The organism is Novosphingobium flavum (assembly GCF_014230315.1).
GTDB classification, from domain to species: domain Bacteria; phylum Pseudomonadota; class Alphaproteobacteria; order Sphingomonadales; family Sphingomonadaceae; genus Novosphingobium; species Novosphingobium flavum.
Genome location: NZ_JACLAW010000001.1, coordinates 342,907 through 400,577, shown reverse-complemented (window position 1 = coordinate 400,577; position 57,671 = coordinate 342,907). Strand labels below are relative to the sequence as shown.

39 protein-coding genes (1 of these 39 running past the window's edge) are annotated in these 57,671 nt (G+C 65.1%); 20 read left to right on the top strand and 19 right to left on the bottom strand.

The annotated features are described in order from the left end of the window. Window positions 1-74 precede the first annotated feature (74 nt). Window positions 75-1,649 carry a DUF5605 domain-containing protein gene (locus H7F51_RS01695; RefSeq protein WP_246447583.1) on the bottom strand — a complete coding sequence of 525 codons (1,575 nt, stop codon included), beginning with the start codon at window positions 1,647-1,649 and terminating at the stop codon, window positions 75-77. Between the two features lie 129 nt (window positions 1,650-1,778). On the opposite strand from H7F51_RS01695, the gene H7F51_RS01690 reads away from it, so the two are divergent. Beyond that, window positions 1,779-3,113 (top strand): MFS transporter, encoded by a 1,335-nt coding sequence (locus H7F51_RS01690; RefSeq protein ID WP_185662463.1) that lies wholly within the window; start codon window positions 1,779-1,781, stop codon window positions 3,111-3,113. Between the two features lie 14 nt (window positions 3,114-3,127). Here the strand turns inward: H7F51_RS01690 and H7F51_RS01685 are convergent, their stop codons facing one another. Further along, the gene (locus tag H7F51_RS01685; protein ID WP_185662462.1) at window positions 3,128-3,973 is read right to left on the bottom strand and encodes a ThuA domain-containing protein; all 846 of its coding nucleotides are present in this window, start codon (window positions 3,971-3,973) and stop codon (window positions 3,128-3,130) included. Between the two features lie 161 nt (window positions 3,974-4,134). On the opposite strand from H7F51_RS01685, the gene H7F51_RS01680 reads away from it, so the two are divergent. Both H7F51_RS01680 and H7F51_RS01675 read left to right on the top strand, forming a co-directional pair. After that, window positions 4,135-5,169: a glycoside hydrolase family protein gene (locus H7F51_RS01680; protein ID WP_246447581.1), complete on the top strand. Its 1,035-nt coding sequence runs from the start codon at window positions 4,135-4,137 to the stop codon at window positions 5,167-5,169. A gap of 90 nt (window positions 5,170-5,259) precedes the next feature. Next, window positions 5,260-5,988, top strand: a complete 729-nt coding sequence (locus tag H7F51_RS01675; protein WP_221773944.1) for a transcriptional regulator NanR — start codon at window positions 5,260-5,262, stop codon at window positions 5,986-5,988. Here H7F51_RS01675 and H7F51_RS01670 read toward each other — a convergent pair. Then, window positions 5,955-7,766 (bottom strand): D-apionate lactonase family protein, encoded by a 1,812-nt coding sequence (locus H7F51_RS01670; protein ID WP_185662459.1) that lies wholly within the window; start codon window positions 7,764-7,766, stop codon window positions 5,955-5,957. The two genes, H7F51_RS01675 and H7F51_RS01670, sit on opposite strands and share 34 nt — an antisense overlap. Window positions 7,767-7,886: 120 nt before the next feature. On the opposite strand from H7F51_RS01670, the gene H7F51_RS01665 reads away from it, so the two are divergent. From H7F51_RS01665 to H7F51_RS01655, 3 genes are read left to right on the top strand one after another with little or no spacing between them, the layout of a single operon-like run. Beyond that, window positions 7,887-8,714, top strand: a complete 828-nt coding sequence (locus H7F51_RS01665; RefSeq protein WP_185662458.1) for a phosphogluconate dehydrogenase C-terminal domain-containing protein — start codon at window positions 7,887-7,889, stop codon at window positions 8,712-8,714. 28 nt (window positions 8,715-8,742) lie between these two features. Further along, complete coding sequence (locus H7F51_RS01660; RefSeq protein WP_185662457.1) at window positions 8,743-10,362, top strand: alpha-L-fucosidase; 1,620 nt, start codon at window positions 8,743-8,745, stop codon at window positions 10,360-10,362. Window positions 10,363-10,387: 25 nt separating this feature from the next. Continuing rightward, entirely contained in the window at window positions 10,388-12,619 is a 2,232-nt protein-coding gene (locus H7F51_RS01655; RefSeq protein ID WP_185662456.1) for a hypothetical protein, read from the top strand. Window positions 12,620-12,628: 9 nt separating this feature from the next. Here H7F51_RS01655 and H7F51_RS01650 read toward each other — a convergent pair whose 3' ends face one another. After that, window positions 12,629-13,837, bottom strand: a complete 1,209-nt coding sequence (locus H7F51_RS01650; protein WP_185662455.1) for an SGNH/GDSL hydrolase family protein — start codon at window positions 13,835-13,837, stop codon at window positions 12,629-12,631. Then, on the bottom strand, window positions 13,834-15,945 hold the full coding sequence (locus tag H7F51_RS01645) for a beta-galactosidase (RefSeq protein ID WP_185662454.1): 2,112 nt from the start codon (window positions 15,943-15,945) through the stop codon (window positions 13,834-13,836). Before H7F51_RS01645 ends, H7F51_RS01650 begins: the two co-directional genes overlap by 4 nt. A 142-nt stretch (window positions 15,946-16,087) precedes the next feature. Between H7F51_RS01645 and H7F51_RS01640 the strand changes: the two genes are divergently transcribed. The 5 genes from H7F51_RS01640 (at window position 16,088) to H7F51_RS01620 (ending at window position 25,686) form a co-directional block, all read left to right on the top strand. After that, window positions 16,088-20,173: a glycosyl hydrolase gene (locus H7F51_RS01640; protein ID WP_185662453.1), complete on the top strand. Its 4,086-nt coding sequence runs from the start codon at window positions 16,088-16,090 to the stop codon at window positions 20,171-20,173. Then, a complete protein-coding gene (locus H7F51_RS01635; protein WP_185662452.1) occupies window positions 20,170-21,189 on the top strand; it encodes an aldo/keto reductase in 1,020 nt (339 codons plus the stop codon). The genes H7F51_RS01640 and H7F51_RS01635 overlap by 4 nt, the downstream gene beginning before the upstream one ends. A 134-nt stretch (window positions 21,190-21,323) precedes the next feature. Further along, the gene (locus H7F51_RS01630) at window positions 21,324-23,144 is read left to right on the top strand and encodes a beta-L-arabinofuranosidase domain-containing protein (RefSeq protein WP_185662451.1); all 1,821 of its coding nucleotides are present in this window, start codon (window positions 21,324-21,326) and stop codon (window positions 23,142-23,144) included. Beyond that, the gene (locus H7F51_RS01625; RefSeq protein WP_343061165.1) at window positions 23,141-24,412 is read left to right on the top strand and encodes a ribulose-bisphosphate carboxylase large subunit family protein; all 1,272 of its coding nucleotides are present in this window, start codon (window positions 23,141-23,143) and stop codon (window positions 24,410-24,412) included. The genes H7F51_RS01630 and H7F51_RS01625 overlap by 4 nt, the downstream gene beginning before the upstream one ends. Then, a complete protein-coding gene (locus H7F51_RS01620) occupies window positions 24,409-25,686 on the top strand; it encodes a four-carbon acid sugar kinase family protein (RefSeq protein WP_221773942.1) in 1,278 nt (425 codons plus the stop codon). The genes H7F51_RS01625 and H7F51_RS01620 overlap by 4 nt, the downstream gene beginning before the upstream one ends. Window positions 25,687-25,696: 10 nt before the next feature. Here the strand turns inward: H7F51_RS01620 and H7F51_RS01615 are convergent, their stop codons facing one another. From H7F51_RS01615 to H7F51_RS01565, 11 genes are all read right to left on the bottom strand, one after another. Beyond that, window positions 25,697-27,766 carry a beta-galactosidase gene (locus tag H7F51_RS01615; RefSeq protein WP_185662448.1) on the bottom strand — a complete coding sequence of 690 codons (2,070 nt, stop codon included), beginning with the start codon at window positions 27,764-27,766 and terminating at the stop codon, window positions 25,697-25,699. Then, on the bottom strand, window positions 27,763-29,178 hold the full coding sequence (locus H7F51_RS01610) for a glycoside hydrolase family 140 protein (protein ID WP_246447578.1): 1,416 nt from the start codon (window positions 29,176-29,178) through the stop codon (window positions 27,763-27,765). The genes H7F51_RS01615 and H7F51_RS01610 overlap by 4 nt, the downstream gene beginning before the upstream one ends. After that, window positions 29,178-30,431: an MFS transporter gene (locus H7F51_RS01605; RefSeq protein WP_185662447.1), complete on the bottom strand. Its 1,254-nt coding sequence runs from the start codon at window positions 30,429-30,431 to the stop codon at window positions 29,178-29,180. The genes H7F51_RS01610 and H7F51_RS01605 overlap by 1 nt, the downstream gene beginning before the upstream one ends. Further along, window positions 30,428-31,114, bottom strand: a complete 687-nt coding sequence (locus tag H7F51_RS01600) for an aspartate/glutamate racemase family protein (protein WP_185662446.1) — start codon at window positions 31,112-31,114, stop codon at window positions 30,428-30,430. The genes H7F51_RS01605 and H7F51_RS01600 overlap by 4 nt, the downstream gene beginning before the upstream one ends. Window positions 31,115-31,119: 5 nt before the next feature. Then, window positions 31,120-34,215 carry a family 78 glycoside hydrolase catalytic domain gene (locus H7F51_RS01595; RefSeq protein ID WP_185662445.1) on the bottom strand — a complete coding sequence of 1,032 codons (3,096 nt, stop codon included), beginning with the start codon at window positions 34,213-34,215 and terminating at the stop codon, window positions 31,120-31,122. Then, window positions 34,212-35,591 carry a glycoside hydrolase family 140 protein gene (locus H7F51_RS01590; RefSeq protein WP_185662444.1) on the bottom strand — a complete coding sequence of 460 codons (1,380 nt, stop codon included), beginning with the start codon at window positions 35,589-35,591 and terminating at the stop codon, window positions 34,212-34,214. Before H7F51_RS01590 ends, H7F51_RS01595 begins: the two co-directional genes overlap by 4 nt. Continuing rightward, a complete protein-coding gene (glcF, locus tag H7F51_RS01585) occupies window positions 35,591-36,916 on the bottom strand; it encodes a glycolate oxidase subunit GlcF (protein WP_185662443.1) in 1,326 nt (441 codons plus the stop codon). The genes H7F51_RS01590 and glcF overlap by 1 nt, the downstream gene beginning before the upstream one ends. After that, on the bottom strand, window positions 36,916-38,025 hold the full coding sequence (gene glcE / locus H7F51_RS01580) for a glycolate oxidase subunit GlcE (protein WP_185662442.1): 1,110 nt from the start codon (window positions 38,023-38,025) through the stop codon (window positions 36,916-36,918). Before glcE ends, glcF begins: the two co-directional genes overlap by 1 nt. Continuing rightward, window positions 38,025-39,503, bottom strand: a complete 1,479-nt coding sequence (locus tag H7F51_RS01575; RefSeq protein WP_246447577.1) for an FAD-linked oxidase C-terminal domain-containing protein — start codon at window positions 39,501-39,503, stop codon at window positions 38,025-38,027. Before H7F51_RS01575 ends, glcE begins: the two co-directional genes overlap by 1 nt. Window positions 39,504-39,578: 75 nt before the next feature. Continuing rightward, entirely contained in the window at window positions 39,579-40,559 is a 981-nt protein-coding gene (locus H7F51_RS01570) for a TIM barrel protein (RefSeq protein ID WP_185662440.1), read from the bottom strand. A gap of 58 nt (window positions 40,560-40,617) precedes the next feature. Continuing rightward, the gene (locus tag H7F51_RS01565) at window positions 40,618-41,403 is read right to left on the bottom strand and encodes a DeoR/GlpR family DNA-binding transcription regulator (RefSeq protein WP_185662439.1); all 786 of its coding nucleotides are present in this window, start codon (window positions 41,401-41,403) and stop codon (window positions 40,618-40,620) included. 271 nt (window positions 41,404-41,674) lie between these two features. Between H7F51_RS01565 and H7F51_RS01560 the strand changes: the two genes are divergently transcribed. The 6 genes from H7F51_RS01560 to ribH all read left to right on the top strand — a co-directional run bounded on the left by H7F51_RS01560 (window position 41,675) and on the right by ribH (window position 50,299). Further along, window positions 41,675-42,562, top strand: coding sequence for a transketolase (locus H7F51_RS01560; protein ID WP_221773941.1), 888 nt, complete (start codon window positions 41,675-41,677; stop codon window positions 42,560-42,562). Further along, window positions 42,559-43,509: a transketolase family protein gene (locus H7F51_RS01555; RefSeq protein WP_185662438.1), complete on the top strand. Its 951-nt coding sequence runs from the start codon at window positions 42,559-42,561 to the stop codon at window positions 43,507-43,509. Before H7F51_RS01560 ends, H7F51_RS01555 begins: the two co-directional genes overlap by 4 nt. Before the next feature lie 2 nt (window positions 43,510-43,511). Continuing rightward, window positions 43,512-44,996: an FGGY family carbohydrate kinase gene (locus H7F51_RS01550; protein ID WP_185662437.1), complete on the top strand. Its 1,485-nt coding sequence runs from the start codon at window positions 43,512-43,514 to the stop codon at window positions 44,994-44,996. A 69-nt stretch (window positions 44,997-45,065) separates the two neighbouring features. Continuing rightward, window positions 45,066-48,173 carry a TonB-dependent receptor plug domain-containing protein gene (locus tag H7F51_RS01545; RefSeq protein WP_185662436.1) on the top strand — a complete coding sequence of 1,036 codons (3,108 nt, stop codon included), beginning with the start codon at window positions 45,066-45,068 and terminating at the stop codon, window positions 48,171-48,173. Between the two features lie 392 nt (window positions 48,174-48,565). Then, on the top strand, window positions 48,566-49,852 hold the full coding sequence (gene ribB / locus H7F51_RS01540) for a 3,4-dihydroxy-2-butanone-4-phosphate synthase (RefSeq protein ID WP_185662542.1): 1,287 nt from the start codon (window positions 48,566-48,568) through the stop codon (window positions 49,850-49,852). A gap of 24 nt (window positions 49,853-49,876) precedes the next feature. Then, complete coding sequence (gene ribH / locus H7F51_RS01535) at window positions 49,877-50,299, top strand: 6,7-dimethyl-8-ribityllumazine synthase (protein ID WP_185662435.1); 423 nt, start codon at window positions 49,877-49,879, stop codon at window positions 50,297-50,299. A gap of 216 nt (window positions 50,300-50,515) precedes the next feature. Here ribH and H7F51_RS01530 read toward each other — a convergent pair whose 3' ends face one another. Continuing rightward, complete coding sequence (locus tag H7F51_RS01530; protein ID WP_185662434.1) at window positions 50,516-50,761, bottom strand: hypothetical protein; 246 nt, start codon at window positions 50,759-50,761, stop codon at window positions 50,516-50,518. A 49-nt stretch (window positions 50,762-50,810) separates the two neighbouring features. Between H7F51_RS01530 and H7F51_RS01525 the strand changes: the two genes are divergently transcribed. Together H7F51_RS01525 and H7F51_RS01520 are read left to right on the top strand one after the other, a co-directional pair. After that, window positions 50,811-52,346 (top strand): flavin monoamine oxidase family protein, encoded by a 1,536-nt coding sequence (locus H7F51_RS01525; protein ID WP_185662433.1) that lies wholly within the window; start codon window positions 50,811-50,813, stop codon window positions 52,344-52,346. Between the two features lie 142 nt (window positions 52,347-52,488). Continuing rightward, on the top strand, window positions 52,489-53,016 hold the full coding sequence (locus H7F51_RS01520; RefSeq protein ID WP_185662432.1) for a GAF domain-containing protein: 528 nt from the start codon (window positions 52,489-52,491) through the stop codon (window positions 53,014-53,016). A 156-nt stretch (window positions 53,017-53,172) separates the two neighbouring features. On the opposite strand, the gene H7F51_RS01515 is transcribed toward H7F51_RS01520, so the two are convergent. Further along, on the bottom strand, window positions 53,173-53,829 hold the full coding sequence (locus tag H7F51_RS01515) for a TetR/AcrR family transcriptional regulator (RefSeq protein WP_185662431.1): 657 nt from the start codon (window positions 53,827-53,829) through the stop codon (window positions 53,173-53,175). Between the two features lie 120 nt (window positions 53,830-53,949). Here H7F51_RS01515 and H7F51_RS01510 point away from each other — a divergent pair, with 120 nt between their 5' ends. Then, complete coding sequence (locus tag H7F51_RS01510; protein WP_185662430.1) at window positions 53,950-57,003, top strand: glycoside hydrolase family 9 protein; 3,054 nt, start codon at window positions 53,950-53,952, stop codon at window positions 57,001-57,003. 182 nt (window positions 57,004-57,185) lie between these two features. Here H7F51_RS01510 and H7F51_RS01505 read toward each other — a convergent pair whose 3' ends face one another. Beyond that, window positions 57,186-57,671, bottom strand: partial view of an FAD/NAD(P)-binding protein gene (locus H7F51_RS01505; RefSeq protein WP_185662429.1) — the 3' portion only. 870 nt of this gene lie beyond the right edge of the window; only the last 486 of its 1,356 coding nucleotides appear in the window; its start codon lies off the right edge, out of view — the gene reads right to left on this strand; the stop codon is at window positions 57,186-57,188.

The following is a 57,671-nucleotide window of genomic DNA, read 5'->3' as shown; positions in this document are numbered from 1 at the left end:
TTCTGGCCCTCAAGAACAAGGGCACCTTTGAACCGATCTGAGGCCCTACCCTACCCAACTTGACGGCATCATCTCTATCGAAATGGCTTTCCCATCTTTTCGATGCGGACGGCCATGTAAGGCTTGCCCGGCAGCGAAATGGTCGGCCGGGCCGGGTCGTGCGAATCGTAAGTGTTCAGCTGGCTCATCTGGAACACACCGGGAAGGCGCTCGATCGTCATGTTCCAGGTGTCGATCACATCGACGCAGTAGGCATCGTGGGGGTCTGTTGCCCGGATCGGCAGGACGACCGGCCATTCGATGGGGCGTTGACGGCCGAAATACCGGAGATACCAGGTGAATTCTCGGCCACCCAGGTGATAGTCCCAGAACTGCTGGATCGGGTCGATCCCCGGGCCGGGGACACTTTCCAGCAACTGGCGCAAGAAGGCCAGGCGGGGTGGGCTGGTGCCACGAAGTCGCCCGCCTTGGCCCAGCCAGGACTCGTCCGCATTGTCGTCGTTGGTGATGACCTCGCCGTGACCGACGTAGCACCCGCCCAGGGCTCCCCACCAGTGGCGCTCGACCAGTTCCTCGCCGCTCAGGTTGGCCCAGCGCTTGGACGAGTTTCCTTCGTAGATTACCTCGTCGAAGATTACCGCCTTCTGCGCGAAATTGCGGTGAGGGTGTACGCGCCCGTCGTCGAGCGCGACGGCACCGTGCTGGATGCTCGCATGGGTGATCCACGGCTTCCGGTGATCGTAATAGGTGTCGATCTGGTGGATCGAACGCAGGCGGCGGTGCGGATCGGCGGCAACTAGAACGCCGAACAGGTGATCCCAATCGGCAACCGACTTGCTCTCTACGTTGTCGTATTCGTTGGCCATGGCCCACCACACGTTGCGAAACGCGCCGAACCGGGCTGCTACGTAGCGCAGGTAGCGTTCATCGTCGGGCCGGGCCATGTCGGAATAGCCGCGGGCCTTGTCATAGGGGTGGAACAGGATGACATCGGCCTGGATGCCCAGTTCGCACAGCTTTCTGATCCGGTCTTCGAAGCGGCGGAAATAGGCGGGATCGAAACGGCCCGGATCCCAATCCTTCGGCCCGGACCCGGTGCGCGCGAACGGGTGGGTGGCCACTGACGCGACATTGGGAAACACGCACATGCGAATCTTGTTGAACGGGCTGGCGGCCAGGGTCTTCAGCGTTTCCGCGCAGCGCTGATCGGATTGAAGCGCCCACGAATAGGCGGTGGTGCCCACTGGCTTGAACGGCGTGCCGTCGGCGTGTCGAAAGTGGTACCCGTCCGGGGTGATTTCCACGGGCCCACGGTTGCCTGCCCTCGGCGCCACGCAGTCGAAAGCGCCGGTGCGCCCATCGAGCGCCTTGGCATTGCTGGTGGTCGTCCATGTCCAGCGGCCCGTCTGCGGCGGACTGAAACGAATGCGATAGGTGCCCTCGCCGTCATGGAACCCGGGTATCGCCACGGAAATGCGGCCATTGCTGAACATTGCGGCAAGGTCCACATCGATGAAGGGATTGCCGTTCGCGGGTCCAGTCAGGGTCACTTCGTGAAGCCCCCACCTCTCCACCGGGGCCGGAACCCCCGCCGCCGCGCCGCGAGGCGCCGCGATCACCGCGCCTGTTGCGAGTGTGCCCTTGATCATACCCCGCCGCGAGAACACCATATCCATTTTCTCCCACCCAACCGCTGCGGCACCACTAGCGCGCTACGCCATAGTAGCATATGGCATACTCATCATATAAGTTAGAGCAATAAGCGTGGAGAGCGACACATGCAGGAAGCAGCCCCCGCTCCGGGTGGGGTAGAGCCGCAGGGCGACGACTGGAAGGCGACCATCCTTGCCGGCCTGGCCAACTACATCGACGCCGGCTCCATCGTGGCCGGGTCAGCCGCGCTGGCCTTGTGGATGGAGGCGTACAAGCTCAGCAACGAGTTCGTCGGGCTGATCGGCGCGCTCGGGCCGAACGCCATTTCCGCGGGACTCGGCGCCTTCATCGGCGGGCGGCTGTGCGACCTGTTCGGACGCAAGCGGATCTACCAGTACGACATGCTGTTCTACGCGTTCGGCATGCTCTGGCTGATCTTTGCGATGAACGCGTGGATGATCCTGATCGGCTTCTTCCTGGTCGGCCTTGCGGTCGGGGCAGACATTCCGGCCTCATGGTCGCTGATTGCCGAAACGGCCCCCAAGGGTTCGCGCGGCAAGCACAGCGGGGTGGCGCAGGTGCTCTGGTACCTTGGCCCGGTCGTCGTCCTGCTGATGTTCCTGGTGCTTGAACCGCTTGGCCTGCTTGGCGCCCGCATCGTCTTTGCCCACCTTGCCATACTTGCGGTTGCCCTGACTTTCCTGCGTTCACGCATGAAGGAATCGCGCCGCTGGCTCGATGCGCAGGCCGAGGCAGAAGCGGCCGGGGCCGGCGCCAAGCCGGCCCGCGTGCGGGACCTGATGAAGCTGAAATGGCTCGGCCCGATGGCCTTCCTCGCCGGCATGTACGGGATGTGGAACCTGTGGGCGGGGACCAACGGCTTCTTCTTCCCCTATATCCTGCGCACCGTCGGCAACCAGAGCCAGGGTACGGCCGTGGGGGTCCAGTCGCTCAGCTTCCTGATCGGCATGGCATCGATCTGGCTGGTCTTCATGCAACTGTCCGACAGGGTGAACCAGCGGCTGCTCTTCCTCGCGTCGGCTGTCATTCAGGTCGTGGGCATGTCGCTTCTGGCGCTGTTCCCGCTGACCCTGCCCATGGCCTTGCTTCACGTATTCCTGATGAGCTTCGGGCAGGGTTTCGGCGCGCAGTCGTTCTTCCAGCTGTGGAGCGCGGAGATGTTCCCCACCCTGCTGCGCAGTACCGCGCAGGGGCTGATGTTCGGCATCGTGCGGATTACGCTGGGTGTGTTCAGCTTCTTCGTGCCGCTGCTCACCGCCACCGGCTTCCAGACGCTGGCCTGGATCCTCACCGGGTTCCTGTTCGTCAGCGGCGTGATCGGCTTCATCGGCGCCCCGCGCAATGAAGGCAAGTCGCTGGACGAACTCGAAGCCGACATGGAAGACGGCATCTCAGCAGGAGTTGAAAGCGGACAGCCTGGACAACCCGCTACCGCCTGAGCCCGGATTGCGGCTCAGCAACCTGAACCCTGGCGGCGCGAGGCCCACCGGATCGCGCCGCCAATCAGCTTGCGATGCAATGCCTCGGCATAGGTTTCGGCCTTGTGACCCAAGGCCGAAAAGAAGACCCGGCCCTTATCAACGCAGCGCGTCCAGATCAGCGGGTGAACGGCGCCCATCCGGGTCCGCTCCGGAAACGGCTGGTACGTGCTCTCGTCAAGGGTGGCCAATATGCGGGTGCCCTGCCCCGCCGGAACCCGGTCGAAGGAATACCACTCCTCGGTTCGGGTCCACCGCTCGGGCAGGTCGCGGGTGGCCGGGTTGGTCCTGTCCTTCACGTCGATCGTGGCCTGCTGGAACTGCATCGGCCGGCCGGTATGCCCGATGAACTGCGCGCCGATCAGCGTCTGCGCATACCACGCCCAGTCATAGGCAGGATCTCCGCCCGCCCCGTGCAGCAGGACCACGCCGCCGCCCCTTTCCACCCACCTGCGAAAGGCGGCACGCTGGGCATCGTCGAAGATGTTGCCCGACGTGCTGTTAAGCACCACGGTCGAAAACCGGCGCAAGTCGCGTGGGTTCATCACCGCCGCGTTCTCGGTGGCGAAGGCGTCACGGCCGCTCTCGCGGACGATCTCGGTAATGGCGGAAGTGGCAGCGGCAATCTGCTCCGGATCGCGAAAGCCGTTGGTCTTGGACAGGATCAGCACCGCGCCGTGGCGCAACGGCGGCAACCGCGGCGCAACCCGGTCCATCACCGGAGTTGGCCAGTTGCGGGGATCACGCGGCGGCAGTGCCGCGCTGACGGCCGCCGGGGCGGCCTGAAGGGTGAGAAGCGCGGCTGTCAGGCTGGCAATCATCGTCCATGCTCTCCCCTGCCCCCTCGCCAATGCGCAGGTGGGCTTTTCAACAACTCATCATATCAGTACACCTCTTGGTCCCGGACGCAATATGCACCGCAGAACACGCACGCGGGATGGAGAAAGGGCAGCTTGCCATGCGAATGAACCGCCGAACCGCAATGGCAGCCTCTGCAGGCGCGATCGGCATCTCGCTATGGCCGGACATGGCCTGGGCGCGGCAACCGGCAAACCCCGCAGCGCCGTTTCGCACGCCATGGAAATACCCCAAGCTGATACTGGGCGGCTCGGGCATACCCGGCAGCTTTGACGAAAAGGCCGTTGATTGCCCCTTCGTGTTCTCGGTCGGCGACACCTTTTACCTCACTTACGTCGGTTTCGACGGGACCGGCTACCAGACCGGCATCTGCAGTTCGCCCGACCTTATCAACTGGACGCGGCTGGGCGTGATCATGGCCCGTGATCCGGCTGACCCGGTGACCCGGTTCAACATCGCCTGTGCCTCGATCCTGCGCGAGAACGAGCTGCAATCGCCCGCGCGGCTGCTGAAAGTGCATGGCCGCCACCTGGCGGCATGGCACGCCTACCCAAATGCCGGGTACGAGGAAGGCGCTGCCGTGATCGGCCTCGCGTGGAGCGACGACCTCTTCCGCTGGAAGCGCGGCCCGGTGATCCTCCGCCCCGAAGATGGCGCGGAATGGGAACGGGGCGGCCTCTACAAGCCCTACCTGATCAAGGTGGGCGACACCTTCCATCTCTACTACAACGCCAAGACGACTGGCCGGCCATGGAAGGAGCAGACCGGGCTTGCCACCTCGCGCGACCTTGTCACCTGGACCCGCCACCCGGCAAATCCGCTGATCGGCAACGGCGATGGAACAGCGCCCGATTTCCGTTTTGCCAGCGACCCGGTCGTCGTTTCACACCGCGGGCTCTGGGGCATGTACTACTTCGGCCTGGCAGGTGACGGCTTCGCCCGCGAACTGCTGGCGCTCGGCAGCAGCCCGACCCGCTTCCACAAAGCGCCCGAAGTGCTGGTGGATGTCGGCCCTCCGGGCACGATCGACGAGAAGTACGCGCACAAGCCTTCCGTCATCCACCACGATGGAACGCTCTACCATTTCTACTGTGCGGTGAGCGGGAAATGGCCAAACGAGACGCGCGGCATTGCCGTTGCCCGGTCCCGGCCATGGTAACGCCATGCCGGACTCTGTCATGCTGATGCTTTCGTCATGCGGGCGAGGCCGCTATCACCTTGGCCACAGCACAGCGAGGCAGTTCCCAGAGTGACCACAGAGCAGCACCAGCCGATCGTTCGGCGCAAGCTTTCCGATGAGGTGTTCGATCGCCTCAGGGCGTCAATCGCCAGCGGCGAATTTGCGCCGGGGGATGCCTTGCCTTCCGAGCGCGAACTGATGACCCGCTTCGCCGTGGGCCGCCCCGCCATCCGCGAGGCGATGCAGGCGCTGGAAAACCTCGGGCTGGTCACAATCAGCCACGGCGAACGCGCAAGGATTCGCCACCTGACAGCCGCTTCGGCAATGCGCCAGCTTGATCCGGTGGCGCAGCTACTCCTGTCCACCTCGCCGGAATCGCTGGAACACCTCAAGGAGGCCCGCAGCTTCTTCGAACGCGGAATGGTGCGGCGCGCGGCCGAACTGGCGACGGACGAAGATGTGGCCGATCTGCGCGCCATCCATGCGCGGCAAACCGAGCTGGCCGGCGATGCGACCGCCTTCATCCATGCCGACATGCAGTTTCACATCCGCATCGCACAGATCACCGGCAACCCGATCTACGTCGCGGTCAGCGAAATGATGCTGGGCTGGCTACAGGAGTATCATTCGCACCTGCTGATCTGGCAGGGCCACGGTGATCGGACGCTGGCCGAGCATTCCCTGCTGATCGAGCGGATAGCCGCTCACGATCCGGATGGAGCGGAACAGGCGTTAACCGGCCACCTTGCCCGCTCAAGCCACCTCTACGCGCATCCGGAAAGCGCGGAAAAGTCCTGAACCTCGGCAAAGGCAAAGGGTTCAAGCGTCAACAGCCCGGATCCGGCCCTGACCGTCTGCACGGCGGCGGTCAGGTTGACTGCGATCACGCGCCCGCCTGCAGCCAGCCCCACCACTCGCTGCGGGGCCGAAGAACCGCATGCGTGCCGCGCCGCCCCCGCCAACGCCGCAAGCGCCTTCACCGCCTCGAACACAGGCCGCCGGCCGCCCTCGCCGATCACCCCGCGCGGGCCGGTCAGCGCACCGAATGTCAGGGTGTCGAGCCGTGCCGCGCCGGTCATGGCCGCATAACCGATAGTCCACGCGGCTGCGAAGGCGCCGTCCTGACGGGGGTCTTCGTCAGCCATGGGTATTCGTGCCCCTTCGGGATTTGCCTTGGCCGCCGCCCCGTAAGGATTGTGCCGCATGGCAATGGTCACGGGCCCCAGCCGGTAGGGCTTGTCGCCGATGATCGCCCGGCCGGATCGCAGGATGGCCGGGATCGCCTCGAGAGACTGCATCACGGAAAGATCATCGGCGGCGTGGACGATCGGGCACGTCGCGTGGCTCACGAAATCGACTGACCCGAGCGGCGGGTGCTTGCGGTTCAGTTCGGTGAAATAGGCAAAGGTTCCGCCGCCCACGGGCAAACCGGGAAAGGCCGCCCGCGCAGCGGCATAGACGTCGGCAAGAGCTGGGCACGGGGGCCAGGCGCTGCCGGGCGGCGTCGACATCAGATCGGGCGCGGGATAGACGGCAATGGCGTCCAGCTTCAGCCCTGCGTCAGCCACCTGGGCTGCAACGTCTCTCAGTTCGGCATGGGGGTCCTCCCCGCCCGGGATCACACATTCCAGGGTGCGCCGCTGCGGCAGGTCATTCACCCCATGAGCGAACGCGGCGAGTTCGGCCAGCCCCTCCCCCCGGTGAGCGGCAAGGCTCAGCAGCAGGTCCTGCACCCCCAGATCGGAGAATGCGGCCCGGTGGATGGCCATTGCCCTTGCATCCTCAGGCGTCAACACCAGCCCGATGCGCGGCATGACGCCGATGGAAGCACCCATCGTCAGTTCGACCGGCTCGCCACCGCCGCCCGCCGGGCAATCCGCTTGGCCAGCCACCGCTATGCTGACGCTTTGCCGATCGACAGAACCGGCCGGAACGACATAGGGCCACGGCTTCGCAAGCGGCCGAACATAGGTCTTGTACGATGCGTCCGACCAGTTGCGCTGGTCTTCCATCTCGAAGCTGTCGCCCGAAAGGCGGCAGATCACGGTGATCCCGTCCTGCTCGTGGATCATCTCCGCAATGTCCGTGAACGGTTGCGACGGCTCGATCAGGTCCGGAAAGCACGCGCGTTCCACCCGGCCATCCCCATGTTCCACCGTCAGCCCTGCTCCGGCGAGAGCAGCGGGGTGAAGCACACAGAAGCCGAGGCGATTGGTCTTCAGGTCGTCAAGGGCGCAGGCCGTGACGGAAAAATCCAGCGAGTTGCCGGTCGCAACGATACTGGCCTCGTAGTCCAGCCTTGCCCCGTCCGGGCTGCTGCACCGCGCCTTGTAGCGCACTTCGGCCACGCTCGCGTTCTCGCTGACCGAAAGATCGACGATCTGGGGAATCATGGTCCCCCAGCCGCTGTCGCGTACAAGGTACTGGACCGCGCGGATGACCTCCACTCCGCCCACGCGCAGGCCCCGCAGGTTGCCTTCGACCAGCTCGAACGAAAGCTTCCCCACGGCAATGCGCCTCGCCGGCGCGGGCGGGCACGCCGTTCCGTACAGGCTGCACAACAGATCCTCGTCCATCCTCCGGCCTCTAGCGTGCCCAACTTCCCAGCGGTGCCGCAATCGAGCGAGGTTGGCAAACACTTGCGCAACTCATCATACCATTATACCATGTGACATCCAGTGGAGGAGAGAACTGTCATGGTGGCAATCGCGCTGTTCGGCGCTGGCGGGAAAATGGGCCTGCGGCTTTCCCGCAACCTTCAGGGGAGCGCCTACGACGTTCGCCATGTCGAGCCGAGCGAGGCTGGCCGGGTTCGGCTCAGCGAGGAACTGGGCGTTACCTGTACTGAGCAGGCCGCCGCGCTGGACGGGGTTGACGTCGTTGTCCTTGCGGTGCCCGACATCCACGTCGGGGCCGTAGCACACGAGATTTCTCCCGCCCTGCCGGCCGGGACCATGGTCATGGCGCTCGATGCCGCCGCCCCCTTTGCCGGGCACCTGCCCGCGCGCGACGATCTCACCTATTTCGTCACCCATCCCTGCCATCCCCCCATCTTCAGCGACGAGACAGACCCCGCGGCTCGCGCAGACCGCTTCGGCGGGCTTCACGCCCGGCAAAGCATCGTGAACGCCTTGATGCAGGGTCCCGAAGACCATTTTGCCCTTGGTGAGGCCATCGCCCGGACGATCTGGGCGCCGATCCTGCGCTCACACCGGGTAAACGTGGAGCAGATGGCCCTGCTTGAGCCGGGCCTGTCGGAAACAGTCTGCGCCACGCTGCTCGACACCATGCGCGAGGCGATGGACGAAGTCGTGGCGCGCGGCGTTCCGGCAGAGGCCGCGCGGGATTTCCTGCTTGGCCACATGAACATTCTGGCGGCGGTGATCTTCAAGCAGGTGCCGGGCCAGTTTTCCGATGCCTGCAACAAGGCGATACAGTTCGGGAAACCGGCCCTGCTGCGCGATGACTGGAAGAAGGTGTTCGAACCGGCCGAACTGGCCATGAGCATCGCCCGGATCACCTGACGCACCCCGAGAAAAGCGGGAGAGAAAAATGAAAAGATCTGCGCGCCGACACAGCCGGCTGCTGCATGCCTGTGCCGCGCTGGGGGCGGTCCTTGCTGCCGGTAACGCCAGCCATGCGATCGCGGCCGAGCCGGCCAACTATTCCGCCGCCGTTGCAGACCGGTTGCAGACCGTTCGCAAGGGCATTGCACACGGCCCGTTCAGGCCCGACTGGGACAACCTGCGCCGAGGTTACCGCACGCCGGACTGGTTCCGCGACGCCAAGTTCGGGATCTTCATCCACTGGGGCGTCTACTCGGTCCCGGCCTTCGCGAACGAGTGGTATTCCCGCAATATGTACGTTCCGGGCAACCCGGCGTACCAGCACCATCTCGCCATCTACGGCCCTCAGGCGCAGTTCGGCTACAAGGACTTCATCCCGCGCTTTACCGCGGCAAAGTTCGACCCGGCCGCCTGGATCCGCCTCTTCCAGGAAGCAGGCGCGCGGTACGTCGTCCCTGTGGCGGAGCATTGCGATGGCTTCGCCATGTACTCTTCGGACCTCACCGGGTGGGACGCGGCGGACATGGGTCCACGACGCGACACGACGGGCGAGATCGCCCGGGCGGCACGGGCCGCCGGCATGCACTTCGGCCTGTCCTCTCACCGGGCGGAGCATTGGTGGTGGTACTACATGGGCCGCACCTTCGATTCCGACGTGAAGGACCCGCGCTTCGCCGGGATCTATGGTCCGGCCGCGCCCATGGGCCTCCCCGCCGATCGTCCGGAGAGCTGGCCGGACGGTGAGCAACTGCAAGGCTGGCTGCCGCCGGACCGTGCCTTCCTTGACGACTGGATGGCCCGCACAGCCGAGTTGGTGGACAAGTATCGGCCCGAGTTGATCTATTTCGACTGGTGGACGGCAGCGCCTTCGTTCGAGCCGCTGATGCGCGAGACGGCAGCCTTTTATTACAACCGCTCGGCCGGGTGGGGCCGCCCCGGCATCATTGCCTACAAGGGCTCTCAATTCGCCGAAGGCAGCGCGCTGTTCGACATGGAGCGCGGCAAGACCGACGCCCTGAAGCTGACCCCGTGGCAGTCCGACACCTCGATTAGCGTGAAAAGCTGGGGCTATGCCGCAAACGACAGCTACCGCACCCCCCAGTCACTGGTGGCTGACCTCATCGACATCGTCAGCAAGAACGGAAACCTGCTGCTCAACGTCGGACCGAAAGCGGACGGCACCATTCCCTCGGAGATCGAAGCTGTCCTGCACGGAATGGGGGGCTGGCTGAAGGTGAATGGCGAGGCGATCTATAGCACTCGCCCCTTCCACTTCTTCGGCGAAGGACCGACCCGTTCGGGCCAGGTACGCGTGGGCGGGCAGGTCGAGGAGTCCGCCGTAAAGGGCTATACCCCGGCCGACATCCGCTTCACCACGAAAGGCGATTCCCTCTATGCGCTGGGCCTGTCGCGCCCTCGGGACGGGGTCGTGCTGATCAAGACACTCTATGCCGGCACGCCATATCTGTCGGCACCGATCCGGCAGGTCGACCTGCTTGGCGGCGGACAGATCAGCTGGGAACAAACCGCAACGGGCCTGCGGGTCACCCTGCCCCCGGCGGGGGACGGAGCCTATCCCTATGCGCTGAAGATCAGACTGCGCTGACAGCGCGGCAATTCGGGAGGTACGGATGTCGAGGATCAACAAGCCCGGCGCACTTGCGGTGGCAATGGCGCTGGCGAGTACGGCCGTGGCCGGCGTGGCGGCAGCGCAGGACATTGCGATGCAGCCCTTCACCGTCGATCACGAAGCACGCCGGGATTCCGGGGCAGACGCGCGTTTCCTGCTGGATGGGCCGGCCGGCAGCCATGGCTTCATCGAGGTGCGGGGTGGCCACCTCTATCGCGCCGATGGACAACGGTTCCGCTGCTGGGGCGTCAACCTTACAGGATGGACCATCGGCGGCGAGGAGATCCCTTCGCACAAGGACGCGGAAACCTATGCCGGCGCGCTCGCCAGGCTGGGGGTCAACTGCGTGCGGATGCACTTCCTTGACCGGCCGGACTCCGTTTCCCCCATGCGTGACGGTGGATCCGGCCTCGGCCCGAAGGCAGGGCCTTTCACCCATGCGCCTCGCGGTTTGATACGCGATGGAAACACCAGCCGCGAACTGAACCCGCAGCAGTTGGAACGGCTCGACTACTGGTTCGCCCAGCTCAAGAAGAATGGCATTTACGTCAATTTCAACCTGAACGTCGGCCGGGTCTTTCGCCCCGGTGACGGGGTGCCCGATGTCGATCTGATCGGCAACGCGAAGGCATATACCTATTTCGGCCCGGAACTCGTGGCCCTGCAAAAGGAGTATGCCCGGCAATTACTGGGGCACCAGAATCCTTACACCGGCCTTCGCTATGCCGACGATCCCGCCGTGATGACGGTGGAGGTGGTGAACGAAAATTCGCTCCTTGAGTTCTGGATGCGCAACTGGCTGCGCGGTGAACGCCAGCAGGGCGGCGCAAACCTTCAGCTCGACATGAGCCCGCACTACCAGTCGCTGCTGACCAGCATGTACAATGAGTGGCTGGCCCGGAACCGCACGCAGGCGCAGATCGCCGCCTTGCGCGGAATGGCCGGAGTTGCTGCCGGCCAGCAGGTTCCCCTGATGCGGCGCGGGGACCATCCGGACGCACCGCGCCTGCGGCTGGATGCCGAACTGGCCTTCATCACCCAGGTCGAAATCGATTTTCACGCGGATATGAAACGGTTCCTGCGCGAGGAACTTGGCGTGAAGGCCCCGATCGTGCCGACCGCCGACCACACTTATTTCATCGCCAATCAGCCCCTGATGCGAACCGCCATCCGGTCGGACATCATGGATGCCCATGTTTACTGGCAGCACCCCGCGATCTATGGCCGGCGCAACGAGCCCATGGTGAACAGCCCCGGCACGTCGATCATTCAGAAGCTGGCCCGCAGCGCCGTGGTTGGCAAGCCGTTCACCGTCAGCGAAGTGAACCATCCCTTCCCCAGCGAATACGGCGCAGAGATGATCCCCATCCTCGCCTCCTATGCGGCCTTGCAGGACTGGGACGGCATATTCTTCTATACCTTCGAAACGAAGATCAGCGGCCAATGGCAGCCGGCCATCGCCGATTACTTCGACATGACGCTCGATCCCGTGAAAATGGCGCAGATGCCGGTCGGAGCCATGCTGTTCCTGCGGGGTGATGTCGCCGCAGCGAACCAGGTCGTCACGCGCGCCTATTCGACCGACCAGATCAGCGAGGCGGCCCGGATGCCGCGCGCCGCGATGCCTTATTACACTCCGGGCTTCGATCCCGCCATACCGCTGACCCACGGATCACGTGTCTCGTGTCTCGATTGCAAGCCCTCCCTGCCGGCTGCCCTTCCGCCCGCGAATCCGATCGTGTCGGATACCGGCCAGCTCAGTTGGAAAACCACAGACGGCAAACAGGGCATTTTCAGGGTGGACACGCCCCGCAGCCAGGCGCTGGTCGGTTTCGTAGAGGCGAACCCGGCAATGCAGACCCGGCACCTTTCGGCTGACATCCGCAACACCTTCGCCGCGATCACCCTGTCATCGCTTGACGGGAAGCCGGTTCAGCTCGCGAACCGGTTGCTACTGACGGTGACCAGCCGAACCCAGAACACCGGGGTACAATGGGATGCACGCCGCTCCATGCTGACCGACTGGGGCACCGCCCCCACCCTGATCGAGCCCGTGACCGGCTGGGTCCAGCTCAAGGACCTTGAAGGTGCGGTCGGCGTGTTTGCCCAGCCGCTGGATGGCGCGGCGCGTCCAATCGGCAAGGAAATTTCCGCCAAGATGATCGAGCCCGGCTGGGAAATTCCCGTCGGCACCCCCGCGACCACAACCTATCTCATCCGGGTTGAACGCTGACCCGTCTGGTCATGGACAGCCTTGCCGAAGGATTGCGGGCAAGGCTGTCCGGGCCATGCGGGCGTAACCCACATCGTTCGGGTGCAGGTGATCGCCAACCTGTTCCGCGAGCCGCATGACCTTGGGTTGGCCCGGCTCCCCCATGGCGACGTCGAAGTCGATCAGGCCGTCAAAACGGCGCGCGTTGGCGCGGATCCATGCATTCACCTCGAGGCGCCGCTCCTCCGCGGCGCCGTCTGCATAGGCCGCGCCCTCGAACGGCAACAGGGTGCCAACGATCACGCGCAGACCCTGCGCCTGCGCCCTTGCCAGCAGTTGCTCGTAGGCTGCGATGATTTCGCTGGCTGCGGGCTGCCGCTCGGCCGGATCGCGGACCTTCCCGATATCGTTGATCCCTTCCAGAATCACGATGTGCGTTGCGCCGGGGACCGACAGCACATCGCGGTCGAAGCGCGCCAGACCATTAGGCCCGCGCCCGGTGTTCAGCAGCCGGTTGCCGCTGATGCCGACATTGGCGACCGCCCAGCATCGGCCGCGACGGTCGGCCGCGAGCATCCGTCCGAGCTGGTCCGGCCAGCTCATCGCCTGCCCGGGAGTGGCGCCGGCCCCCTCGGTGATGGAATCGCCATAGGTGACGAGAACCCGGCGCGCCGCCGTGCCTGACAGTTCGAGCGCGCTGACGATGCCCGCTGCGCGGACCCGCCGGGCACGCGGCAAGGTGGTTGCCCCCACCACGTTGCCGCTGGCAAGATCGACCATCTGAGCGTGGGCCGGCGGCGTTGCCTCGTCTGGAAAGTAGACCGAAACCGCAAGGCGTTCACCCGCTGCCACGGGATAGTCGACCGGATCGGAGAGAAGAGGCGCCCGCGCCGGTATCCGCGCCGCCTGCGCGCCGCCAAACGTCAGCATGCGCAGGCTTCCAGCCACCGGGACCCCGGCCCCATCGATCCGGACCACCGATGCGGCTCCGATCCGCAAGGGATCGTCCGCCAGTTCGTTCGTCAACCTCACCCGCAGCTGCCGGGCGGCGATACCCGCGCGCAGGTCCTGCCGCACCGTTTCGTCCTTCAGCGGCCGGCCGATTCCAAGGTTATCGCGGCTGTTCGGCTCGTAGGCGATGGGCGGGGCAGACCAGCCGGGGACCCATTGCTCCTTGTCCGGGGTCGCACCGACAAGGAACAGCGCGCCAGCTGCCAGGGAAAGGGCCTGAGCTTTCATCGTGCATCCTTTTGCAATTCAAACCAGGCCACCCCGTGAGCGGCCAATTGTCCGTCGACCCAGTCCCCTCCCCTCAGGGCAGCCGAGGCGGGTAGAGACATCGGGTGCGGCTCACTTCCGTGGTTGATCGCGATCAGCACGCGCTTGCCGCCGCCGGCGCGGACCGCCACCTCAACATCCGCAGGCGTGTCCGGAATGAAAGGCGCGATCCCTTTTTCGGCAAGCAGCCCTGCCATGAGCTGCGCCATCGGCACCGGATCGAGCCAGGCTCCGACATAGGTGATGCTACCCCGCCCCACCCGGCGGGTGACGATGGCCGGCTTGCCATCGAGCCAGCCCCCGCTGTCGGCATAGGTGGCGATAATCTTCACGTCGCGCGCCAGCGGGACCATTTCCTCTGCCCAGATCGTTGCCCCTCCCTGCACGGCGCCGGCGATCTTCACCCCTTCGTCCAGAGCGTGATACTGCGCCACTTCCGCCCCCAGCAGCGAGCGAAGCGGGCCGGGCTGCCTCTGCGGCCACAGGGCGTTGGCATCGTCCCGCATCCCCGAACGCGGCCCGAGCACAAGGTTGCCTCCTGCCCGCACATAGCCCGCGAGCGCGTCGGCCTGGCGCTGGTCCAACACCATGAGATCCGGCGCGACTACAAGGCGATAGGCGGAAAGGTTTGCGCCGGGCGAGATGACGTCCACGCCCTGCGCCTGAACCCGCAGCGGCCGATAAAACGCGGTGAAGGCCTTTACAGGGTCGAAGTCTCGATGATGGCGTTGCAGGTCTATTGCCCAGCGGCTGTCATAGGAAAACAGCATGGCGACTTTGGCTAATGGCGTCGTGTCCGCCAGCAGGTTTGCGGCTGAGTTCAACTCCGTGGCGGTGCGGGCGATTTCGGGCTGGATGGGGCTTGGCCGGCCGTCCTGCCCGAGCACCGCGCCGTGATAGGTTTCCTGCCCGTTGGGCGCTGGCCGCCACTGCCAGTACAACACCGCATCGGCGCCGTGCCCTATGGCTTGCCATGCCATTTCGCGCACCTGCCCGGGATCGAGCGCGCGGTTTACGCCCGCCCAGTCAACACGCCCGGGCTGGGTTTCCATGAGCCAGAAATTGCGCTGGCGGTAGCCCCGAACGAGGTCGTGGTTCGCGCCGTTGGCCACCCAGTCGGGTCGTCCCTCGGGGATGTAATTGTCCCATGCCGCCAGATCGAGACCGCGGTGCATCTCGAAGTGGTCAAACCCGGCGTTCCAGAACATCGTGTTCGTGGTGATGAAAGCCCTTGGGTCCACGAGCGGACGGAGCGCCTTCGCCTGGCTCTGCACGTAGTCGGTCCACATGAAGCTGGCAAAGTGCTTGAAATCGAGCAGCAGACCCGGGTTCTGCTGCCCGCTTGCGCGCAGGGGGACCTGCTCGAAGCTGTTGTAATGCTGGCTCCAGTACTGCGTGGCCCAGCGCCGGTTCAGCGTCTCGATCGTGCCGTACCGCTTCTGCAGGAAGGCGTGCCACGCATTGACAGCTTCCTGATCGAACGATGGCGGGCCGACCTCGTTGTCGATCTGCCAGCCCACCACCGCGGGGTCATGGCCATAGCGCCGAGCGAGTTCGGTGGCGATCCGGCGGCAGAATTCGCGGTATCGCGCGCTGGCAAAGGAGAAGTGCCGCCGCCCGCCGTGCCCGGCCCGGACACCGTTTTCGTCAACCCGCAGAACCTCGGGGTAGGCGGCCGTGAGCCAGGCCGGCGGCGCTGCGGTGGGAGTGCCGATCACCACCATCATTCCGTGGCGCCGTGCGGCAGCTATGGCGCGGTCCAGCCAGTCGAAATCGAACCGGCCTTCTGCAGGCTCCATCCGGCTCCATGCAAATTCGCCGATCCGCACCGTGTTGAAACCCGATTGCCGCATCAGGCTCAGGTCGGCTTCCCACTGCGCCTCTGGCCACTGTTCGGGATACCAGGCGGTTCCGACGGCAATGGCGGGCTTGTCGGCAAAGGCCGTGGCGCGCTGCGGGAAGGTCTGCTCCGAGCTTGCCCAAGCCGCTCCTTCGCCGCCTGCACCCGCTGTGCAAAGGGTGAGCAACGCCACTGCAACGGTGCCGAACGGGCTTTGCCGGCCATTCATCCATCCCCTCGCTTTCGTTCTTTTTCGTTTTATGTCGTTTTGCTACTAATGCCGTCGGAATCAGGTGCTGCCAAGGGCTATTATCGCTCCGCATGGAACGGGCGCTCTTTCACAACAAGGCAGGCCGCAGAGGGTGAGAGGCATGGCAGGCAGAGGGAAGTGGCTGGCGGGATGCGTGCTCGCGCTCTCGGTGAGCAGTGCGGGCGCGCAGGGACAGGCCGCGCCGGAAGGCCGGCCGGACGGCCCTTCTGCTGCAGAATTCCGCAATCCGCCGCCAGAAACGCGGCCGGGCACGTTCTACCACTGGATGAACGGCAACGTGACCCAGGCCGGGATCGATGCCGACCTTACCGCCATGCACGATGTCGGGATCGGTAGCGTCATGGTGTTCGATGGCAGCAACGATGTGCCCAAGGGGCCTGTCGACTACCTGAGCCGGGATTGGTTCGGCCTGATGACCCACATGATGGACAAGGCGGCCGAACTGGGCATCAAGGTCGGTGTCCACAATGCCCCGGGGTGGTCCTCGTCAGGCGGTCCGTGGATCACGCCGGAACGCTCGATGCAGCAGGCGGTCTGGACTGAAACCACCGTCAGCGGCGGGCGGTCGATTACCGTCAGGCTGGCCCAACCCTATACGAAGCTTGGCTTTTATCGCGATGCCGCCGTGATCGCCTACCCCGCCAGTTCCGGAGACGACGCCGTCTATCTGGATGCGATCCAGTCCATGCAGGCTACGGGCGACGTTGCCCCCGGCATCCTGACGGATCGCGATCTCCACACCTCGGTCCGGATCGGCCCGACCGCCCCGCTGATCGTGAAGATGCGCGCGCCGTTTACCGCGAGCGCGGTGACGCTTTACGCCGGTCCCGACTCCGGCCCGTTCTCTACGACGGTCGAAGCGTCGGTCGACGGCCAAGACTGGACCCGCCTCGCCGCTGCGGGCGCTCCCGCCCAGCCGGAGCGCGGGATCGAGGCGCCTGCGACGGTGAACTTTCCCCCGATTGCGGCACGTTACTTCCGGATCACGCCGGCGGCGCCGCTGGTGCTGGCCGAAGCCCTGTTTCACGCTAGCCCCCGCCTGCCGGGCTGGGAACTGAAGGGTGAGCACCTCTTCCGCATGAGTCCGGCTGTGGAAGTTCACCCGTCGGGCCGACCAGCCGACTCCATCGACCCCAGCAAGGTGATCGACCTGACCGCGAGGGTGGACGCGGGCGGAGTCCTGCGCTGGACCCCGCCGCCGGGCCGCTGGACGGTCCTGCGGTTCGGCCACACCACCACGGGCCATCTCAACGTCGCGGCGTCCGACAGCGGCCGGGGGCTAGAGGTCGACAAGTTCGATCGGGCGGCGGTCGATTTCCAGTTCGACAGCACGATAGGGCGTCTGGCCCGGGCAGCGGGCAAGCATCTGGGCACGACCTTCGATCGCGTGATGATCGACAGCTACGAAGCCGGCCTGCAGAACTGGACAGCCGGACTGCCCGCCGAGTTCAAGGCGCGGACCGGCTACTCCCTCGTCCCCTATCTACCCGCTCTGACCGGCCGCGTGGTGGGGGACAGCGACACGTCCGAACGCTTCCTGTTCGATTTTCGTCGCACCCTCGCCGACCTGATGGCGGAGAACTATTATGGCAGGATGCAGACCCGCGCCCAGGCGCTCGGCCTGCACTTCTACGCGGAGCCCTATGGCCCCGGGCCGTTCGATTCCCTGCAGGTGTCCGGCCGCACCGAAGTGCCGACCAGCGAGTTCTGGACCCGCACTCCGTGGACGGACAACCGTACGCTCAAGATGGTCTCGTCCGCCGCCCACGTTTATGGCCGGCCGGTTGTTGCGGCCGAAAGTTTTACGGGCGAGGCGCAGACGAGCCGATGGCAGGACTATCCCTATGCCATGAAGGCGCTGGGCGACCAGATGTTCGCACTGGGCCTGAACCAGATCATCTTCCACCGCTATGCCCATCAGCCAAACCCCACCGCGGCGCCGGGCATGACAATGGGTCCGTGGGGGATCAATCTGGACCGGTCGAACACATGGTTCGCCCAGGCGAAGCCGTGGATGGAATACCTTTCGCGGGCGCAGTACCTGCTCCGTCAGGGCACCTATGTCGCCGACGTGCTGTTCTTTACCGGGGAGGAGACGCCCTATCAGGCTGAATATGTCCGCCCCGACGTGTCGCCCGACGCCAACCCGCGCATCGGCCAGTATTTCGATCCGCAGATTCCGCCCGGCTACAGCTACGATCTGGTCAACGCGGAAGTTCTGCTGACCCAGGCGACGGTGCGAAACGGCCGCATTGTCCTTCCGGACGGCGCAGAATACCGCCTGCTGGTGTTGCCTGCGACGCTGTCCAGCATGACGCCGCAACTTGCCGCGCGCCTCCGGCAACTGGCGGAGCAAGGGGCGGCGGTGCTTGGCCCCCGGCCGGGGCATCCCCTCCCCCTTTCCGGAAAGGACGCCGACGACGCCGTATTTCGCGCCGATGTCGATGCCCTGTGGGGCACGGGCCGCGAGCCGCGCAAACATGGCGCAGGCTGGGTCTTTCCCGAAGGTGGCGTTCTTTCGGCGCTGACGACGCTTGGCGTGAGGCCGGACGCCGAGTGCCGCACCGCCAGTGCTGACGGGCAGGTGGTCTGGCTGCACCGCCGGATCGGCCCACGGGACCTCTACTTCGTTGCCAACCGCCAGCGCAGGGCCGAATCCGTCACCTGCAGCCTGCGCGTGGGCCGCGCCGTGCCCGAACTCTGGAACGCGGAAACCGGCACCATCTCGCACCCTGCGCTGTTCACCAGCGATGACCAGAGAACCACCGTATCGTTCAACCTGCCCCCTGCGGGCTCGACATTCGTGATGCTGGGCCGAGAGGCGGCGCAAGGCGCACTTGGCTGGGCCGCGCTGAACGGCAAGCCCTTCGCGGGCCCAGCCCTGCCCGCGCCCGCGGTGGCCCCGGCCAGCGCTCCATCAGACAGCTTCACCCTGTCGCTCTGGGCAAAGCCGGACATCGACCTGCGTGCCATGCCTCGTGAATCCACGCAGGGGCGCATCGACGAGACTGGCAAGAACTACCTGATCAACGCGAGGTCCGGCAGCGACATCCACGGGGACGGGACGGCGATCGCCGGCCTGGCCCTTGGGCGGAATGGCGCCGTGGTCATAGAGCGTGGCTCCCCGCGGTCTGCACCCGCAGTCCTCGTCAGCCACACCCCTGTTTCGGGTTGGACCCATGTCGCGCTCGTCTATGACAAGGGTACACCGCGGCTTTACCTCGATGGCAAGCTGGTGCGCACCGGCCTTCCAAGCGGCAAGCGGGTGTTTGCCGGGGGAAATGATCCTCCCGCGCCGGTTGGCGTGACCTATTTCTTCGATGGAAACGCCTCGCCGCTGCGAACCGATGACCGCGCCTTCAGCGCGGCGGAAATCGAAGCCCTTGCCGCTGGCGGCCCTCCCGCGCCGGCGATCGGTCCGACTCCTGCCACGCTGGAAAGAGGTCCTGACGGGACACTTCAGGCCCTCGCCTGGGCGAGCGGCCGCTATACCACTGCCGATGGCAGCTCGGCGACAGCCCGGGTGCCCACACCCATAACGCTCGGCGGCGGCTGGGTCGTTTCGTTCGAGCCCGGTCGCGGCGCCCCCGATCAGATCCGGCTCACCGCGCTGGAAAGCCTGAGCCGTAATCCCGCCCCCTCTGTGCGCCATTTTTCGGGTACCGCCACCTACCGGCGAACCATCGAAGTCCCGGCGTCGGCCTTGGCCAAGGGACGGCGGGTGTTCCTCGATCTCGGGCGTGTAGAAGTGATCGCGGGCGTGCGCGTAAACGACGTGGACCTCGGCACCCTGTGGAAGGAGCCGTTCCGGGTCGACATTACCGATGCGGTTCGACCCGGCCGAAACACAATCTCGCTTGCGGTCACGAACCTTTGGGCCAACCGCATGATCGGGGATGCCGCGCTGCCGGAGGAAGACCCCTACACCGATGCCGAATGGCCAATCGGCGAAGGCAAGCGGCAAGATGGCAGCCAGGGTCAGGTCATGGCCCGCAAGATCACCCGATTGCCCGCATGGTACACGGCCGGAGCGCCCAAGCCCGCCGGAGGGCGCGTCACTTTCAGCACCTGGACCTTCTACCGGCCGGATGAACCACTGCTCGACTCCGGGCTGCTTGGCCCCGTTCGGCTGGTCTTCGCCGATGAACTCACCTTCCGGAAACCTTCAGGACGAGGCGCGCGATGAAATATACCCTGCTCGGCAATACGGGGCTTATCGTCTCCCGCATGGCCTTCGGCGCGCTGACCCTGACGCGCGGGAACACGATGGGCGGAATAGCCAAGGTTCAGGGCGCCGATGCCGACCGACTGGTCGGGCAGGCGCTGGACGCCGGGATCAATTTCTTCGACACGGCCGATATCTATGCGGCGGGCCAGTCGGAAGAGGAGCTTGGGCGCGTTCTGGCTTCGGGTCGTGACAATGTGGTGATCGCCACAAAGGTCATGTCGCGCATGGGCGCGCCGCTGGTGCAGGCGGGCCTGAGCGCCCGCCACATCGCCTGGGCGGTGGACCAGAGCCTGCGCCGCCTCAAGACCGACTGGATCGACGTTTACATCGCGCACAACGATGACCCGCGCACTCCGCTGGAAGAAACGCTGGCCGCCCTCGATGCGGTCGTGCGATCGGGCAAGGCGCGCTATCTTGGCTTTTCCAACTGGCCTGCCTGGAAAGTGGCAGCCGCGCTCGAAATCCAGAAAGCGAGGGGATGGGCGCAGTTCACTCACGGCCAGATGTATTATTCCCTGCTTGGCAGGGACATAGAACGCGATCTCATGCCGATGCAGGATCGTTATGGCATCGGCATCACGGCGTGGAGTCCGCTTGCCGGCGGGTTCCTTTCAGGGAAATATCGGCAGGGCCAGGCGGCTGACCCTGCCGACCGCCTGGCTGCAGGCCAGCCGATCCCCTTCGATCCGGCGACCGGCTTTGCCGTGGTGGACCTATTGCGGGCCAGTGCGGCGGAACTTGGCGCTACACCGGCACAGGTGGCGCTCGCCTGGCTGCTGACTAGACCAATAGACAGCGTGATCCTCGGAGCGTCCCGGCGAGAGCAGCTGGCGGACAACCTCGGGGCGGTCAGCCTGGTCCTGCCGGCGGAGGTGGTGCAGCAGCTCGACGAACTGACCAGTCCGCCCGAGATCTACCCGCACTGGCATTGGCGCAATGCAGCCGACAGAGTGGCGCTAGACGCACTGGGCTGAGAATGCCGGAACGCTCGGCGCCAAGCACTACTCTTCCTATTTTTTCGTTTCACTTTCGATTGCTTTCGCATCCATGTCTGCCTATGATCCGGCAAAACCACCGAAAGCGTGGAACCCAAGACGAGGATCATCGCATGAAAGGCCTGACCGATACGGCATTGTCGCGCCGTTCGCTGATACACTGCAGCATCTGCGCCACCGCCGGCAGCGCCCTGGGCATGCCGGGCCTGGTTCCCGCCGCTCATGCTGCGGCTCTGCCCGGCAAGGAAGTGATGCACGAATTTGCCTACGGCAAGGTCCGTCTCACCGGCGGGCGGCTCAAGGCGCATTACGACCACATCCAGTCGCACTATCTTGCGCTGGATAACGACCGTATCCTCAAGGTCTTCCGCGAAAACGCCGGTCTTCCGGCTCCCGGCCCGAACATGGGCGGCTGGTATGACCGCGACGGGTTCGTACCGGGGCTGACTCTTGGCCAGTATATCTCGGGCCTCGCCCGGTTGGGCGCCACGACCGGGGACAAGATGATACACGCCAAGGTAGCCGCGCTCGTTCGCGGCTTTGGCGAGGCCTTCGTCAAGGCAAGCAACCCCTACGCCGGCCCCAAGGCGCAGGAGCAGTGGGCCGCCTATGTCATGGACAAGTACGTGGTGGGCATGATCGACGCCTATCGTCTGTCAGGCGTGGAGCAGGCGAAGAGCCTGCTGCCGATCATCATCGAGAAGTGCCGCCCCTACATCTCGCCCGTCTCGCGCGACCGGATCGGGAAAGTGAACCCGCCTTACGACGAAACCTATGTCCTGCCGGAAAACCTCTTCCACGTTGCCGACATAACCGGCGATGATCGCTATCGGCAGATGGCCATCCATTACCTGCTCGACAAGGAATGGTTCGATCCGCTGGCGGCCGGGCAGGACGTGCTGCCCGAGAAGCACGCCTACAGCCATACCATCGCGCTCAGTTCCGGCGCACAGGCCTATCTCCACCTGGGCGACGCCAAGTACCGCCGCGCGCTTGAAAACGCCTGGAAGTTCATGGAACCGCAGCGGTTCGCGTCTGGCGGGTGGGGGCCTGAAGAACAGTTCGTGCATCTGCATCAGGGCAAGCTGGCGGCGAGCCTCAAGACATCGAAAGCGCATTTCGAAACGCCGTGCGGTTCTTTCGCAGACCTCAAGCTCGCCCGTTATCTCATCCGCTTCACCGGCGCGCCGCAGTATGGCGACGGACTTGAGCGGACGCTCTACAATACGATGCTGGCGACGCGCCTGCCCGATAGCGACGGCGGCTATCCCTACTACTCGGACTACGGATCGGCGGGTGAAAAGCGCTACTATTTCCAGAAGTGGCCCTGCTGTTCGGGCACGCTGGTCCAGGGCGTGGCCGACTACGTGCTCAACCTGTACTTCCATGACGACGACAACCTGCTGGTCAATCTCTACGCGCCTTCGGAAGTGACGTGGGATCGGCCGGGCGGCGCCGTGGAGGTTGTTCAGGAGACAAGCTACCCCGCCGCGAATTCCGTGAAGCTGCGGGTCCGCAAGGCCGGCAACGGTCGTTTCGCCATGAAATTGCGGATTCCCGCGTGGACAAGAGGCGCCACGTTGAAGGTAAACGGCGCCCCGCACCCGGCCACGCCCGGCCAGCTGGCGGTCATCAGCCGCACCTGGAAGGCCGGCGACGTGATCGACCTTGTCATCCCGCAGCCGCTGCGGACGCTCCCGATCGATGACCAGAACCCGAACCTCGCTGCCGTCATGCGGGGCGCGGTGATGTATGTGGGCATCAATCCCTGGGAGGGGATAGACCAGCAGCCGATCGCCCTGCCGCAGGCTCTGGAGCCGATGCCGGGCCAGCCCGAAGGCTATCGGACCCGCGTGGGAGATCGCGATCTGGCCTTCGTCCCCTATTACGCCGTGGATACCGAGCGATCGGCCACTTACTTCAGGACCGCATGATGGCCGAACCGCGCATCTACGCAACCTACTGGATCGAAACCGCCTTCCCCCTCCAACAGGCGGCGGAGACTATGGCGGGTGAGCAGTCGACCGGCACGTTCGTTCGCGTACCGGGCGAAACAGACGAACTGCGCGAAGCCCACGCCGCGCGGGTGGAGGAAATTGTCGAACTGGGCGAAGTGACGGCGCCTTCGCTGCCCGGCTCAGGCCTGCCCCGGTCCGGCGATGCGACCCGCCGGGCGGCCCGCGTGACGCTTTCCTGGCCAATCTCGAACATGGGGCTGTCGCTGCCGAACGTCCTGGCAGCGATCAACGGCAACCTGAGCGAGCTCAAGGCATTTTCGGGCCTGCGCCTGATCGACGTACGCTTCCCGCCCGAGTTCCTGACCCGTTATCAGGGGCCGCAATTCGGGATCGAGGGCACCCGGCGCCTTGCGGGCGTATTTGACCGCCCCATCATCGGCACCATCATAAAACCGAGCGTCGGGCTCTCGCCAGAGGCCACGGCAGAACAGGTGCGCGGCCTGATCGAGGCCGGGATAGACTTCATCAAGGACGACGAACTTCAGGGCGACGGCCCCCATTGCCCGTTCAATGCCAGGATTTCGGCCGTGATGCGCGTGATCAACGATCATGCCGACCGCACGGGCAAGAAGGTGATGTATGCCGCCAACCTGACCGGCGACATCGACGAGATGTTGGCCCGCCATGATCATGTCGTGGCAGAGGGCGGGACCTGCATCATGGCCAGCATGAACTCCATCGGCTTGCCGGCGATGAAGGTGCTGCGCGCCCATTCGCAGCTGCCTATCCACGGGCACCGCAACGGCTGGGGCATGCTGGGACGCTCACCAGCCATTGGGATGAGCTACATCGCCTTCCAGAAACTCTGGCGGCTTGCCGGGATCGACCACACTCATGTGAACGGGATCGACAACAAGTTCTGCGAATCCGATGACAGCGTGATCGCCTCCGCCCGGGAATGTCTGACGCCAATGTTCCCTGCCCCGCACAAGGATTGCAGGATCATGCCGGTGTTCTCCTCCGGCCAGTCGGCACGGCAAGCCGCGCCGACCTTCGCGGCGCTGGGCAGCATTGACTGCATCTTTGCCGCAGGCGGTGGAATCATGGCTCACCCCGCCGGTCCTGCCGCTGGCGTGCGCGCATTGCGGCAGGCATGGGACGCCGCCGTTGCGGGGATCCCGGCCGCCGAAGCGGCAGGGAAGTCGCCCGAGCTGAAGGCCGCGTTGGAGGCGTTCAGCGGGTGAGCCTGCTCTACGGATATTACGGAGACGATTTCACCGGCTCCACCGACGTACTGGAACAGTTGGCCGAAGGCGGCGTTCCGGCGGTTCTGTTCCTGAGCCAGCCGGATGCGGAGCTTCGCGCCCGCTTCGCCGGGGTGCGCGCGATCGGCATTGCGGGCGACAGCCGCAGCCGTTCGCCCGGCTGGATGGACGCACACCTGCCCGACGCCTATTCCGCTTTGCGCGACGCGGTGACGGTTCACTACAAGACCTGCTCCACCTTTGACTCCAGCCCTCAGATCGGGTCGATCGGCCGCGCGCTGGATCTTGGCAGAGAGGCATTTGGCGGGCGTGCCGCCATCCTGGTGGCCGCGCCGCACCTGCGGCGTTATGTCGTCTTCGGCAACCTGTTCGCAGCGGCTGGCAGCGTCGTTCACCGGATCGATCGCCATCCCACGATGTCGCGGCACCCGGTCACCCCGATGCACGAGGCCGATCTCGTCCGCCATCTTGCCGGCCAGACCGATGCCCGCATTGCCCTGGCCTCCCTGGAGGATATCCGCAGCGGAACGGCGGACACCGCCTTCGACAAGGCCGATACTGATGCCGTTCTGTTTGACGGCATCACCATGGACGATGTCAGCGCAGCCGGGGCCGTCCTGCTCGCGCGGCAGGTCCGCTTTGCCGTCGGCAGCTCCGGGGTCACCCGTGCGCTGGTGCTGGCGTGGCGGCACGCCGGATTGATAGACGCCGCGCCCCCACAGGCCCGCGCCCGAGCGGTCGATAGGCTTCTGGTCGTAAGCGGCAGCTGCTCACCAGTCACCGCCCGCCAGATAGAGCGCAGCGCGGCAGACGGGTTTTCCGCCACGCGCGCCGAGGTTGCGGCTCTTCTCTCGGGTTCCGCGGCCGAAGAGGACCGCCTGGTCGCAGCTGCTCTCGATGCCCTTCAAAGCAAGGGAAAGGCCCTGCTGCACACTGCAGAAGGACCGCTCGGCACCGCAGCCCCTGCGGCGGGAGAGAGGCTGGGTCAGGCGCTCGGCCGGGTTGCCCGCCGACTGGTCCGGCAAGCCGGTCTGAACCGCGTGCTGTTTGCCGGCGGGGACACGTCCAGCCACGGGGTTGCGCAGCTTGGCATTGACGCACTCACCTGGGCGGCGCCGCTGGAGCCGGGTGCCCCGCTGGTCACCGCTCACTCCGCCGATCCCCTGATCGACGGGCTGGAACTCGTCCTCAAAGGGGGCCAGATGGGCGGCGAAGGCTTCTTCGAAGCGGTCCGGCTGGGGACCGCTTCGTAACATCAGCCTGTCATCTCTGAAGCACTGCCACGCCTTCGGCGGGCAGGCTCACCTGCTTCACCTTGCCGCGCCCCAGCAGGTCCGTCATCTGCTCCGGCAGCGCGACCTCGCGGCTCTCCTTCCCGTGGTTCACCAGCACGACGATGCGCTTGCCCGCCCCATCGCGCGTCATCAGTTCAACGCTTTCCGGCACCGCGAAATCCCGCAGCACGCCGGCCGCATCCATAGCGCCACCGATCAAACTGTGCATGACGGCATCATCCACGAGCGCCCCGACATAGGTGATCGTTCCCTTGCCCACCTTGCGCCGGATCACTGCGGGCTTGCCGTCCAGCCAGCCGTTCGCCTTGCCATAACGCAGCACTACCTCGACATCCGGCCCGCCGACAGCGAGCATCTCGGCCCATATCCGCGCCTTGCCCGGGCCGACCTCGATCGGCTCATCTAGGGCATAGAACTGCTCCACCTGCCCCCCCAGCAGTGACGCGAGCGGCCCCGGCTGGCGCACGGGATTCAGGCGATTGAACTCATCCTTCATTCCCGATCGCGGCCCGAGCACCAGGTTGCCGCCGCCTCTGACGTAGGCGTCAAGACGCCGGGCCATGTCGTCGGTGATCACATTGAGGCTGGGCGCCACGACGAGCTTGTAGCCGGCCAGCGGCGCATCTGCCGCCGCCACGATGTCGACAGCCCCCAGGTCCTGCTTCAACGGCCGGTAATAGCCGAGCAAGGCCTCGATCTGGTCATAGTCCTTGTGGTGCAGCTGGAAATCGATCGCCCAGCGGCTGGCATAGTCCTGCAGGATCGCCACCTGCGACGATGGCGAGGTCCCGGCGAGCGCGCCCGAGGCAGCCTTCATTTCCCGGCCGATCTGCTGGATCTCGGCATAGATCGGCAGTGGCTTTCCGTCCGGCCCCACGATGGAGCCGTGCATGGTTTCCTGCCCGTTGAGCGCGTTTCGCCATTGCCAGTACAGTACCGCGTCGGCCCCGTGGCCGACCGCCTGCCAAGCGGCCGCCCGCGTTTCTCCGGGGTAGAGCATATTGCTGACCGGGGCCCAGTTCACGAAACCCGGCTGGGTTTCCATCACCCAGAAGTTCTGCCGCTTCCAGCCGCGAACCAGATCGTGTGACGCACCCATGCGGTCGGGCTTCAGGTGCCCCATGCCCACATATTCGTCCCACGATGCGAGATCGAGATCGCGGTTCATCTCATAACGGTCAAACCGGTTGGCCCAGCCCAGCCCGCCGAAGTTGATGGTGACGAACTGCCGCCCCCCCACCACCGCGCGGATCGCGTCGATCTGGTTACGGTGAAAGGCCCGCCATTCGGCGGTGATGAAGCGCTTCAGCTCCAGCATCCAGCCGGGATTGGCCTTATCGGTGTTGAACGGCACCTGATCCCAGGCAGTATAGGTCTGCGACCAGTATGCCGTGGCCCAGGCATCGTTAAGCCGGTCCAGCGTGCCGTAGCGCGCCTTCAGCCAATCGATCCAGTGCGCCCGCGCCTCGGCGTCATAGCTCTCGTCCGTCGGCTCATTCCCGATTTGCCAGCCGATCACGTTCGGCTCGTCCTTCAGGGCCTGCGCCATGCGGGTCACGATGTCGCGGGCAAGGTCGCGATAGCGGGCCGACGAAATCGAGAACTGCCGGCGCCCGCCGTGCCCCAGCCGCCGCCCGGTTCCGTCGACCTGCAGGGTGTCGGGGTATTTCTGGGTAAGCCACGCCGGCGGCGTGTCGGTCGGCGTACCTACCACCACCTTGATCCCGTGACGCCCGGCCAGCCGGACCGCGCGAACCAGCCAGGCCATGTCATAGTGCCCTTCCTCCGGCTCCAGACGGCTCCACGCATACTCTCCGATGCGCACGACATTCGCGCCGTGGGCCTGCATGAGGCCCAGGTCCTCTTCCCAGGCCGTCTCAGGCCACTGCTCGGGATACCACGCCGAACCCAGCCACACACGCTCATGCGCCACGGCAAGGGCGGGCGGCGCGGCCTTCTGAACGGCCGGATCGGCAGCCAGCACCGCAGACGACGGCACAAGCAACAGGCCGGCAGCCGCGATCAGTTTCGCTTTCATTTCAATCCTCGCGCATCATCCAGCACAAGCGCCCAGTCGTTCCCGGGCGAAGGCCTGCCCGGCGGGGTGAAACGACGAACGCCGCGATTGGCAAAAGTGCCGATGGGGGTGAACCGGCCGGTCCGCGGATCGAACCACGAGGCTCGCACCCGGCCTCCGCTGATCTTGCCCATCTTCACGTGGAAGGGGCGGCCGGTCCAGGTATAGGCAATGGCGTAGCTGCGTCCCCGGCTTGCGGCGACGCGCGCATAACGCGGCCCGCTGTCAGTGATCAGGGACTGGTCCGGTATGCGGTCCAGAAACGGGCGGGACAGGATCAGGTCTTTCAGGTGGTGCATCTGGCGCGCGCCGGGTGCATCCAGCGCCTCCTGCCAGGAAAGCTCGGGCCAGTAGGCATTGGCCTTGGTGCCGCGGACGAAGAACTGCATCACGCTGTTCTCGCCATAGGTGTGGCCGAACGCGCCCGCCATGACCGACCACCATGCATAACGCCGCACATCCGCCGCCGTCCAGCGCGGCTCGGGCGCCCGATCAAGCCCGTGCGGGATGTTCTCGTAGCTCGGCTCACCGTCGATGGTCGGTTTTCGCGGGCGGCGCGACAGATCGTCGGCGGTGTAGACCCAGTTGTCCTCGCCCCTCGCGTGCAGTTGCTGGTCCTGCGCATAGTCCTGATGCCCGGACTGATACATGTTGAAGTCCAGCCAGGCAGCGCGGTGGAACGCCCATGAGGAACTGGCCCTGCCCGCCGGGTGGTAGGTCATCAGGTGGACAGGATCGCTTGCCCGGATCGTCTCGCCGAGCCGGTTCCAGGCAAGCGGAGAAAGCTCGCCATAGCGATCGCCCCCGTTGACCCAGATGAGGTTGGGCTTGTTCCTGTATCGCTCGGCCACGAAGCGGCCGATGATTGGCGCGGTCTCCGGGTTGAACAGCCGGAAATCGGCAAAGTCGCCCCAGACCGGGACCAGCGCGATATAGATGCCGTGCGCTGCCGCCCGGTCAAACACCCAGTCGAGGTGATCCCAGTAATCGTATTCGCCCGGCTTTGCCGGATCATTGCCCGGCGTCACCCGGGGGCGAGCAAGATCGCCGTTCTCCAGCGCAGGCCCGGCCACGGGATTGGCCATGTCCGGCCGGTGGAGCATCATCACCTGAATGACGTTGAAGCCCTGGGCCTCACGCGCGGCAAGATAGCGTTCCGTCTCGTCGCGGTTGAGCTTGGCGAGCAACAGCCAGGCAGTGTCGCCCTGCCAGAAAAACGGCTTTCCGCCCGCCAGAAGGTAGCGGCCGTTGGCCGAAACGGTGAGACGAGGCGTCTCCCGGGCAATTGCGCCGGATGCGGCGAGGATGGAGGCTGCGATAATCACGCCCGCCATGCCGACAAAGGCCGCCAGAGTGGCTGCGACCTTCCTCATCATGGAAGCTCGGCCCTGATCTTGTGATCCAGCCCGCGCGTACAGTCGATCAGGGCGAACAGCACCGCGGCAATCACGACCATCGCGGCCACGCCCTGCAAGGGCAGGTCATAATTGCCCGTCGCCGCCACGACATAGCCGAAGGCCACCGAACAAACGAACCCGCCGATGTTGCCGGCCGTGTTCATGACGCCCGATGCCGTGCCGCCGTATCTTCCGCCGATGGCCATGCACATGGCCCACGCCGCGGGGAGCATCAGATCCATCACCATGAAGGCCATGCCGGCAAGGACGACGACCGCCATCTTGTCCGTTGCAAGACTCATCGCCACAAGCAGGCCGGCAGTGACGATCAGGCAGCAAGAAGCGATCATCCGATAGGCATTGCGGACGCCCATGCGTGCGGCCAACCGGTCACACAGCAGGCCGCCCAACAGATTGCCCACCACCCCCAGCAGGAACGGGACGGAGCCGTAAAGCCCCATCTCGTCCACCGTAAACCCAGCCCCCTTGACCATCCAGGTGGGAAACCAGCCGAAGAAGAACCAACTGCCGAAGGCATAGAACAGATAGGCAAGGGAGATCAGCCACAACTGGGGCAGGCCAAGCAACTGGCGCCACGGCGTGCCGACATGCCCGGCTGTGTCGTCCGCGCCGATCTCGGCCACCTCCTCGGGCGTGATGCCGGGTTGATCGGCGGGCCGATCGCGAAACCAGGTCCACCAGCCGATGCTCCAGGCGAAGCCCGCTGCCCCCAGGATGATGAACACGGCCTGCCAGCCAAGTATCTTGTTGGCAGGGACCAGCAGCAAGGGCGCGAGCCCGCCCCCAAACCGGCTTGCCGCCCAGATCACGCCTTGCCCGCGCGCACGTTCGCGCGCCGGGAGCCAGCGATAAAGCACCCCCGTCATGTTGGGATAGGCGCCTGCTGCCCCCAGCCCGAACAGGAACCGCGCGGCCGCCAACTGCCAGAAATTGCGGCAGGCCGCAGTAAGGGCCGTGAAAAACGACCACCATACCGTGATCCGGGTCAGTTCCTTGCGGACGCCGTGCCGATCACCCATCGCGCCCGAGGGGATCTCGAACACGGCATAGGCGATCACATAGGCGCTGAGCACCCAGCCCCATTGCTGCGGGCTGATCGAAAGGTCTTTCTGGATGGCCGGCCCGGTGACGGCGATGGCCAGCCGGTCGATGAAGGTGATGATCGACAGGAGCGCCAGAAAGCCAAGGACGATGCGCCGCTTGCTCATCGCCCGGCTTCCCGAGCCTTCAGCCCGGCGAGCACCTCGGCCGCCCGCTGCATCCCCAGTTCCGGGCTGGAATAGACGGGCGCCTGCACTGCTCCTTCAGGCAGGCTGGCAACGACGCGCGCCATCGAGGCTTGCGCCAGCACGATGGCATCGACGCCCTCCATGCCCCGGGTCAGCCCTTCCCCCACGATCCGGTCATGAGTCGCCCCGTCGCCTGCCATCACGGCATCGAAGGCGCCTTCACACAGGTGCTCCACGATCTCGATGTCCCGGCCCTGCTCCATGGCGACGCGCCGGATCAGTTCCGCCGTGGGGCCGAGGGTGGTGGGCAGAGTGGCAACGACGCCGATCCGCCGGCCGGTCGCGATCGCCTTGTCGGCCATCGCCCGGTCCACCCGCAGGACCGGCTGATCGTAAAGCTCGGCTGCCATGTCCACGGCCCGGCCGATGGAAGAACAGGTTACCATCGCCACGTCGCAGCCAGCGTCGAAGGCCGATCCGACCAGGCGGATCACCTGCCGCATCGTGGACTTCTGCAAATACCCGGCGGCAATGGTGTTCTTGATCGTGCTCTCGTCAACGAAGTGCAGGAGCTTCACGTCATCCGGCATCACGCGCGCCGCGATCTCGTTGAACACTGCTGCCAGCATCGGCGAGTTATGGATGAGTCCCAGTGTCGGCATGGTTTTCAGTCCTGTCCCGATTTGATGAATTCATGATCGCCCCCGCCCACTTCGGCGCGGTTGCCGACGGCCCTGCCCGCGAGCAGCCACCCGTCACCCGGCAGTTCGACCTCGGCGGTGGTATTGGCGGGAATGGACAGCCGGAACCGGGTCAGGCCGCGTTCGTCGCCGCCGGTTTCGGTGCTGATGGTGCCCACGATTGCTTCGTACCGGGCCGCCACCCGGCCGACCGCCGGATACCACAGTGGGCGCGCCGCAATCCTGCGGAAGCCCGGCTCGGCCGGCGCAATGCCGGCCAGACGGCGGTAGAAAAAGCCCACCACCGCGCCGAAGGCATAGTGGTTGTAGCTGTTCATCGACAGGTCGCCCGTGTCGCCGTTCCAGCGCTCCCACATGGTCGTGGCGCCTTGGCTCGGCATATAGCCCCAGCTGGGATAGCCGGTCTGGAGCAGCAGACCCGACACTTCCTCGTGACGCCCGGCATCGGCCAGCACATCAAGGATGTAGGGCGTTCCGAGGAACCCGGTCGAGAGCTTCATTCCCCGGGCCCGGATGTCCGCTGCAAGGATGCCTGCCGCCGCCGCCCGCAATTCGGATGGCACCAACCCCATGTACAGCGACAGGACCTGACTGGCCTGACTGCCGTTGCCCGCTGTTCCATCAGGCCGCACGAACTCGGCGGCAAAGGCATTGCCGATCCGTTCCCGCAGCGCCGCGTGGCGGGCCGCGTCACCGTCGCGCCCGGTCGCCCTTGCCATTTGCGCCATCAGGTCGGCGCACCAGGCCCAGTATGCAGTGGCGCACAGCGCGCGCGGGGTCGTCTCGTCGTCGGGCTTAATCGCATCTACCGAAAGCCAGTCGCCCAGATCCAGACCGCGTTCGTTGCGCCAGATGCCATCCGGGTTAGCCCGGCCGACATAGGCCATCCACGCTTCCATCGCGGCCCAGTTCTCATCGATCACCGCCGTGTCGCCATAACGCTGCCACAACTGCCACGGCAGGATTATGCCCGCCTCGCTCCACCCGGCCGTGACCACGTCCGGAAAGGACAGCGGCTGCGGCACGACAATGGGATAGCCCCCGTCGGGCCGCTGCGCTGCCCTCGCTTCCAGCAGGAAGCGACGGATGAACGGATCGACTTCCATGTTGAACGCCGCCGCATCCAGGAACACCTGAATATCGCCCATCCACCCCATGCGCTCGTCGCGCTGCGGGCAGTCAGTGGGTACGGAGAAGAAGTTCGATCGCTGGCTCCAGAGCGCATTTTCCCAGATCGTCTGCAACAGCGGCGCATCGGCGAAGGTCATGACCCCGGTTTCCCGGCAGGCGCTGTGAACCACTATGCCTTCGACTGTGTCGGTCGTCGGCACCCCGGGGTAACCGCTGATCTCGACATAGCGGAACCCGTGATAGGTAAAGGTCGGCTCGAAGACTTCCTCCCCTCCGCCGGCAAGGGTGAAGCGGTCGGTTGCCTCCGCCAGCCGCAGGTTGGAAAGGTCGGCCGTGCCATCCGGGTTGAGCAGTTCGGCATAGCGGGCCGTGATCTTGGTCCCTGCCGCCCCGGTCGCGCGGATGCGGGCCCACCCCGGAAAGTTTTGCCCGAAGTCGAATACGAAGCGCCCGGAGACCGGCTCATTGACGCTCACCGCCCGCAAGGTACCGCGCCGCTCCAGCAGGGGCGAGGTTTGCGCCACCAGTCGCGTGCCCGGGTCCGCCCCCACCCGCGCAGAAGCCCATTCCGCCGCATCGAAGCCCGGCCTGTCCCAGCCCGGCATCACGGCACGGGCGTCCCGGATTTCGCCGTCGTAGATCTCGGACTTCGCTATGGCCGACGTGGCTATGCGCCAGTTCGGCCCTGTGGTCACCCAGCAGCTCGTGCCATCGGTATAGTCGATCCGCAGCTGCGCCCGAAACCGCCTCGGCGCAGGACCGAAGCCGTAGCGTTCGATACGCCAGCCAAAGGGGCTGGCATACCAGCCATCCCCCACCAGCGCGCCCAGCACGTTCTCGCCCTGCGCGATCAGCCCGGTCACGCAATAGGTCTGATATTGCACGTGGTCCTTGGCCACGCTGATCTCGGGCGCCAGAATGGCCTCGGCCGCGGGCTGCCCGTTGATCGTGGCCACATAGGAGCCAAGTGCCGTGGCATAGAGCCTCGCCTCCGCCACCTGCTTGTCCACGACGAAGCCTGTGCGCAGCAGCATGGCCGGCTCGCTCGGGCGCGGGTCGCCCTGCGCGTCTGATGTGCTGGCCACCACGGCATCCCAGCTGCTCGCGTCGAATTCCGGGTCGATCCAGCCCTCCGGCGCAGCCGGGCATACCCGAAACGCCCGGCTGACGATCCGCTCCACGCTGCCATCCGCGCGATAGAGCCGGATCAGAGCGGCAAACGCGCCGCCGTCGACGGGAAAGAACCCGACCGTATCCGCCTCGACCAGCGCGCAGACCGAATTGCGGCCCGGGCGCACCTCTCCTGCATAGACAGCCAGCGTGCCCCAGAACGGGAGGTAGGTGTTCCAGTCGAAGGGCCGCTCGAGCGGAGAGGGCGCGCCATTGATCCAGACGCCGCGCAGGTGGTCCTTGCCCGTGATCAGCACTTCGGCGCGCGTGAGGTCCGCAGGCGCATCAAAGTCCAGCCGGAATGCGTGGGGGCGGTTATCCAGCGCCGTCTCGCTCCACACCCAGTCCACGCCCGCGTGGCGCTCGGCGGCGGCAAAGTCGTCCTCCGCCTCGATCCAATCCGCCCGCCAGTCTCCGGCCGAAAGCAGCCCTTGCTCGAACCAGGCGGGATCGGAGCGGACCACTCCGCCCTGGTTGTCGGTCACCTCAACCTGCCACCAGACGCGCTGCATCGATTTCAGTGGCGGCCCACCCCAGGCGATGTCGAAGCTCGCGCTGCCCGCAACCGCGCCGCTGTCCCACAACAGCTCTGCTTCGCCGTTCAGGGCGGCAATGCTGCCGGCCGCGCGCAGGCGGTAGCCGGCTTGCATCACGCCGGACCGGTCTGCCTCGATCCGCCACGAAAGACGCGGCCGTTCCACTTCGGTGCCCAGCAGGTCCACCGTGTTCTCGGCGCGCAGGTCAACGACACGGGTGCTCACTTCGCCCTCACGCCATCCAGAACCAGTACCCAGTCATTGCCCGGCGCGGGATTGCCGGGCGGATCGAACCGCCGCACCCCGCGGTTGGGAAAAGTGCCGATGGGAACGGCCGCGCCGTCTCGAGGGGAATACCACTGCGCCCGCACCTGCCCGCCGCTCACCGCGCCAAGCCGCATGGTGAAGGTTCGCCCGGTATAGGCATAGGCGAACGCATAGGTGCGGCCCCTGCTCGCCAGCACCCGCTCGTAACGCACCCCATTGCCGACGATCAGCGACTGGTCCGGCACCCGCTCCAGCATGGGCCGGGATTCGATCAGGCGGCGGAGGAATTGCATCTGGTTCGCACCCGGCGCCTCGAGCGCCTCGGTCCACGGCGTCACCGGCTCGAAATTGGCCGTGTCCGCGCCGGGCGTGAAGAACTGCATGACGTGGTTCTCGCCGTAGGTGTGCCCAAAGGCCCCTGCCATGACGGCCCACCAGGCGTATCGCCGCGCGTCTGCGGCCTGCCAGCGCGGCTGCGGCGCCGGTTCGTGCAGACCGTGCGGAATGTTTTCATAGCTCGGCTCGCCGTCGATCACCGGCTTGGCGGGGACTCGCACCCAGTCGTCGGCAACGTAACGCCAGTTGTCCTCGCCGTGAGCGCTCGGTCCCTCCTGCGCATATGACCGGTGTCCTGACTGGAACATATTGAAATCAAGCCACGGCGCGGTGTGGAACTGCCACGCGGAGTCCGTCCGGCCAATCGGATGGAACGTCATCAGGTGCCGCGGGTCGGCCTGCTTGATGGCAGCCCCCAGCGCGTCCCACACGATGCTGCGCTGCTCCGACCGGGTATCCCCGCCGTTGAGCCAGATGATGTTGGGCCGCCTGCCATATCGCTCACCCAGAAAACGGCCGTAGGCAGCCGCATTGCGCGGGTTCAGCTTGCCCTCGTCGGCGATGGAACCCCAGCAGGGCACCAGCGCAAGGTAGATTCCCAGTTCTTCCGCGCGCTGCGCCACCCAGTCGAGATGATCCCAATAGTCATATTCGCCTGCACGGGCAGGATCGCTGCCCGGTGTCACCCGGGGGCGGCCCGGGTCGCCATTCTCCAGCGCCGTTCCCGTCGCGGGATTGGCCATGCGTTCGGTATGCAGGACCATCACCTGCACCACGTTGAAGCCCTGCCGCTTGCGGGTAACCAGATAGCGTTCAGCCTCGGCCCGGCTGGTCCGGCTCAGCAGCAGCCAGCCGGTATCGCCCATCCAGAAGAATGGCTTGCCGCCCGCCAGCAAGTAATGACCGCCCGGAGCCACCGATAACGGAGGCGTTTGCGCAGCCGCAGGCAGTGCCCCGCCCAGCAGGGTCGCCGCGAACAGCGCGGTGATCGCTCTCATCAATTCTCTCCCGTGGCCGCCCTGGCAGCCAGTTGTTCCGGCGCCGGGCCGCCCGTGGCCCAGTCCAGCAGTTCAATCGTATGGACGACCGGAACCCCCACGCGCGGGCCGATCTGCATGGCGCAACCGATGTTGCCCGTGGCGATCACGTCTGCCTGCAGCCGTTCCAGCTGAGCCGCCTTGCGCTCCCCAAGCTGGGCCGCGATGTCAGGCTGAAGAATGTTGTATGTTCCCGCCGAACCGCAGCACAAATGGGCCTCGGCCGGAGTGCGCACGACATAGCCGGCACGGGCCAGAAGCCGGCGCGGCGCGTCATCAACCTTCTGCCCATGCTGCAGTGAGCAGGCCGACTGATAGGCGACCGTCAGCCCGCGCCCATCGCCCGGCGGCAGATCCACCTCGGCAAGCAGTTCGCTTATATCCCGCGCAAGAGCGGAAACGCGCGCAGCCTTTTCGGCATAGGCGGGATCGCCCCGCAGCATGAAGCCATAGTCCTTGATCGTCGTGCCGCAGCCGGAAGCGGTAATGACCACGGCATCAAGGCCGCCGGCCTCGATCTCGCGCGTCCAGGCGTCCACGTTCCGGCGCGCGGCGGCCAGCCCGTCTTCCTCGCGTCCCATGTGGTGAACCAGGGCACCACAACATCCTTCGCCCTTGGCAAAAACCACGTCATAGCCGAGGCGGGTCAACAGGCGCACCGTTGCCGCGCGGAACTGCGGTCGCAGGACCGGCTCGGCACAACCTTGCAGCAAGGCAACCCGCCCTCGCTTGCGTGCAGCAGCCGCTGGCGCCCCTCGCGTTGAAACCGGATCGCTTGTTTTGGCCGCCCGGCCGGGAGCCAGCGTCAGCATCGCCGCAAGCGGGCGCAGCGCCGGCACACGCGCCAGGGGGCCGGCAAGCGGGCGGGCCAGCCGCGCCGTGCCCAAGGCCAGCCTGAAGCGCCCCGGATAAGGCAGGATGTGCGCCAGAGCGGCGCGCAGCAGGCGCTCATGCCAAGGCCGCCGGTGCCGCGCCTCGATATATGCCCGGGCGTGATCGACGAGGTGCATGTAGTTCACGCCCGACGGGCAGGTCGTCATGCATGAGAGGCATGACAGGCACCGGTCGACGTGCTTCACCACCTCGGCGCTGGGCGTCCGCTCGTTTTCGAGCATGTCCTTCATCAGGTAAATTCGCCCGCGCGGACTGTCGAGTTCATCGCCCAGCAGGACATAGGTCGGACAGGTTGCAGTGCAGAAGCCGCAATGCACGCACTTGCGGATCACCGCCGCTGCCGCGGCCGTCGCCGGGTCGGCCAGCTGGTCGGAAGAAAACGTCGTCTGCATCAGAAGCGCCCCGTCTCGAACACGCCGGCAGGGTCAAAGGCGCGGCGCACCCGCTCCTCCAGCGCCGCAAGAGGTGCTGGCTGGGGATGCAGGGCAGGAACGGCTGCGCGCATCACTGCGCTGGCGCGCACAAGCATGGCGTGGCCGCCCGCGGCTTCGGCCGCGCTGCGCACCAGCGCCGGATCAGCCTCGGTCGCCAGCCACACCAGCCCCCCTGCCCAGTCGAACAACCAGTCGGAGCCAGGCAACGCATCGACCAGCACCGGGGCCTGCCGCGCAGGGACGATGCAGCGCCAGAGCGGCCGGCTGCGCGGCAGCGTCGTTGCATGGCGAACGGCCTCCCATAACCGCGCCCCGTCTTCCAGCACCTCAAGCGCCGGTATTTCCGCCTTCAGCCGTTCGATCCGGCCCCGCACCGAGGGGGCGAACCCGTCCAGTCGCAGCGCAGTCACCGCGCCGCCGTCCCAGTCCGGCAAATGAGCGGCTGCGGAAACCTCGGCGGCGGTTCCCATGGCGCGCGCCATGGCGCCCTGCGCATGCGCCGCATCCTGCCCTCGCAGGACCACGGTCCCGCTCGTCTCCGGCGCAGGCAGCACCTTCAGAGTGACCTGCGTCAAGGCGGCCAGCCTTCCCCAACTGCCGGTGACGAGCTTGGGCAAGTCATATCCCGTGACGTTCTTGACCACCTTGGCCCCGGCCACGAAAGCTTCTCCTCGCCCGGAAACGGCTGTGAAGCCAAGGACGTGATCCCGCGCGGCGCCCCGGCTCAACCGCGCCGGCCCGGCAACCCCGGCTGCTATAATTCCACCAATCGTCGCCCGCCCCGGTTCGCCGCCCAGCAGATGCGCGTGATCAACCGGATCGAACGCCAGCATCTGCCGCTCTGCGGCCACCAGCGCCTCGACCTCGGCCAGCGGCGTTCCCGCGCCAACGGTCAGCACCAGTTCGGGCGGGTCATAGTCCGCCACTCCGCAAAACCCGCGCATATCCACGACCGCCGCTTCGGTCGAAGATCCGATCGCATCCTTGCTGCCCCCGCCGCGCAGCCGAAGCGGGCCGCCGTCGGCCACGATCTCGCACAGGTCGCCTATGGTCGAAGGGCGCAGCATCAGATGCGCGGCAGTTCGGGATGGGGCAACTGCCCGCCGTGCACATGCATCCGCCCCAGCTCGGCGCACCGGTGAAGCTGCGGGAAAACCTTGCCGGGATTTAGCAGCAGTGACGGATCGAACGCACATTTGACTCGCTGCTGGTGAGCCAGATCGACAGGCGTAAACATGGTCGGCATCAGGTCGCGTTTTTCCACGCCCACGCCATGCTCGCCCGTGAGGACACCTCCCACTTCCACGCACAGCTTCAGGATTTCGGCGCCAAAGGCCTCCGCCTGCTCCAATTCGCCGTCGCGGTTTGCATCGTACAGGATGAGGGGGTGCAGATTTCCGTCGCCTGCGTGGAATACATTGATCACGCCAAGGCCGAACTGTGCGGAAAGCTCTTTCATCCGCCGCAGGACCTCTGGCAAGCGCCGCCGGGGAATCGTGCCATCCATGCAATAATAGTCGGGTGAAATCCTCCCGGCCGCGGGGAAAGCCGCCTTGCGACCGGCCCAAAACACCGCCCGCTCGGCATCGTCGCGGGACGCCCGCACGGATACGGCGCCGTTCGCCCTCGCGATCCGCTCCACTTCGCCGACCAGGTGGACGCACTCCGCCTCAGGGCCGTCCAGCTCGACGATCAGCAGGGCCTCCACGTCCAGCGGGTATCCCGCGCCGACAAAGGCTTCGGCAGCATGAACCGCCTCGCGGTCCATCATTTCCATGCCCGCCGGGATGATGCCTGCGCCAATCACCTCGGCAACGCATTGGCCGGCGCTTTCCACGTTGGAAAACCCGATCAGCAAGGCCTTGGCCGTCTCAGGCTTGGGCAACAGGCGGACCGTCACCTCGGTCACGACACCCAGCAGGCCCTCCGATCCGACCACGACCCCCAGCAGATCCAGCCCCTGCGGCTCCAGCCCCTTGCCGCCCAGCCGCAGGACCTCGCCCTCCATGGTGACGAGTTCCACGCCCAGCACGTTGTTGCTGGTGAGGCCGTATTTGAGGCAATGCACGCCGCCCGAGTTTTCCGCCACATTACCGCCGATGGTGCAGGCGATCTGGCTTGACGGGTCAGGGGCATAGTACAGCCCGGCATCTTCCACGGCCCGCGTGATCGCAAGATTGGTCACGCCCGGCTGGACCACCGCCACTCGCTCGGGATAGTCCACTTCCAGGATGCGGTTGAACCGGGCCATGCCCAGCAGCACCCCATCGACCAGCGGGAGTGCGCCGCCCGAAAGCGACGTCCCCGCGCCGCGCGGAACCACCTTCACGCCGTTCGCCTGGCACCAGGCAAGCACGGCCGCCACCTGCGCCGTCGTTTCGGGCAGGACCACCACCATCGGTCGTTGGCGATAGGCGGTCAGCCCATCACATTCGTAGGGCGCCAGGCAGTCGCCGTCATCTATCACTCCGTCGGGCACGATCCGGCGCAGCGCGGCCACGATCGCGCCGCGCCGGGCCAGTACGCCGGCGTCCGGTTCAGGCATGCACAAGGCCATCAGCCGCGCGCCGCAGCAGCGGCGAGGGCCGGGGCCGGGGCCGGGGCAGGTCCGGACACGGGATCAGTAGGAAGTGAACAGGGCATCGCGTGCAAGCTTGAGCGCGGTGACCGCGTCATGTTCATCCTGCGCCTTTTGCATGGCCTCGAAGTCCAGCTTGTCCAATGCCCGCTCGATCCCCTTCAGGAACCCGATCGCGGAATTGGCCGCACGCACCGAGTCCTCACGGAAAGGAAACTGGTCAAGCTGCCAGACGCCCTCCCACTTGTTCTTGCGCAGCGTGTAGAAGAACTCGAACAGCTCGATCGGATGCACCGACCCGGCAATCAGGTCATCGTCCCAGCTGCGCAGGTTGTCGTTCACGTCCATGCCGAACAGGCGGCCGTGGTCGATGGCCAGCTGCGCCGCGTCGGCGGGGCTTTCGCCGCCATAGAGCGAATGCCCGAAGTCCAGCAGGATGCCGACGTTGGGCACGCCCATCTTTTCGATCCCGAGGAGGGTGCGTGCAACGCTGTCATAGCTCATATGCACCCGCGGTTCACGCGGCTTGTATTCGATGACGAAACGCAGGTCCGGGTTCTGCTCGGCGAGTTCCGCCACCCCCTCGATCGACTGCTGCCAGACCCGGCGGTGATCTACCTGAAACGGATAGTCCCATCCGTCCTGACCGGGCCAGAGCTTGACATAGCTGGCGTTGAAGCGCCGCACTACGTTGGCCGCCTCGTTCACCATCTCATTGGCAAGGCGGCGAATTCCTGGATCGGGGTTGGTAAAGGCCCCCTTGGCGAAGCGCCGCGTATAGATCTCGGGAGTGATCCCGATGACCGTAAGGTTGTTGCGCCGAAGCGCTTCCTCGATCTTCTCCATCGAGGTTTCGCCGCCGGGAAAAGGATAGTTGATATCGACAACCGACAGGTCATCAACCTGCCCGGCAAGGTCGATCATCTCCACCAGCGAGCGTGGTGGACCGTAGCCATCAGTGGCATAACGATCCACGTAGGTGGCGAAATGCCAGATGCCGGCGCCGTACTTCTGATTGCTCACGATCGCTTCCTCTCCTGCGAATGGACGACGATCGTGGCGGGCCCCCTGCCCGCGACCGTCAGGCGATAATCACTTCCACGCCGGCTGCTTCGAGCGCCGCGCGATCCTCGGGCCGGATGCCCTCGTCTGTAATCAGGACATGGATCAGATCGATCCCGCCCAGCGACGTGAACGACCGCTGGCCGATCTTGCTGGAATCCGCGACGAGATAGACCCGCTCGGCGGCCTCGATCATCGCTCGCTTGACGGGAATGTCCGAAAGGGCCGGATAGGTAAGCCCCGCATCCAGATCGAGCGCGGCCGTGGCCAGAAAGAGCTTCTGTGCGAAGAGGCCGCGAAAATAGTCGGCAGAGCGCTCGCCGCTCAGCGAAAGGGTCGGCGCCTTGAAGTGCCCGCCCGGCATATGCACCTCGAAGCCCGCTTCCGCTCCTAGCATCAGGGCGATGTTCAGCGCGTTGGTGATCACCGTCATGTCGCGCAGTGTGCGCAGGTTGGACGCCACCTCGGTAGTGGTCGAACCAGAATCGAGCACGATCGTCTCGCCATTGCCCACCAACTGCGCCGCAGCCCGCCCGATGCGACGCTTGGCGTCCATGTTGTCGAGGTGCTGCAGGGCCATTGCCCGAACCTGCTGCGGCACAGACTTCAGGAAGGCGCCGCCGTGCTCGCGCGCTATGTGCCCGTCGGCTTCCAGCTTTTCCAGATCCTGTCGCATGGTCACTTCGGACACGCCGAAGGCATCCGCCAGGGTTCGCACCCGGGCACTGCCCTCCTCCTGCAACCATTCCAGAATTTTGTTGCGCCGCGCCTCGGCAAGGAGACGGACTTTCGGCTGCTGATTCATTCGAAATTGCTCGACAGCTGGCGAAGGCCTTGCGGCCTCCACGGGGTTCATTGCCTCTGTAATGTCGTCTGCCGGCCACTTGGCAAGACCTTTCGTTTCCGCATCCTCTGATCCCGGCCGCTTCACGGGCCAGTCACCTGTCACCTTGGTAGGCATCGTTTTCGCATTTTGTCAATTGCAACCCATTCACCCCTCAAAACGAAAAAAATAGAAAGTTTAAACTTGCGAAGTCCGTAAGAGAGGAGTAGGCGGAGCCTGAAAAGAGAGGATAATGGGCACTCCACAACAATACCCCGCAACAGGCGACGCCGCCTTGGACATCGGCGGCAAAGCCCAGCGTGCGCGCCATGTTGGTGAGCGCGCCAACTGGATGCGCCGCCGCTTGCTCGGCATGATCGTGGCCGCGGGCCAAGGCCATCCGGGTGGAGACCTGTCAGCCACCGACATCGTTGCTGCGCTTTATTTTGATATTCTGCGCTTTGACCCCACCGCACCGCTTGCCCCCAGCCGCGACCGTTTCATCCTTAGCAAGGGGCACTGCACCGGCGCCCTTTACACGGCGCTCGCCGGGGCGGGGTTCTTCCCCGAGGCCGATCTTGACACCTATCTCCAGCCGGGCTCGCGACTGAACGGCCATCCGAACCGGACCTATCTGCCGGGCGTGGAAACCAATACCGGCCCCCTCGGTCATGGCTTGCCCGTTGGAGTAGGCATCGCCGTCGCAGGCCAGATCGACAATGCGGATTACCGCGTCTTCGTGCTGACCGGCGATGGCGAATTGCAGGAAGGCAGCATGTGGGAAGCGGCGATGTTCGCCGGTCATCGCGGCCTCGGCAATCTCACGGTAATCGTCGATCGCAACCGGCTTCAGCAGGGCGCGCGGACGGAAGACACGAACAGCCTGGAGCCGCTGGGCGGCAAATGGGCCAGCTTCGGCTGGCAGGTCGTCGAGGTTGATGGCCACGATCACGCAGCCTTGCTGGCGGCATTCGACGATGCCTGCGCCCCGCGTAATCAGCCGCGGGTGATCATCGCCAACACCATCAAGGGCAAGGGCGTCAGCTTCATGGAAAACCAGGCCGGATGGCACCACGGCGTGCCTAATCCCGAGCAGTACCAGCAGGCGCTTGCCGAACTCGAAGCGGAAATCCACGCATGAGCGCAAGCGCCCCTTCGAGCGGACTCTTCGACTGCCGGGACGCCTATGTGCGCGCGGTGGAAGAGCTTGCGATTGCGGACGATCGCATCGTCGCGGTGGTGAATGATTCGGTCGGATCGTCCAAGCTGGGCAAGTTTCGTGATCGCTTCCCGCACAGGCTGGTGAACGTGGGCATCGCCGAACAGAACATGGTCGGTATCGGCGCCGGCCTTGCCAATGGCGGCAAGATCCCGTTCGTCAGCGGCGCATCCTGCTTCCTAACCGCGCGCGCGATGGAACAGATCAAGGTCGATTGCGCATACAGCAATTCCAACGTCAAGCTTTGCGGCATCTCGTCGGGCGTTGCATATGGCGAGCTTGGCGCAACCCACCACAGCATCGAGGACGTGGCATGGCTGCGCGCGATCGATAACCTGACGGTGATCGTTCCATCCGATCCCTGGGAAACGGCGGCGGCAATCAAGGCGGCGGCGGAGATGGACGGGCCGGTGTTCATCCGCATCAGCCGGATGCCCGTACCACAGATCGCCCGCGCCGAGGGCGCGAGCTTCGCCATCGGCAAGGCAGAGGTGCTGCGCGTCGGCAACGACCTTGCGATCATTGCCAATGGCACCCTGCTGCATCAGGCGGTTGCTGCCGCGCAAGACCTTGCCGCCGAGGGCATCTCGGCGCGTGTGGTCAACATGGCCACCGTTTCTCCGCTCGACGCCGAAGCGATTGCCGCCTGCGCTGCAACTGGAGCGATCGTCACAGCCGAAGAAGGCCTTGCCTCGGGCGGGCTGGGAGGCGCGGTGGCCGAACTGTGCGCTCGCCATCACCCCGTACCCATGCGGATGTTGGGCTTCCCCGGTTTCCTGCCGACTGGCTCTGCCGCGTGGCTGATGGACCGGTTCGGACTTAACGCGAACGGCATCGCTGCCGCGGCCCGCGAACTGGTCGGCCGATAGCCATGTCCGAACCGCTCATCCTTGCCATCGATCAGGGCACAACCAACACCAAGGCGCTGCTTGTTGCGCCGGATGGTTCGGTGCGCCTTGCGCGATCGCAGCCGATGGGCATTGCCTATCCCCAGCCCGGCTGGGTGGAACAGTCCGCATTGGAGATCAGGGACGTCGTCCAGTCCCTCGTCGTCGATCTCGCTTCTGCTGCCGAAGGAGCGCAGATTGCCGCGCTCGCGATTTCCAACCAGCGCGAAACCGTGGTGGTTTGGGACGCGACGACCGGCGAGCCGCTCGGTCCGGCGATCGTATGGCAGTGCCGCCGCTCGGCCGATCGGTGCGACGCCCTTGACGCGGCCGGGCATGGCCCGGAGATCGCCCGGCGCAGCGGCCTCGGGCTGGACCCGCTGTTTCCAGCCGGCAAGATCGCGTGGCTGCTGGACTCTGTGCCCGGATCGCGGCTCCGTGCCGAACGCGGCGAAGTAAAGTGCGGGACGGTCGATAGCTGGCTGCTCTGGAACCTGACTGGCGGTGCAGTTCACGCCACCGATCACAGCAACGCCTCGCGCACCCAGCTGTTCAGCATCGAAACCCTTGGGTGGGATGAAGAACTGGCGCGGCTGTTCAACGTGCCGCTTGCCATGCTGCCTGAGATCATGCCGTCCGACAGCCGGTTCGGCGAGGTTGCGATACCCGATCTCGCCTCCGGAATCCCTGTTCGCGCCATGATCGGGGACAGTCACGCCGCGCTGTTCGCACAAGGCGCAGGCATGGATGGCGCCACCAAGGTGACCATCGGCACGGGCAGTTCTCTGATGACTGCCACCCCTTCTCCCGTCCGTTCGTCGCATGGCCTGTCGACCACCATTGCGTGGAATCGCGGCGGCCGTGTGCAGTATGCGCTGGAAGGCAATATCTCGGTTTCCGGCCACGCCGCCGCATTTGCAACCGGGCTGCTGGGCCTGCCGAACGAACAGGCGCTGTCCGAACTCGCCGCCTCGGTGCCCGACAACGGCGGTGTGGTGTTCGTGCCCGCTCTGGCAGGTCTTGGCGCGCCTCACTGGTGCAGCGAGGCGCGCGGTTCCCTGACCGGGCTATCGCTGGGCACCACTCCCGCTCACGTGGCGCGTGCGACGCTGGAAGCAATCGCGCTCCAGATCTGCGACGTTATCGACGCCCTCGACGCGGACCTCGGCACCCGACTGGCCGAGATCTCCGTTGATGGCGGCGCATCCCGCAACGACTTTCTGGTGCAGCTTCTCGCCGATCTTGCCGGGCGGGATGTGGCTCGCCCGGCCATGGCCGAAGCAAGCGCGCTCGGCGCCGCTCGACTTGCGCGCGAAGCGATGGGAACGGCCACGGCGGTGGAGCATGTGATGCCGGATGTGCGCTTCGCTCCGGCCATGCCGGAAGCCCGGCGCCAAACCGTCCTGCGCCAATGGAGCAACGCAGTGGCGAGCGCCGTCCGCGCCGCCTCCACCAGCAAGGAAACGTGACAGGGAGACGGGACTCCGCCTCCAAAAGCCTGACGTGTCGAAGATGCGTCCAACAAAAAGGGAGTGGATATGAAAATGTCTAGCGAGGGGCCACACACCGCCCAATTGCTGCGCCGGGTCCTCCTGACAGGCGTCAGCGCAGTGACGCTGATCACTGCGTCCGGAGCCATGGCCCAGACCGCGCCGGGAACGACGGCTGCCGCGCCGCCGGAGGGCGCCTCCGCGTCGACCGAGGCGGCCATCGTCGTCACCGGCACCCGGATCAAGAGCCCGTCCCTCACCTCGCCCTCGCCGCTGCAGGCGGTGACGGCCGAGACGATAGAGAACACCGGCGCAACCAACGTGCAGGACGTCCTGGCGCTGGTTCCGGCAGTCGGTATTCCCAGCCAGACCCGCGTCAGCAACGCCGCGGACACGAACCCGGGCCTTGCCACCGTCAACCTCCGCAACCTGGGCACCGACCGTACTCTGGTGCTCATCGACGGCCGCCGCACGGTTGCCGGCGTGCCCGGCACCGCGCAGGTCGACCTCGCGATGATCCCCACGCAGTTCGTCGAACGGGTCGATGTGCTGACCGGCGGTGCCTCTGCCGTCTACGGCTCGGACGCGATCGCGGGCGTGGTGAACTTCGTTTACAAGAAGAACTTCCAGGGACTTGAAGCCAATGCCCAGGCGGGCATTTCCGAGCTTGGCGACGACAAGCGCTATTCGGGCAACGTCACCTTCGGCAGCAACTTTGCCGACAATCGCGGCAACGTGATGCTCTATGCCGGGTACAACCACGAAGGTAACGTGCCCAACTACAAGCGCGAGCGGACCGCATCGGGCTGGAGCAGCCTTGGCAACCTGCTGCGCACGGGCGGCAACAACGACGCCAACCTCACGGCAGCGCAGAACCTGTTCAACCGCTACTACGGCCCGTCGAACGTGGGACCGGGCGGCGTGTTCAACTTCGGCGGCACCGGCAGCCGGCTGATCCTTGCTGACGGGACGATCGACACATTCCCATCGCTCACCGCCAGCAACATCAACGACCCCACCACTCTCGCGAAGGTGGCGAAGTACGGATACAATGCCGCTGCCTTGGGCCAGCAGGCATCGCCTTCGGATCAGTTCACGGTTGCCATGCGCGCCAACTATGACGTGACCGAGAACCTCAACCTCTTCGCGGAGACCACCTTCTCGAACTACAAGACGGTCGGTCGGCGCGAAGCCTCGCCGATGCGGACCGACAGTGCGCTTGGCGCCTTCACCGGAACGAATGGGTTCTTCCCCATCCAGTTCCAGGTCGCCAATCCGAACAATCCGTCGGACATCCGCATCCTGACCAACCCGTTCGTCCCGGCCTCCGTGGTGGCAGCCGCAGACAACCGGGCGAACAATGACACCATCGGCTCCAAGGACATGAGCTTCCTGATCCGGACGAGCATGTTCGGGGACGGCACCCGCAGCACACCGACCGAGCGTGACAACTTCCGCGCTGCCGCAGGCGGCACGCTGAAGCTCGGCGGCGACTGGACGGCCGACTTCTATTACCAGTACGGTTTTACCAAGCAGCGCCAGGGCATGACCAACCTGGCTGACCTCTATCGCCTTGCCCAGGCGGTCCAGGCCATCCCCGACGTGTTCGACTATGACCGCGACGGCAACACCACCGAAGCGGTCTGCGTTGACGCCAACGCCCGTTCGCAAGGATGTGTGCCGATCAACGTTTTCGGCCTGAACGCTGACGGCAGCACCAAGGTGTCGAGCGAAGCCGCCTCCTGGCTCTACGCGGAGATGAGCCGCTACTCGAAGCAGGTGCTGCAAAGCGCATCGGCCAACGTCGGCGGCACGGTGTTCAACCTTCCCGCCGGTCCGGTTCAGGCTTCGGTCGGGGCTGAATGGCGCTCTGAATCGAGCATGGATGACTTCGATCCGCTGACCAACGCCGCGCGCAACGGCTACGTCCAGTTGCTTGACACCAGCGGCAGCTTCAACGTCAAGGAAGCTTACGGAGAAGTTTCGGTACCGGTCATTCACAATGCTCCGTTCATCCGCAACCTGACGCTGCGCGGCGCAGCCCGCCTGTCCGACTACTCGACCGTCGGCAGCTTCTGGGCGTGGAACGTCGGCGGAGAATGGACGCCGGTCGACGATATCCGCTTCCGCGCGGTCTATGCCCATGCGGTCCGGGCGCCCAACATCGGGGAACTCTACGCGGCGTCGGCAGCCGGCATCATTGCCATTACCGACCCGTGCCAGGGCGTTACCCTTGCCCAGACCAGCACCGTGGCGATCAATTGCCGCAAGGACGCGGGGGTTCTGGCAAACATCAGCTCCAACGGCTCGATGACGCTGACCTCATCCGATACGGCCGGCGTCGGCAGCATCACCGCTGCCAACCCCAACATCAAGCAGGAAACCGGCAAGACCCTGACCTTCGGCGTGGTCATTGCTCCTCGCTCGATCGACGCCCTGCGCGGACTGACCTTCACGGCCGATTACTACGACATCAAGCTTGAAGGGGCCATCAACCGCCTTGCCGCGGCCACGGTGCTCAACAAGTGCTATGCCGGCGGCCAGCAGGAATTCTGCCAGTTCGTCACCCGCCGCCAGCAGCCTTCGGGCGCGTTCAGCGTCGGCTCGGTCGAACAGGTCGTTCGCGGCCTGATCAACAGTGGCGGCATCTTCACTCGGGGCCTGGACTTCACGCTCAGCTACCAGCACCATTTGCTTGGCGGGACGATGGTCTGGAACGGCAGCTGGACTCACCTGATCAAGCAGGGTCAACGCCCGCTTGACGGCGATGCCTATGACAACCTGATGGGTGAAATCGGCACCCCGCGCGACACGGCGACTTTAGGGTTCAACTGGGACACGCCCCGGTACGGCCTGACCGTTGTGAACCGCTACGTCGGGTCGCAGATGTTCGACTACGAAAATTATCAGGTGAACTTCAAGCTGGCGGACGGCTCGCTACCGGATCGCAAGTACTTCACCATCGGCGCGAAAATCTACACCAACGCGCAGATCCGCTTCAATCCGACGGAGCATTTGGAACTGAACTTCGGCGTGAACAACCTGTTCAACGTGGATGCCCCGCCGCTTTGGAACGGCACTCCCAACGGTAGCCCAAATGCCATCTGGGACATCATCGGCCGCCGGTACTATCTGGCAGCACGCATGAAGTTCTGACGGTCTGCAAGGCCCCTCCTCGCTGGGGGCGGCGCGCTGCGCCGCCCCCATTTTTTTGAGTGCGATCCGGTCCGCGCACCTGTTACCAAGACGGAGCACCAGGCAAAATCCTCCGCGCGGTGCTCAACATGCAAACGCCCTCCACTTGCCCGACGCCGCCGAGAAGCGGTCACAGTACCTCGCGTGGGCAGTCGCGCGTGGCCTCGCATTTCCATGCTTCGGAGGTAGCTGTACCCAGGGGAGACGAATTCCCATTCCACGGACACTTCCCTGCTGAGCGAAGGCGAACCTGAAAACGCTGGGCACCGACGAACAACCGCTCGATGTGCGGCAGGACGCATTGCTGTTTTTTCACTCCTTGCAATTCACATCGCACTGTGAAAAATGCCCATATGGCAAAAGATCTCATCGACCGAATCACCCATCTCGTTGTCAGCCGGCAAATGTCCCGGGCAGGCTTGGCGCGGGCTGCCGGATTGCACGCCAACACGCTGAGGGATTGCGGCAACTCCAACTGGAACCCGACAGCCGAGACCCTCAGCAAGCTTGAGCGGTTCCTCATGTCGAACGATGACCGTCCGGTCCTCGCCACCATCGAGGAAATCATCGATGAGGCGCGCAACGGCCGCATGTTCATTCTGGTCGATGACGAGGATCGCGAGAACGAGGGCGACCTCATCATTCCCGCGCAGATGGCGACGCCGGCCGCAGTCAACTTCATGGCAACCCACGGTCGCGGGTTGATCTGCCTGTGCCTGACGCGTGAGCGCTGCGAGCAGCTCGAACTGCCCCCGATGGTGCAGGAAAACGGAACTCCACTCGGAACGGCCTTCACAGTCTCGATTGAGGCGCGCGAAGGGATCACTACTGGCATTTCCGCAGCCGATCGCGCCCGCACCGTGTCCGTCGCCATCGACGGAACCAAGGGCAAGGCCGACATTACGTCGCCCGGGCATGTCTTCCCTCTTCAGGCGCGCGATGGCGGCGTGCTGGTTCGCACCGGCCATACCGAGGCGGGTGTCGATATCTCCCGCCTCGCCGGCCTAAATCCGTCCGCGGTGATCTGCGAGGTCATGCGGGACGATGGCGAGATGGCGCGATTGGACGATCTGGTCACTTTCGCGCGGATGCACGACCTCAAGATCGGCACCATTCGCGATCTGATCGCTTATCGGCGGAATCACGACCGCATGGTCGAGCGGCGGGCGGAGATCGACTTCACCAGCCACTTCGGCGGCCAGTGGCGTGCGATCACCTTCTTCAACAAGGCGACCGGTGACGAGACCGTGGCCTTGATGAAGGGGCGGGTTGAGCCCGACAAGCCGACGCTGGTACGGATGCACACCCTCTCGGTGTTCCACGACACGTTCGGTGAAGTGGGCGACCGCGAGAACCTGCTTGCCCGCTCGATGGAGATCATCGCGGAGGAAGGTTCGGGCATCATCGTGGCGATCAACCGGCCGATGCGGGGTTATGTCTCGCGGTCGATCGAGATGAAGGCGCGTGCACTCGCCGGTGAGGAAACCCCTGTCGAGGAATTGCGTGATTATGGGGTGGGGGCGCAGGTCCTGGCCGAACTTGGCATTCACGACATGGTTCTGTTGACCAACACGCATCACTCGCTTGTAGCGCTTGAAGGCTATGGGCTCAGCATCGTCGGCGAACGCCGGATCGACTGAACGAATTCTCGGAAGGGCACTTACGTGGCAAATTTTCTTATCGTCGAGGCTCGCTTCTACGATCACCTGAATGACATGCTGGTCGAAGGCGCTCGCGCCGCACTCAAGGCTGCGGGCCACAGGGTGGACGTGATCACCGTGCCGGGCGCGCTGGAGATTCCGGGAGCGATTTCGCTCGCAGATCAGGGCGGCGCTTATGAAGGGTACGTCGCCATCGGCGTGGTCATTCGCGGCGAGACCTATCACTTCGAGATCGTAGCCGGCGAAAGCGCTCGCGGGATCATGGCCCTGACGATGGACGGAATGGCCATCGGCAACGGGATCCTGACCGTGGAAAACGAGGCTCAGGCGATCGTCCGCGCCGATCCGGCGCAAAAGGACAAGGGCGGCGAAGCGGCCAAGGCTGCGCTCGCCCTGCTTGCGCTGCGGGACAAGTTCGGAGTCTGATGCAGGACCCTTGCCGCCTGCCTTTGACTCCTGTTTGTCTGCCTGATGCAATCCGCTCGCCGCTGGCCAGATTGTGCCGGGAGTAGCGGAGTGATTCTCCACTCCGCCTCCCCCAGATCCGATTCATCGGCGGAATAAGGCGTACTTTCGGCGGAGGTGTCAGTCCGATGCGAACCGCTCTCCGTTGGTCAGATCACCCTTTCTCCGCGCAGCCGCTCAGCTCATGAGCGATTGCCATTCGGCGAGAGCCGCCGAGCGTCTCTGCTTGTAGACTTCTCTGCTGACGAGGTGGCGTTCCTGAGCAAAAAGGTTGTTAACCGAGGCGTCGAGGCATGCGCCTCGCCCTACCGCATACACCGCGACACCACCATGCGGTGCAGTTGCTTTGACATCACCCGCCGCCGCCATATGGCGCGAGTCCTGTGGGAAGCTCGTCACCCCAGGTGGAGCGGTCTTGCGCAATCCGGTTCCATGATGTTGGCGGGGCGAACGAGGGACCGGGAGCGATATAATGCGGGGAACCATTCTCAGGGATGCATTGCAGCTTGCCCGCCGCGTTGAGCGGCGTGCAGCAGGTCTGCCGGATCCTGAGCATCTTTCCTCGACCGGGCTGGCCCGCCGCCATGTCCTGGGGATGTTGGGTACGGGGGCAGCAACTATGGCGGCTCCCGCCTTGGCCAGCCCACCGGTACGCAGCGTCGCCATCGTCGGCGGGGGTCTCGCAGGCCTCAACGCACTCAAAGTTTTGTCGGAGCGCGGCATCGATGCCCGCCTCTATGAAGCGCGTTCACGGCTTGGCGGACGGGTTCTCACACTTCGGGACGAGCGGGCGCCGGGAACCTGGGAGGAGATGGGCGGGCAGCTTGTCAATTCTGACCACGCGGACATCATCCGCCTGTCGCATCAATTCGGCATCAGGCTCATCGACAGGAAGGCCCGAGGTGGCCGCGAACTGGTGATCAGGGGCGGTCAACGCGTATCAACGGCACAGCTCGCTCGCGAGCTCGCCCCGATCGCGTCACAGATTGCCAGAGACAGCGAATTGCTCGACCGAGGGGGGCGGGCCGCCGTGGCACGGCTCGACCGTATGTCGGTGGCAGAATACCTCGCCCGGCACCGGGCCTTGCTCGCATCGGATGCTGTCCGCGTCCTCCTGGAGCAGGGCATCCGAACGGAATTCGGGGTAGAGCCTCGTGAAGCCAGTGCGGTCGAACTGATCTTCAACCTGCCGACGGTGAACGGCCGGGCGTTTGAAACCTTGGGCAACAGCGACGAGCGGTTCGTCCTGGAAGGAGGTTCGGGGCGGCTCGTCGATGCCATGGCGCAAGCGCACGCCTCGCGGATCGACACGGGTCGCCAGTTGGTCGCCCTGACCCCAACAGGATCGCAGACGGAACTGCGCTTTGCCGACGGCACCACCGTTGCCGCCGACCGCGTGGTCCTTACCCTTCCCCCTGCCCTGCTCGGACAGATTGACCATGGCGGCCTGTTCTCGGCGCCCTGGCAGGCTGCTGCACGCGAACTGCGGCTGGGCAGAAACGAGAAGCTCAACGCCCGCTACGACCGCAGGGTATGGAAGCAGCCCATGGGCGAGGCGGGAAGCACATGGGATGCAACCCGCGAGGCGCTCTTTGCCGAAGTATGGGACTGTTCGGCAGGGCAAGACAGCCACGCGGGCATCCTCACGTGGTTCTTCGGGGGGGATCAGACCAAGCTCTATTCCGAAGCTGGTGTCCGCACGAAGCTCGAAACGACTGTAGGTAGCGCTCTCGGAGATCTGACTGGTGTCGCTTCCGACCAGGCTCACTTGTCCTCGTGGAGCCGCGAGCCATTTACCCAGGGCGCCTACATCAATTTTTCCAAGGGTCAGTTCACGCGGTTCGGCAGTCTTACATGGCTCGAAGCTGGGCGGAAGGTCACGCGGACGGCACGATCTGGACCGATCATATTTGCTGGCGAGCACACGTCCGACGCCTGGCCGGGGTACATGAACGGCGCAGCGCAAACCGGGCGCCTCGCAGCCGAAACGATCCTTGCGGACCGGTAGTAACCAAAGCTGCAGGCTGGGAAGCCGGCCCGGCAGCCTCCCTCAACAAACCGGCCATTCTCGACACAGATGGCAGAGCTGAAATCTTCTTTTGCGTCACTTTTGATGATAGATGTGAATGACATAGACGGAAAGCTGGTCGATGGATGACACATTCGAAGGGGGCAGAGCCAAAGATAAAGCGCTTGCAGCAAGATGGAGCGCCGCCGCCGAAGCTATAGAGGCGTTGGCTGGTGCTCGGTCTCTCGATGCGGTTGTCACCGTGTTGCGTGCATTCGCACGACGGGTGGTGGGCGCTGACGGCATAGCGATCGTCCTGCCTGACGGGGATCGATGTCATTATGTCGCGGAAGATTCGATGGAGCCCTTGTGGGAAGGACAATTTTTCCCGGCGTCATCTTGTGTGTCCGGATGGGCCATGAAGCATCGGGAGACGGCCGTAATCGGCGATGTCTTCGACGATCCGCGTGTTCCCGTCGACGCCTATCGGACGACCTTTGTGCGTTCGATGTTGATGGTGCCCATCGGGCAAACCAAGCCGATCGCGGCAATTGGCGCGTATTGGTCCGAAGCGGGGGAGCCGAGCGATCATGAAATCGCCCTTCTCGAAGCCTTGGCGCGGGCAGCCTCAGTAGCCCTCGAAAATGAACGGCTTGCGAAACGCACGTAGCATCATGTCAGAGCAAATTTTCCTGACAGGTTGGATTGGTTAAAGCTGAGGCGTCGCCGCTGTTGAAGGGGCTCACCATCCTACGGTAAAGTCGGGTGACCTCAACAGAGCCGCCTTCCGGCCCACCGCATCTCTGCCCTATTAGCCGCCGCCCGTTCATCCAGCCGATTGCTGGCAATCTTCGCTCTCGCAACGCCTGCATACGGCCATCCAGCCCTGAACCACAAAGTCCGTCAGAAGGTCGAACAGGGGTTCAGTCTGTTCAGGGGCGGGGAGCGTGCCTGATTTCGAGCCCCGCTCGATCACGATGCGCAGTGCCGCAATCATCATGTCGAATGAGGCATCGAGCGCGTCCGCCGGCAAGTCGTGAAACAGATCTGCCAAGGCCTGTCGGATCAGGTTCCCGTTCGGATAGATGAAGTCAGCGAGCAGGGTGCGTTCGCCGCTGGTCGGGTCTTGCGCCTCGCGGACCATGATCGACACGAAATAGCGCCCGCGCGGGTCCCGCAGCAGGTTCCGCGGGCCGGCAAAGAAGGCCTCGACAAGGCTTGTCAGTTCCTCTTCGCGCGAAGCTTTCGGCTGCAGCCTGGCTTCTTTCAGCAAGGCGCGTGCATCGAGTTCGCCCTGCCATTCCTCCCAGATCGCGCGATAGAGCGCCTCCTTGGTCCCGAAGTGGTAGGGCAAGGCTCCCAGGTGCACCCCGGATGCAGACGCAATCGCCCGCATGGAAACGCGCGCGTAGCTCGCCTGGGCGAACAACGTCTCGGCGGCACGCAGAATGCGCGTGCGGGTGCTCATGTCCGAACTGCTCATGTCCCTCCCGTACCCTGCCATTGCACCCTCGTCACCGCCCTTGCAGGAATAATTTGTACACGCGTACAAATACGCTATCAAGCACGCCGATCCATGAGGTCGCGCAGGGAGAGCAATTCGATGCCGAACGACAAGATCGCAGCCCACCGTGAAGCCGGCATCCTGTCCTGCAGCCGCCGCGGCGCCCTGAGGAGTGGCACGGCGCTAAGCCTCGTCGCCGTGCTGCCCGCCTCACTTGCGCAGGCAGCCACGCGCGGCGCCGACAGCGCAGCGTCGCTCTGGCAGGGACGCTGGCCCGTGCGTCCGCTCCTTCAGGCAGACCTGTCCAAACTGCTCGACGAAAAGGGACGGCATAAACCGGTGCACGACCGGCACGTGCTCGACGACATGGAGGATGATGCAGGCTGGATCGCGTCCCCGGCGGTGCAACTGGGGTACACCTCGGAGCGCAGCCGGGTCGGCACCCGCTCGCTCCGGTTCAGCACGCTTCTACGCAATGAGGAGCACATCCGGGCTGCGCGCCGTCCAAATGGGACATTCCAGGGCGACGGCGTCCTGTTCGAGGGACAGCCTTTCGCTGCCTTCGCCCGCCTGCGCTTCAAGCAGCCGCAGGACTGGAGCGGATACAACCGCATTTCGCTGTGGGCTTACCTTCACCCGACCGATAATCCGATCAACACCATCTCCATCCAGTTCCTGTCAGAAGGTGCATCAGCGGGCCCGCTCGATCCCGTCGCCGTTCATTACGTCGGCGATCTCAGGGCGGGCGAATGGAACCACATCGTCTGGGAGATTCCAGAGCACCAGCGCGACAGGGTGGTGGAGTTCACCATCTTCCAGACCCTCTCCGGCGTCAGCGTGGCCGGTGCGGACCCGCGTGTGACGTTCGATTTCGATGATCTCGCGGTAGAGCGCATCGATGCGGAGCCGCCCAAGGGCTGGTCGATTGCGCCCGGCACCATCGCCTACAGCCATGTCGGCTACCAGCCTGCCGGGCCCAAGGTCGCGATTGCTCCCGAAGGACCGGACCAGTTCGAGCTCCTCGATGCCGAGGGGGGACGCACTATCGCAACCTTTCCTGCGCAGCGGATCGAGAATGCCCGAGGCATCTACCGCGTCCTGGACTTTACCGGGTTTGCCGGACCGGGCCGCTACCGGATCCGGCATGGGGCCGCCATCAGCGAAGCCTTTCCTATCGGCGAGGACGCATGGCGCTTCACGATCGAGGCCACGCTCAACGCCTTCTACGGCCTACGTTGCGGGTTCCCGCTCCCCGGCGTTCACGATGCCTGCCACCAGGACGTGTTTGCCGAATACAAGGGCGACAAGCGGAGCATCGAGGGTGGCTGGCATGATGCCGCCAACCTTACCCAGAGCCCGTACCGTACCCACCTCTCGATCTATGCGCTGCTCGAGTTGCACGATGCCCTCGTCCGCAAGGGAGACCATGCCCTTGCCGAAAGGGCACTGGAGGAAGCCCGCTGGGGGCTCGACTGGTCGGTGCGAACCCGTTTTGCTCCCGGTCTGCGGGCGCTCTACAATCACGTCTCCTACTGGACCGACAGCCTGCGCGACACCTTCGACGATGTCGTACAGGACGACGCAAGGGGAAGCGTTGGCCGCGACGATTTCCAGAACACACTGGGTGTCCTCGTTGCCGCGCGCGCGGTTCGGACGCTTCGGCGGCTCGAACCGGCATTCGCCGCCAGCCTGCTCAAGGCGGCGACCGAAGATTTTGCCCTGATCACGGCGGCCATTTCCGCTCCGCCGACAGAAGCACTACCCCGCGAAATCAACGAGCCCAGTTGGCGTGACACCGTCGGTTACCTGACCCTGACCGCGGTCGAACTCTACCGTACGACCGGAAATGCCCGCTATGCCGAGGAAGCCGTGCGGTTCGGCCGATGGCTGGTCCAGATCCAGGAACGCCGCTTCGTCGATGGCATCGGCATTTCGGGCTACTTCTACGAGGACGCCGGACGAACCCGGATTGTCCACGAATACCACAACAGTTTCGAGGATTGCGGCCTGCTCGCCTTCGCAGCGCTGTGCGATGCGCTTCCCAGCCATCCGGAGTGGATGGAGTGGCATGTCGGCCTGGCCATCTATGCCGAGCACTACTGCGTCAGCGGCTCAAAGGCATCGGCGCCGTTCGATGTCGTCCCCGCAGCGGTATGGCGGCAGGCCGACCTCGATGCCCCGCAGCCGCTCGACCGTACCGGCATGATGCTGGCCAAGCACCCCAACGCGGTATTCCCGACGCCGCCCACCCCGGAGCTGATCCGTCGGCAGATGCAACAGCAGTACGCTGATGGCACGCCGCTGGGGCCCAACCACCGGCTCCGCGTCTTCCCGCTGTGGTATGACCACGTCCGCAAAGGCGCGACCACCGTGCACATGAGCAAGACCATCGGCCTGGGCGTAGCGGCCGCGGCGTTGCACCGCCCCGATCTGTCCGACCTTGCAGCCCGTCAGGTCCAGTGGGTCCTGGGTACCAACCCGTTCTCGCGCTCGCTGATCTACGGCGTCGGCAATGCCTTCTGGCAGAACTTCACCGTTGCGCTGCCCAACTTCGTCGGCGGCATGTCGCTGGGCTTCAACTCCTATGAAGGCGATGCGCCCGCCTGGGGCAACAACGCCGTGTTCCCGTACAAAGAAATGTGGGTCTATTCGAACTGCCGTATGGCCATGAACCTTGCACGGATCGGTATCGGCGCCAGCGTCAGCGGCAGTGCACCGCAAGGCGCCGAATTCCGGAACGAGCGGACGGGCGCGATCACCCGCGTTCGCCCCGGAAAGTTTGGCATCCAGCTCGCTTCCGGACGTTACGCAGTCCGTTTCGGCGGGGTTGAACAGTCCCTTTCCGTTGCCGACGGAACCACGCTGACGCTGGCACTGGATCCATTGCGTTCAGCATCTCTCGCCGCAGTCGTGCGCAGCAGCAACGGCAGGCGCCGGACCATCGAGCTTTCAGTCACCGGTAGCGGTTCACACCAGCTCGAAACGAAGATCTGGAATGCGAAAGTGGTAGATGCGCCGGATACTGTGCAGGCAGGCAAAAAGCCAGCAATCGACACGGTGATCATCGAGATCATCGATCCGCTGAGCCCTTGGTACCTTCACTGCAGCAGCGGCAGCGGTCCTGGCAATTCGGTTACGCTCAGCGGCCGCTAACAGGCGAGAGCCCCACGAAGTTCTGCTCGTCGTGGGCCCCTATATGCAGATCTGTAGCTCTCAACCAAAGCCGACATTCGACTGGCCGAACCGGAAGCCTCAAACCGGCCAGCCGTTCAGGTGCGCAAAGGACGACCTCTAATTGATGACAATCCAGGATGCGGGTCAGTCTGGCGGCCAAGTCAGATGTCCGTCGAAATCACATGCGAATTGGTGAGAAATCGCGCAAGCTCCCACACCTGACGGCGGATGTCAGGCACCGCCACCGCCTCCCATGCCTCCCCCTTGGTCAGGGGGCCGACAACGAACAGGGATTCCTGCTTGCCGCCCGCGCTGTCGACGGCTCTGCCCAGCCGATCGACGTCGATCCCCAGGCCGTGCCGATCGGGCCGGACGCGGCCCTGCGCAATGAGACTGGTCAGCAAAGGATTGGCGATCCGGTGAATGTCGCCCTCCGGCCCGGTGCAATTGATCGCGAAGTCGAAATGATCGGTCGTGGTCTGTCCCGTGCCTCTCGGGGACCAATTCAAGAGCAGCCCCGGCCCGGATCGCTCGGCTGACAGGATCCGCCCACCGGCAAATCGCAACCGCCCACTGTCTTGCAGGGCCTCGAGCTTTTCGGCCACTGCGGGAGCGATCCGGTGCCGGTGCGCATCCCAGAACGGGCG

Excerpts from the sequence above, each read along its gene's own strand:
- H7F51_RS01685 (WP_185662462.1), bottom strand. The coding sequence starts at position 3,973 with ATGATTGCCAGCCTGACAGCCGCGCTTCTCACCCTTCAGGCCGCCCCG.
- H7F51_RS01515 (WP_185662431.1), bottom strand. The coding sequence starts at position 53,829 with ATGAGCAGTTCGGACATGAGCACCCGCACGCGCATTCTGCGTGCCGCC.
- H7F51_RS01510 (WP_185662430.1), top strand. The coding sequence starts at position 53,950 with ATGCCGAACGACAAGATCGCAGCCCACCGTGAAGCCGGCATCCTGTCC.
- H7F51_RS01625 (WP_343061165.1), top strand. The coding sequence starts at position 23,141 with ATGATGGCCGAACCGCGCATCTACGCAACCTACTGGATCGAAACCGCC.
- H7F51_RS01615 (WP_185662448.1), bottom strand. The coding sequence starts at position 27,766 with ATGAAAGCGAAACTGATCGCGGCTGCCGGCCTGTTGCTTGTGCCGTCG.
- H7F51_RS01645 (WP_185662454.1), bottom strand. The coding sequence starts at position 15,945 with ATGAATGGCCGGCAAAGCCCGTTCGGCACCGTTGCAGTGGCGTTGCTC.
- H7F51_RS01680 (WP_246447581.1), top strand. The coding sequence starts at position 4,135 with ATGGCAGCCTCTGCAGGCGCGATCGGCATCTCGCTATGGCCGGACATG.
- H7F51_RS01660 (WP_185662457.1), top strand. The coding sequence starts at position 8,743 with ATGAAAAGATCTGCGCGCCGACACAGCCGGCTGCTGCATGCCTGTGCC.
- H7F51_RS01590 (WP_185662444.1), bottom strand. The coding sequence starts at position 35,591 with ATGAGAGCGATCACCGCGCTGTTCGCGGCGACCCTGCTGGGCGGGGCA.
- H7F51_RS01565 (WP_185662439.1), bottom strand. The coding sequence starts at position 41,403 with ATGAATCAGCAGCCGAAAGTCCGTCTCCTTGCCGAGGCGCGGCGCAAC.
- H7F51_RS01550 (WP_185662437.1), top strand. The coding sequence starts at position 43,512 with ATGTCCGAACCGCTCATCCTTGCCATCGATCAGGGCACAACCAACACC.
- glcE (WP_185662442.1), bottom strand. The coding sequence starts at position 38,025 with ATGCTGCGCCCTTCGACCATAGGCGACCTGTGCGAGATCGTGGCCGAC.
- ribB (WP_185662542.1), top strand. The coding sequence starts at position 48,566 with ATGGCAAAAGATCTCATCGACCGAATCACCCATCTCGTTGTCAGCCGG.
- H7F51_RS01575 (WP_246447577.1), bottom strand. The coding sequence starts at position 39,503 with ATGCCTGAACCGGACGCCGGCGTACTGGCCCGGCGCGGCGCGATCGTG.
- H7F51_RS01650 (WP_185662455.1), bottom strand. The coding sequence starts at position 13,837 with ATGAAAGCTCAGGCCCTTTCCCTGGCAGCTGGCGCGCTGTTCCTTGTC.
- glcF (WP_185662443.1), bottom strand. The coding sequence starts at position 36,916 with ATGCAGACGACGTTTTCTTCCGACCAGCTGGCCGACCCGGCGACGGCC.
- H7F51_RS01555 (WP_185662438.1), top strand. The coding sequence starts at position 42,559 with ATGAGCGCAAGCGCCCCTTCGAGCGGACTCTTCGACTGCCGGGACGCC.
- H7F51_RS01655 (WP_185662456.1), top strand. The coding sequence starts at position 10,388 with ATGTCGAGGATCAACAAGCCCGGCGCACTTGCGGTGGCAATGGCGCTG.
- H7F51_RS01520 (WP_185662432.1), top strand. The coding sequence starts at position 52,489 with ATGGATGACACATTCGAAGGGGGCAGAGCCAAAGATAAAGCGCTTGCA.
- H7F51_RS01560 (WP_221773941.1), top strand. The coding sequence starts at position 41,675 with ATGGGCACTCCACAACAATACCCCGCAACAGGCGACGCCGCCTTGGAC.
- H7F51_RS01640 (WP_185662453.1), top strand. The coding sequence starts at position 16,088 with ATGGCAGGCAGAGGGAAGTGGCTGGCGGGATGCGTGCTCGCGCTCTCG.
- H7F51_RS01610 (WP_246447578.1), bottom strand. The coding sequence starts at position 29,178 with ATGAGGAAGGTCGCAGCCACTCTGGCGGCCTTTGTCGGCATGGCGGGC.
- H7F51_RS01665 (WP_185662458.1), top strand. The coding sequence starts at position 7,887 with ATGGTGGCAATCGCGCTGTTCGGCGCTGGCGGGAAAATGGGCCTGCGG.
- H7F51_RS01525 (WP_185662433.1), top strand. The coding sequence starts at position 50,811 with ATGCGGGGAACCATTCTCAGGGATGCATTGCAGCTTGCCCGCCGCGTT.
- H7F51_RS01600 (WP_185662446.1), bottom strand. The coding sequence starts at position 31,114 with ATGCCGACACTGGGACTCATCCATAACTCGCCGATGCTGGCAGCAGTG.
- H7F51_RS01545 (WP_185662436.1), top strand. The coding sequence starts at position 45,066 with ATGAAAATGTCTAGCGAGGGGCCACACACCGCCCAATTGCTGCGCCGG.
- H7F51_RS01635 (WP_185662452.1), top strand. The coding sequence starts at position 20,170 with ATGAAATATACCCTGCTCGGCAATACGGGGCTTATCGTCTCCCGCATG.
- H7F51_RS01605 (WP_185662447.1), bottom strand. The coding sequence starts at position 30,431 with ATGAGCAAGCGGCGCATCGTCCTTGGCTTTCTGGCGCTCCTGTCGATC.
- H7F51_RS01630 (WP_185662451.1), top strand. The coding sequence starts at position 21,324 with ATGAAAGGCCTGACCGATACGGCATTGTCGCGCCGTTCGCTGATACAC.
- H7F51_RS01695 (WP_246447583.1), bottom strand. The coding sequence starts at position 1,649 with ATGATCAAGGGCACACTCGCAACAGGCGCGGTGATCGCGGCGCCTCGC.
- H7F51_RS01690 (WP_185662463.1), top strand. The coding sequence starts at position 1,779 with ATGCAGGAAGCAGCCCCCGCTCCGGGTGGGGTAGAGCCGCAGGGCGAC.
- H7F51_RS01670 (WP_185662459.1), bottom strand. The coding sequence starts at position 7,766 with ATGGACGAGGATCTGTTGTGCAGCCTGTACGGAACGGCGTGCCCGCCC.